The organism is Pontitalea aquivivens, from assembly GCF_046507575.1.
Classification (GTDB): Bacteria; Pseudomonadota; Alphaproteobacteria; order Rhodobacterales; family Rhodobacteraceae; genus Pontitalea; species Pontitalea aquivivens.
The window spans coordinates 1-55,567 of sequence record NZ_JBKFEY010000012.1 but is presented as its reverse complement, the minus strand read 5'-3'; the positions used below and the strand labels follow the sequence as shown (position 1 = coordinate 55,567).

Genomic DNA, 55,567 nt, shown 5'->3' with positions numbered 1-55,567 from the left:
AGCCTTTCGCGGCGCCTTCAACGACACCGAGGCCCCGGCCCTGTCCGGCCATGCCGTACGCGAGGCTGTGACCCGCGCGGGGCTGGACCCTGCGCAGGTCGATGATGTGATCATCGGCTGTTCGGCCCAGCAGGGCACGCAGGGCTACAACATCGGTCGCCTCACCGCCGCCGCTGCCGGATTGCCCGACACCGTGCCGGGCATGTCGGTGGACCGGATGTGTTCCTCGGGTCTGATGGCGATGGCAATCGCCGCGCAACAGATCGTGGTCGAAGGGATGGCCACCGTGGTCGCAGGCGGGGTGGAATCGATCAGCCTTACCCAGAACAAGTTCAAGAACACCTACCGCAACCGGTCCGGGACCGTGCTGGCGCATTGGCCGCACATGTACATGACGATGATCGAAACCGCCGAGATCGTCGCGCGCAAATACGGCGTATCGCGCGAGGCGCAAGACGAATTTGCGCTGCAAAGCCAGCTGCGCACCGCTGCTGCCGACCAGGCTGGCCGTTTCGCGGCCGAGATCGTGCCGATGGCTTCGCGCAAGCTGGTCGTGAACAAGGAAACTAGGGAACAAAGCTTTGAAGATGTCCTGCTGACCTGTGACGAGGGCTTCCGCGGCGACACCACGCTGGCAGGCCTGAACAAGCTGGCCCCCGTCTTTGCCGATGGCGAGATCGTCAAGCAGGGCGAGTTCGTGACTGCGGGCAACGCCTCGCAATTGTCTGATGGTGCCGCGGCGCTGGTCGTGATGGAGGCATCCGAGGCCGCGCGGCGGGGGCTGACGCCGCTGGGCGTGTATCGCGGCATGGCCGTGGCGGGCTGCGCGCCCGAGGAAATGGGCATCGGCCCGGTCTTTGCGGTGCCGAAGCTGCTGCGCCAGCATGGGCTGAAGGTTGACGACATCGACCTGTGGGAACTGAACGAGGCTTTCGCCGCGCAGGCGATCTATTGCCGCGACCGGCTGGGGATCGACCCGGGCAAGGTCAACGTGAACGGCGGCGCCATTGCGGTGGGCCATCCCTTCGGCATGACCGGCGCGCGCTGCGCGGGCCATCTTCTGGTCGAGGGTCGGCGGCGCGGCGCGAAATACGGGGTGGTGACCATGTGCGTCGGCGGCGGCATGGGCGCGGCTGGCCTGTTCGAGATCCTGTCGTGAACGGGGACGGGCAGGGTGTGCCGTTGCGCCCGGTTCTGGGCCCGGCCACGCAGCTGGGCTTTGTGGTGCGCGATCTGGACGCCGCCGTGCATCACTGGATCCACGATCTGGGCGTCGGTCCCTTCCTGTTTCTGGACAAGGGCACCGGCCGGCCGCCCAACCCCAGCCTGTTCCGCGGCGAGGAGGTGCGGTTGGAACTGCGCCTGGCCTTCGGGTTCATCGGGGATGTGCAGCTGGAGCTGATTCAGCAGGTGAATGACGCGCCCTCGCCCTATACCGAGTTTCTGGCTTCGGGCCGGGAAGGATTGCAGCATCTGGGCTACTGGGTCGAGAATCACGAAGAAACCTGCCGCCGGGTCGAGGCGGCGGGCTATGGGCCCGAACTGGTGATCCCGATTGCCGGGCAGGACCGGCCGATCATCTATTATGCCTCGCCTGCCCAGGTTGGCCCGATGATCGAACTGGTGCCGAAGCGTTGGCGCCGCGCGCGCGAGGCGGTCTCGGCCCGGCTGAAGGTCTGGACCGGGGGCGACCCGCTGATCCGGTATGATACCTACGGCGACTTCCTGACCGATGCCAAGGTGGTCTTCGACTGATTACAGCAGCTTGTCGTCCAGCCAGTCGATCTGGCGGCGCATCTGGTCCAGCGCGTTGGCGATGCCGGCGGTATCGCTGACCGTGGCCCCGCGTGCGATCAGGGCGTGCAGGGCCATGTCGGCGATGACCTCGGCAATTTCCTGCGGGCTGCGCGGCCCTTGCGGCGAATACCAGCGCGAGGTCCAGTTCGCCATGCCGATCACCGCGAAGGCGGCAATCTTGGGGTCGACGGGACGGAATTCCTTGGCGGCGATGCCCTCGGTGATGCAGCGGACATAGAAATTGAAGATATCGCGCCGGCCCTTGTTGTAGATCGGACCAAGCTCGGCGGGGATCTGCGCCTCCAGCCGTGCCAGCAGGATGAAGCGCGACCCTTCGGACAAGCGGCGCGAGATGCCATCCACGATCGCCTTGCGCAGCCGTTCGGTCGGGGTCAGGTCGGGGGTGTCGATCAGGTCCTGCAACTGGTGCGAGGGGGCCAGCGCCTCGGATTCGACCAGCGCCGCGAGGATTTCCTCCTTGTTGCGGAAGTAGTGATAGACCGCCGATCGCCCCAGCCCGATCGAGCGGGCAATGTCGTTGATACTGGTCTGGGCATAGCCCTTTCTGTCGAACAGTTCGGCCGCGATATCGATCAACTGATCGCGGACAAGTTCCTTGCGCGGGTTGCTGCCATTGCGCGCCTCGCGGGGTTCGGGAAGCGGTGCCGCTTCGGCGGCCGGGTCTGCGACGGGCTTCACTTTGGGGCCTCCTGCGCGCGGGGACAGGGTTTCGGGGCTTAGAACACTCAAGCTGGGATCGCCTTTTATATCATGGGGGGCGCCGGGCCAATGTGCGCGCGCGTCCCGGTGCGGAAAATCTTGCACGTCAGGGCGTGGCGGCGGTGAAAGCCAGCCCGAGTTTGTGCTGATGATGCAACAGCGTGCTGGCAAAGGCCCCGGCCACGCTGTCGCAGGTCCAGTCACCCTCGATCACCGGGGCGGCGATCATCGGATGGGTGACGAAGGACAATTGCCGCCCCGCGATGCGGATCACCTGACCATGCACCTCGCGCGCGGCATCCGACAGCAGATAGGCTACCACGGGCGCATTCGCCTTGGCCGGGGGCAGGGTGGTGTAATGCACCTCGCGGTTCTGGCCCTGCAAGGCCATCAGATGCGCGTTCTGTGCGGCCATCGCGGTTTCGGCCAACGGTGACAGGGCGTTCATGCGGATGCCCGAGCCACGCAGTTCCATCGCCCAGCTATAGGTCAGCGCGGCAATCGCCCCCTTGGTCGCGCCATAGCCGCCAAGCGCGATGTCGCCCGCCTGCGACCCCGAGGTGACGTTTAGGATTGCCCCCCCGCGCCCCGCCGCCCGCATCCGCCGCCCCGCCGCTTGCGCGCAGGCCGCGGTGCCCAGCAGGTTGACTTCGACCATGTGGCGGAAATCGGCTTCCGTCACATCCTCAAGCAGGGCGGGGCGCAGGATGCCGGCGTTGTTCACCAGCCCGTCGATCGCCCCGAAGGCGTCGACGCAGGCCGAAACCAGCGTTTCCCCGAACCCCCATGCGGCAACGTCACCCGGCAGTGCAGCGGCCCGGCCCCCTGCGGCGGTGATTTCGGCCACCGTCCGTGCGGCGGCGGCGGGGGTGATGTCATTGACCAGAACCGAAGCCCCCAATGCCGCGACGTGGCGCGCATAGGCCGCGCCCAATCCGCCGCCCGCGCCGGTGATCGCAATCGCCTTTCCGTCCAGCCGGATCATTGACCCCCCCCTTCGCGGTCGGCCAGACCGCGCTCCAGAATTTCGCGCCCGGCGGGGGATCCATCCATCAGCCGGTTAATGCGGTTGGTGACGCGCCAGCCCTCGGGCGTGCGCTGCAATTCCCAGCGGTTGGCGCTGGCGCGTTCCACCCGCCAGCCGTCGCCGTCGTACAGATAGACCCGCGAATAGCTGGTGGCGATAGCCCGGTCGCCGCTGATCGTGACCATTGGCAGGCCCATCACATGCGCGCAGCCGCGGTCCACATAACCGCGATGCGTATCAAGATCGACGATGGCGCCCACGGCCTTGGCGCCGCGGACCGGCTCGTCGCCGAAGTCATAGCAGCCCCCGGGCGCCCAAAGCGCCGCCGTCGCCGCAGCCGAGCGACTGTCGACCGCCGGGCCGTAGCTGGCCAGCACTTGCAGGATCGCCAGCTGATCCTCGGCCAGCTTCAGGCGGCGTTCCATCGCGGCCATCTGCGCGGCAATGTCCTGTTGCATGATCCCCCCCTGTTTGCATCAGCTTTGCCGCGATGCCGGGCGCTTCCATCGTTCATTTGCAGGATGCGGCAGGATTTTTTGCGGCGGGTACAGAACGGCGCGCTGTCGGGTTGACCGGACCATCCTTCGTTTGGACGATGTGGTGCGGGCGGGCCGGTGGCATCGCTGGGGCGCAAGACAGCAGGCGGGGCAAGATGGATCTGACACTTACCGAGGATCAGCGGGTCATCCGGGAAGAGGCCCGGCGGCTTCTGGCGGATCGGATGCCCCCGGAGCGGTTGCGGGCGGTGATTGTCGAGGGGCAGGGCGTTGACGCAGGTCTTTGGGCCACCGTGGCGGGTGAACTGGGCTGGGCTGCGCTGACCATTCCCGAGGCGCAGGACGGTCTGGGCCTGGGGCTGACGGAACTGGCTTTGATGATGGAGACCGCAGGCGAACGGCTGGCGCCGATCCCGCTGTGGGAAAGCGTCTGCCTTGCTACGCCGGTACTTCTGGCGGTGGGCAGTGCCGCGGCGCAGGCTGTGCTGTTGCCACGCATCGCGGCGGGCCAGTCCGCGACGGTTGCCCTTGATCCGCGCCAGCCCGAGGCGGCCTGCCTGACGGCCAGGCCGGCGGCCAACGGCTTCGTTCTGGACGGGCGCCTGTCGCCGGCCCTGTCGCCGCTGGCCGATCTGGTGCTGGTGCAGGCCCGTCTGGGCGAAGGCACGGCCTGGTTCGCGCTGGAACCCGGCATGGGCCAGCAGGTGCAGCCGCTGGCGGGGCTGGATGGTACGCGACAATGGGGTGCGCTGCATCTGGATCGCGTGATGGTCCCGGCTTCGGCCCGGATCGACGAAGGCGCGGCGCCTGATGCGCTGCGGCGGGCGTTGGCGGTGGCTGGGCTTGGCCTTGCCGCCGAACAGGTGGGCGCGGCGCGCGGCGTGATGGATCTGACGCTGGCCTATATCACTGAGCGGGTGCAGTTCGGCCGCACCATCGCCTCGTTCCAGGCAATCAAGCATCGCTGCGCGGGTCTTGAGGCCGACCTGGCCGAGGCGCGCGCGCTGGTCTATGGCGTGGCCGCCACCGCCGATCCCGAGGCCTTCGTGCTTGAGGTCGCGGGCCTGCGCGCGCTGGCGCAGGATCTGGTGTTCCGCGCCGCGCAAGAGGCGATCCAGCTGCACGGCGGGGTTGGCATCACCTGGGAATACGACCCGCATCTGTATTTCAAGCGCGCGCAGTCCGACCGGAGCCTGCTGGGCGACCCCGAGACGCATCTGGACCCGATCGCCGCGTATCTTCTGGACCATGAGGCCAAGGCATGACCCAAGATATCCACCACGCCTTGCGCGCCGAGATCCGTAACTGGATGGCAACGCATCTGACGGGCCGGTTCGCCCCCCTGCGCCATCGCGGCCACGCCGGCGACGGCGACGCCCTGCCCGAGTTGCGCAAAGACTGGGAACGCGAACTGGCGGCCGGTCGCTGGACCTGTCCCGGCTGGCCCGAGGAGTGGGGCGGGCGGGGCCTGTCGGTCGCCGAACAGGTGGTGTTCCAGGAAGAATATGGCCTTGCGGGCGGTCCGGGCCGGATGGGCCATATCGGCGAGGGCCTGGTCGGCCCCACGCTGATCGAATTCGGCACCGGGGAACAGAAACGCCAATTCCTGCCCGGCATCCGCGCCGGCACCGAATTCTGGTGCCAGGGTTATTCCGAACCGGGCGCGGGGTCCGATCTTGGCAACATCCGCACCCGCGCGCGGCTGGACCCGGCCACCGGCAACTGGCTGGTCAGCGGGCAGAAGGTCTGGACCTCGCTGGCGCATCTGTCGGACTGGATCTTTGTCCTGGCGCGCTGCGAGGAAGGCGCGGTCGGGCGCAACGGCCTGATCTTCCTGCTGATGCCGCTGGATCAGCCCGGAATCGTGGTGCAGCCGATCCGCCAGATCGGCGGCGGGGCCGAATTCAACTCGGTCTTCCTCGATGGCGCGGTGGCCAAGGCCGAACACGTCGTGGGCAAACCGGGCGAAGGCTGGAAGATCGCCATGGCGTTGCTGGGGTTCGAGCGGGGGATTTCCACGCTGGGCCAGCAGATGGCCTTTTCACAGGAACTGGACGCGATCTGCCAAATCGCGCGCGAAAACGGCGCGGCGCAGCGGCCCGCGATCCGGGCGCGGATCGCCCGGGCCTGGGTGGGCCTGCGGGCGATGCGCTATCTGGCGATGCGGGTGCTGGCGGGCGACCCCGCGCCCGAGGCCCGGCGCGAGGCGCTGAGCTACAAATATCACTGGTCGAACTGGCACCGTGACCTGGGCCGTCTGGCGATGGATGTGATGGGCCCCGAAGGTGCGATCCTGGACGACGACCCCCGGCGCGAACGCCTGCGCCAGCTGTTCCTGTTCAGCCGCGCCGACACGATCTATGGCGGTACCAATGAAATCCAGCTGAACCTGATCGCCGAGCAGGGCCTTGGCATGCCGCGCGAACCGCGCGGAACCCTGGTCTAGTGGCGATGGGGGTGGCCGAGCCCACGCTGGACGAAATCGCCGCGCGCGAGGCGTTGTGCCGTTTGGTCACCGCCTATTCGCGCGCGGTGGACCGGCGCGACTTTGATCTGCTGCGCAGCCTGTATGACGAGGCAGCGACCGATAGCCACGGCCGGATGTTCGAAGGCGGGCGCGACGCCTATGTCGCCTTCTGCGAACGCGCGCTGCGCGCCTATGAGGCGACGGTGCATTACGTCGTCAACATGGATTTCGTCATTGACGGCGACCGGGCCGAGGGCGAGGTGCACAAGATCAACTATCACCGCACCCACGGCCCCGGCGGCTATGAAATCGTCACCGGCAGCCGCAGCCTTGACCACTATATCCGCCGCGATGGCACCTGGCGCTTCCTGTCGCGGCAGATCACGCTGGACTGGGCGCGCAAGCAGCCTGTGGATCCTGCCGCCTATCATGACTTTGCCGCCGGCAGCCCCCCCGGCCAGCCCGGGCCGGGGGATTTGTCATACCATGTATTGAAGGCTTTTCCGCGCGGGCCGGGCACCCCGCCCGCGCGGTCACCCAAGGGAGGAACGACATGACCACAGCACCCTTCGCGGGCAAGATCGCGGTTGTCACCGGCGCGGGCAACGGCATCGGCCGGGCCTGCGCGCTGGCCTATGCCCGGGCGGGCGCCGATGTCGCGGTGTTCGACCGCGAGGCCGAGGCGCTGGCTGAAACCGCCGGGATGGTGCGCGCGGCCGGGGTCCGGGCGCTGCCCGTCGCGGCCGACATGACCGTGCAGGATCAGGTTGCCGCCGCTTTCGACCAGGCCCGCCGCGACCTTGGCCCGATCGATATTCTGGTCAACAACATCGGTCAGACCGCGCGCGAGAATTATTCCGAATTCTGGCAGGCCAAGCCCGAAACCCTGCAATTCGTGATCGGCGTGTCGTTGATGACTACGCTGATGTGTTCGCGCCAGGTGGTCGGGCAGATGCGGGAACGGCGGACGGGCAAGATCGTCTCGGTCTCGTCGGATTCGGCGTTCAACGGGGATATCGGCACGGTGGACTATGCCTCGGCCAAGTCGGGAGTGCTGGGGTTCACCCGATCGCTGGCGCGTGAGCTTGGGCCTTACAAGGTCAATGTCAATGCCGTGTGTCCCGGTCCGACCAACACCCGCGCGATGCAGCGCATCCCGAAGGACGCCTATGAACGCGCGCGTAATGCGATCCCGCTGGGAGAGTTGTGCGAACCAGAGGATATCGCCAATGCCGTCCTGTTCCTGTCCGGCGACCAGGCCCGTTTCATCACCGGACAGACGCTGCTGGTCAATGGCGGGCGGGTGTTCCATTGATGCTACCTCATTCAGACGATACCGGCGGGGGGTATCCGGGCTATCCACCTTTCAGATGAAACGCATGAACAAGCGGTAGGCCCATGTCCAACGACCTTCATACCGAGCTTTGCGACCGGCTTGGCTGTCGCTATCCCGTTGTCCAGACCGCGATGGGCTGGGTTGCGGATGCCCGCCTGACGGCGGCGACCTGCAACGCGGGTGGTTTTGGCTTTTTTGCGGGGGCCACCGCCGAACCGGGCGATGTTGAAAACCAGATCCTGCGGATCAAGTCTCTGACCGACAAGCCCTTTGGCGTGAACTTCCACATGTTTCAGCCCAATGCCGAAGAGCTGATCGCCGCGGTTATCAAGCACAAGGTGCGCGCGGTCAGCTATGGCCGCGGCCCCGATGCCGCGACGATCCGCCGGCTGAAGGATGCGGGCGTGGTCTGCATGCCCACGGTCGGCGCGGTCAAACATGCGGTGAAGGCGGTCGAGATGGGCGCAGATATCGTTACCGTGCAGGGTGGCGAGGGCGGCGGCCATACCGGGGCGGTGCCCAGCTCGATCCTGCTGCCGCAGGTGCTGGATGCGGTCAAGGTGCCGGTGGTTGCGGCGGGTGGCATGTTCGACGGGCGCGGGCTGGCGGCGGCGCTGGCCTATGGTGCGGCGGGCATCGCCATGGGGACGCGGTTCCTGCTGACCAGCGATTCCCCTGTGCCGCGTTCGGCGCTGGATCGATATCTGGCCACCAGGGATCCGACCGTGATCCGGGTGACGACAGCGGTGGATGGCCTGCCGCAACGCTTTGTCGAGAATGATGAAATTCGCCGTCTGGAAGGAATGTCCCTGCCGGCCCGTCTGACGATGAGCCTGAAATATGCCCGGCAGTGGGCGCGTGAAAACAACATGGGTCCGCTGGCAATGGCGCGGCTGGGGTTGAAGGTGCTGACCAGTGGCGAAAGCAGCTTTGCCCAGACCGTGATGGCCCCGAACCTGCCGACGCTGGTGCAGCGCGGCGTGGTGCGGGGCGACCCGGATCATGGCCTGTTGCCCAGCGGCCAATGCGCCGCAGTCATCGATCGGCTGGAAAGCTGCGAAGACCTGATCCGGCGTATCATGGTCGAGGCGAACGGCCGGCTGGCGGCCCTTGCCGCCCTGCGGAACTGAAAAGGAGGCATCATGGGTCAACAATTCTGGTCAGCCATCGAAAACGGGATCGCCGAACTGGTGATCGAAAGCCCACCGGTCAACGCGCTTGACAGCAAGGGCTGGCGCGGCCTGTCGCAGGAAATCGACGCGTTGCAAGCCAACCCCCAGGTGCGCGTGATCGTGATCCGTGCCGAGGGCCGCGGCTTTTGCGCCGGCGTCGACATCAAGGAACTGCAGCGCCACCCCGAGCGTATCCCCGAGGTGAACGCGGGCAACTGGGAAACCTTCCGTGCCGTCCACCGCGGGCTCAAGCCGGTGATCGTGGCCGCGCACGGCTATATCCTGGGTGGCGGCATCGGCATCTGCGGCTCGGCCGACATCATCCTGTGTTCGCCCGATGCGACCTTCGGTGTGCCCGAGGTGGACCGCGGCGCGCTTGGTGCGGGCGCGCATTTGCAGCGGCTGTTCCCGGTGCAGAAGGTCCGCCAGATGTATTTCACAGGCGAGCCGATCGACGCGGCCGAGGCTTATCGTCTGGGCGCGGTCGAAAAGATCGTTCCGCGCGAAGATCTGCGCGCCGAGGCGCTGGGGCTGGCCGCCAAGATCGCCGCAAAAAGCTCGACCATGATCCGGCTGGCGAAAGAGGCGCTGAACGGCATCGAGGATGGCGATCTGGAACACAAATACCGTTGGGAACAGGGCTTTACCGCCCAGGCCTATCTGACCGCTGAATCGCAAGAGGCGCGCGACGCCTTTGTCGCCAAGCGGGACGCCGATTTCAACGCAAAGGCCAAGGCATGACCCAGACCCCCACCTATGTCGAAGGCCACGGTCTTCTGAAGGGCCGTTCTGTCCTGATCACCGCCGCTGCCGGCGTCGGTATCGGCTTTGCCGCAGCCAGGCGCGCCATCGAGGAAGGGTGCCGGGCGATCATGATTTCCGACATCCACGAACGCCGGCTGGCCGAGGCGGCCGACCGGCTGCGCGCCCTTGGCTTTGGCGCCGAGGTGCACGCGCAACTGTGCAACGTCACGCAGGAGGCCGAGGTTCAGGCACTGATCGATGCCGCCGAAGAAAAGCTGGGCGGGATCGATGTGCTGATCAACAACGCTGGCCTTGGCGGTTTCCGTTCTGTTGTCGAGATGACGGATGCCGAATGGAACATGGTGCTTGACGTCACCCTTACCGGCACCATGCGCATGACCCGCGCGGCGTTGGCGCGGATGATCCCGCGCAAGGCCGGGGTGATCATCAACAACGCGTCGGTTCTGGGCTGGCGGGCGCAGAAAAGCCAGTCGCATTACGCCGCCGCGAAGGCCGGGGTGATGGCCTTTACCCGTTGTTCCGCGCTGGAAGCCGCCGAACACGGCATCCGCATCAACGCGGTGTCGCCCTCGATCGCGATGCACGAGTTCCTGAAAAAGGCCGCCGGCCCCGGCGAGCTGGAGGCGCTGAGCGCGCAAGAGGCCTTTGGCCGCGCCGCCGAGGTCTGGGAAATTGCCAATGTGATGATGTTCCTGGCCAGCGATTATTCTGGCTACATGGTCGGCGAGGTCGTCTCGGTCTCAAGCCAGAGGGCGTAAGCGATGGGACTGGTGTTCACATCGCCGCAAGAGGCCGCAAGCGCCGAGGGCATGGATCTGGGTCACAGCGACTGGCTGGAAATTGACCAGAAGCGGATCGACACCTTTGCCCGCGCCACCGGGGATTTCCAGTGGATCCACGTCGACCCGGAAAAGGCCAGGGATGGCCCCTTCGGCAAGACGGTTGCGCATGGCTATCTGACGTTTTCCCTGATCAACAACTTTCTGCCCGACCTGTTCCGCGCGGAAGGCATGACAATGGGGATCAACTACGGCGCGGATCGTGTGCGCTTTCCCGCGCCGGTGCCGGTGGGATCGCGCGTGCGCGCCGCCGGAACGCTGGTCAAGGCCGAGGTGCTGGAGGGCAACGCCGTCCAGACCACCGTGCGCGTGACGATGGAGATCGAGGGCGGCGCCAAGCCCGGTTGTGTGGCCGACATCCTCGGGCGCTATTATTTCTGAAAGGGTGGCCATGACCGACATACAGGAAGAAATCCTTCGACGTCTGGACCGGATCGAATCGCGTGATGAGATCCGTCAGCTGATTTCGAAATATTCGCTGGCGCTGGACATGCGCGACATGGCGGCGATGGCGGGCCTGTTCCTGCCCGACGTCAAGGTCGGCAAGGACAGCAACGGCCGCGAGGCCCTGCGCGACTGGCTGGACCAGACCATGCGCGTACAGTTCGACGGCACCTCGCACCACGTCGGCACCACGATCATCGAGTTCCTGAACCCCGACGAGGCCGTGGGCATCGTCTATTCCAAGAACGAACATGAAACCGGGGCGGAATGGGTCATCATGCAGATGATGTATCACGACCGCTACAAGCGGGTGGACGGCCGCTGGTATTTCGCCCGCCGCCAGCCGCTGTACTGGTATGCGACCGACCTGAACAAGCCGCCGATCGGGGCGCGCAAGATGCGCTGGCCGGGCCGCGAGCCCTATGAAGGGTCGTTCCATGCGCTGTTCCCGTCCTGGAAGGAATTCTGGTTGCGCGGCGGCCCCGAGGAAGGCCCGCTGGCGCCGCCCGCCCCGTTGGAGCAGTTCATCGAAACGATGCGGCGCGGGGCGACGGTGCACGGCAACCGCGTACGCTGACGATTCGCCGATCAGACTTTTGGCCGGGCGCCGCAGTGCCCGGCCTTTGCGTCAGAGGGCAAAGCTGTCGGCTTCGGCCGCCGTGCCGCCCAGGATCGCGGCGCTGTTCAGCACCATGCGGACCAGTTCGGTCTGCCGGGTGATGCCGTTCTTGGAAAAGATCGATCGCAGATGTGCCCGTGCCGTGTTGCGGCTGATGTCCAGGGCGATCGCGGCATCCTCCAGCGACAGGCCGGCGGCCAGCCGTCGGGTCATCGCGGCCTCTGCGGGGGTCAGGTCCAGAATCTGGCGCACGAAGTCGCCTTCGATATTGGGCTCGCGGTCAAAGTCACGCACATAGATACAGATCAGCGGCGAGCCGGCCGAAACCGGCCGCAGCACCAGCCCCAGCGTCCGCAGGCCGGACCCGCTGGTCACCGACATGCCCCGCGGTTTGCCTGCGCCGGGCGTCTCACGCAGGAGTTGCTGCAGCTTGCGATCTTCGGCAACGTGGGTGGCGCGCAGCTTTCCATACTGTACCTGAAGGCCTTGACGCGCGGCCAGCATACCTTCGGCCAGGCCCGACATTCGCACAACACGGCCCGCCTCGTCCGCGATGACCACGCCGACATGCAGGCATTCCAGAGCGTTGGAATAGGCGGTGTTTTCAATGGCGCGTTCGTCCAATTGCGAATTCAGATCCAGCGTGCGGGCGATCTGGGTGACGACGATACCCAGCAAAGTGCTTTCCTCGGCTTCGAAGCGCGGTGCGGCGCGGTCGCGGAACACCCAGATCGTGTAATCGCCCAGACCGTTGACACGGGCTTCCTGTGCGCTGATGTGCTGGAATTGGTCGATCAGATCGCGCAGCGGGGTCGAGCGTGCCGACGTGCCGGTCAGTGCGTTCTCGCCCAAAAGAGTTTGGCTGGCGCAATCGGCGAACAGCCTTGTCTGTCCGCGGGCATCGGCTTGCGCGAGAATGACGGCCTCGGCCGCAAAATGGTCGCGCACCATGCCCAGCATTGCGGACACTGGCATCTGGCAACTTACGGCACCACCCAAGGCATTCAGCAACTGTCCGAAACTCACGACGGATTTCGAGTGAAAAACCATTATCCCCCCTTCCGGTGACCGCAATACGGCCCCGGCGATTTCCTGTGGATCCCCTCGTGGAGCGGTGCGGGCCCATCACCGGCCAATGTCCGGGTCAGGGTGGTGGCGGTGCGTCCTCCTCCGTGATTCTGCGCCGTACCGTCAACCGTCCTGCCGTCATAGTGTCAGCAAATTAACGCATCGTCAAAGAAATTGTCACGGTGTCGAAAAATACTGCACAACGTCAAAATTGCGGAAAGTGGCAAGAAAAAAGCCCCGCCACGAGGGCGGGGCCAATAGCCAGGGGGAGGGCTGGCGTTAGTTGCAGACCGCGCGTTCCACAAGGCCGTCTTCGCGCGGCTTGTGCGGATTGCGCACCACGACGACCGATTCCACCGCTGGCAGGAAGTGGCTTTCGGGGCTGGCGTTGACCGCGCCTTGCATCACGACGATTTCGCCGGCCTTGGTTTCCAGCCAGGCTTTCATTGCGTCGCCATCGGTCGAACCGGCACCGTTCGCGGCCGCGGCGGCCACCATCGGCAGCATGAAATAGGGATTCAGCGCCGAAGGCCCGCCCATCTGGTCGATATTGGGGATGCGGGCGCGGGCGCGTTCGGCGAACTTGGCGAAGGCAGATTCCCCAACGGCGTCGCCGGGGCAGAAAGTCATACCGACGAACTGGGTCGCATAGACATCGTTGAAGGCGTCATCGCCCAGCAGCCTGGCGTTGCCGACGGCGTAGTTCTGCGTCGTCATGCTGGCCAGCACGGGCGCTTCCCAGCCGATATCGGCACGGTTTTCCAGAAACTTGCGCGAATCGTCGCCGATCGAGTTGATCAGCAGCACGGCTTCGGCGCCAGAACTGCGCATCGACAGCAGCTGCGGGGTCATGTCTTCGGTGCGGAAGGGGAATTCCTGCACGATCACCGGCTCGTTGCCGCGTTCCGTCATATAGGCGACGATTTCGGTGACCGCGGCCTTGGACATGCCGCCGTTGTCCGAGATCAGCGCCAGTTTCTTCAGGCCCAGCACGTCAATCGCGTAATCGACGTTGGCTTTCATCTGGTTCAAGCCGGTGACCGAGCTGGTGAAGTGATAGGGTGCGAAGGCAGGCGTCAGGTCGGTCGAAGCGGCGGTGGACAGCTGGACGATCTTCTTTTCACTCGTCACCGCAGTGATGCCCATCGTTTCCTGGCTGGTCGCGGGGCCAACAAGGATCTGGATACCTTCATTCTCGATCAGGCGGCGCGTCTCGCTGACGCCGTGGGTCGGGTCGGTCATCGTGTCGGCCAGGACATATTCGACCTTCTTGCCCAGGATGCCGCCGGCCTCGTTGATCTCGTCGATGGCCATGCGCCAGGCGTTGTCGGCGACCACCCCGATCGAGGCGCCGCCGCCGGTCATCGACATGATGCCGCCCATCTTGATCGTGTCCTGCGCGAAGGCGCCGGTGCTCCACAGGGCGATCGCGGTCAGCGATGTGGCGGCCCGCATCATTCGGCGCTTGGGTGTTTTGGCTTTGTTCATTGGGGAACCTCCTCCTCTGTTCAGCTGTGATCAGGCCTTTCAACGGCCCGCGCCGCATCATTCATTCAGACTAGTCCGCATCGCTTGCATGGCGGCGGATGATGTCAAGGAACAACGGCGGTTCGCCCCCGCCATCCACCTCAAGGCGCGCACCGCTTATGAAGGCCGCCATCGGCGAAGCCAGAAAAAGCGCGGCCGCCGCAATATCGGGGCCGGTGCCCATGCGCTTCATTGGCAGGGCGGCCTTCAGTTCGGTCTGTGCCGCGGCCGAGCCATAGCTCAGGTCGGTCTGTTCGGTCTGCATCAGGCCGCAGATGATCGCATTGACCCGGATCTTTGGCCCCCATTCCTGTGCAAGGCTGGTGGTCAGGTTCAGCAGCCCCGCCTTGGCCGCGCCATAGGCAACGGTGCCGGGGGCGGGGCGTACGCCAGCGACGCTGGCGATGTTGATGATCGAGCCGCCTTGTGGCTGCGCTATCATCCAGCGATGCGCTGCCTGGGACAGATGCAGCGGTGCGGTCAGGTTCAGCGCGATGATCGCCTCGGAAAAGCGCGGAGAGACGGTCGCGGCATCGGCGGGTGGCGACCCCCCCGCGTTGTTCACCAGCACATCCAGCCGCCCGCCATGCGCGCTTGCCACCGTATCGACAAGGGCGCGGCAGGCGGTTGCGTCGCGCACGTCGCAGGCATGGAAGCTGGCGCGCCGCCCACCGCTTTCGGGCAGCGCTTCGGGCGCGGTGCGGGCACAGACGGCCACCTCGGCGCCGGCGTCCAGAAAGGCCTGGGCGATATGGCGGCCGATGCCCTTGGTGCCGCCGGTGACGATGACGACTTGCCCCGTCATCGGTGGCAGGTAAGACTGGTTTTCGCGGATCACGGGTGGTCTCCTCGGGCAGTTCCTGGTTTGACCTGTTGTAGGGGCGTTGGGCGTTGACCAACTCGTCCCTTCGGACGATGCGGGCGGGTGGGCGGGATGATGCTATCACGTCGGCAACCTCGGGAAAGCCGGATGATGAGCCCGATACAATATCCACAGACACAGGTGAAAGATGACCGCTGACAGCCCGGTATGGGAATTCACGACGATACCGGCGCTGTGTGCCGATGCGGCCCGGGCTTATGGCACACAAACCTTTATCGAAGATCGCGGCGTCAGGCTGAGCTTCGTCGGGTTCGATCGCCTGCGCCGGCAGATCGCCCGCGCCTTCATGGCCACGGGGTTGGCCAAGGGCGACAAAGTGATGATCTGGGGCCCGAACAGCTGGCAGTGGTTCGCCACCGCGATGGGCCTGCTCAGCGCGGGCGGCATCCTGATTCCCTGCTCGACCCGGTTCAAGGGCACCGAGGTGTCCGAACTGATCCGGCGCAGCGAAGCCACCATGCTGATGTCGGTGGGCGATTTCCTGGGCCTGCACTATCCCGACATGATCCCCGCCGAAGGCCGTGCCCCGCTGCGTGACATCGTCGTGTTCGACAACCCCAAGGCCGGCGAGGTCGCCTGGGATGCCTTTCTGGCCCGGGCCGGTCAGATTTCCGAAGAGGCGCTCGACGCCCGCATCGCCGAGGTCGGCCCCGAGGATCTGTGCGACATGCTGTTCACCTCGGGCACCACGGGCTATCCCAAGGGGGTTATGTATGAACACCGCAAATGCCTGCGCGCCATTGACGCCTGGGCCACGCGGGTCGGGATCCAACAGGGGGACCGCATCCTGGTGATCCCTCCGTTCTTTCACGCCTTCGGCTATCGTTCGGGCGGGATCGTGTCGCTGATGCGCGGGGCGGTGCTGATGCCGCATCTGACCTACGACCCCGGGGAAATCCTGCACCGGGTGCAGAACGAAAAGATCTCTGTCATCCCCGGTCCGCCGGCGATCTTCCACGGCATGTTGCAGCATCCCGAACTTGCGAAGTTCGACACCAGCAGCCTGCGGCTGGGGGCGACTGGCGGGTCGGTTGTGCCGGCAACGCTGATCCGGCGGATGCGGTCGGAACTGGGATTTTCCGGCGTGGTCAACGGCTATGGTCTGACCGAATGCGGCGGCTATGGCACGATGTGCCGCGCCGATGACGACGCCGAGGTGATCGCCAACACCGCCGGCAAGCCTTTCCCGGAAACCGAGGTGCGGATCATGGACGCCGAGGGCAACCTTTTGCCCGACGGCCAGCCCGGCGAGGTGGTGATCCGTGGCTACATCACCATGCGCGGCTATTTCCACAACCCCGAGGCCACCGCCGAAACAATCGACAAGAACGGCTGGCTGCACACCGGCGATATCGGCTATTTCGATAGTGACGGCAACCTGCGGATCGAGGACCGGGTGAAGGATGTCTACATCACCGGCGGCTTCAACTGTTACCCGGCCGAGATCGAGCGGCTGATGAGCGCGCATCCCGCCGTGGGCCAGATCGCCGTGATCGGCGTGCCTGACGAACGCATGGGCGAGGTCGGCAAGGCCTTCGTCGTGCTGCGCCCCGGGACCACCGCGACCGAGGCCGAACTGATCGCCTGGGCGCGCCAGAACATCGCCAACTTCAAGGTGCCGCGCAGCATTGAATTCCGCATATCGCTGCCTACCAGCGCGCAGGGCAAGGTCGTCAAAGATCACCTTCGCAGCGACCCGCAACGCGCGGTGTAACAAGAAGGCCCGCCCCGAAAGGGCGGGCCTTCTTCTTGCGGGGGACGCATTGTTCAGGCGGTGCCGTAGACCGGTTTCGGGGCAGGGCGCTGCGCCATCAGTTCGGTGATCTTGTCGCCCAGTTCCGCCGCCTGCCAGCGGCTGCCCTTGTCGTATTCCGGGCCGTCGTTCCAGCCCAGGCAAATGCGGATCGTGCCGCCGATCAGTTCGAACACCTGGCCCGTTACCTTGGATGACCCCTCGCTGCACAGCCATGCCACCAGCGGCGCGGTGTTTTCAGGGGCAAAGCGGTCAAAGGCGCCCTCGACGGGTTTCATCGCGTCGGCAAAGGCGGTTTCGGTCATCCGGGTGCGGGCATTCGGGGCCAGCGCATTGGCCGTGATGCCATAGCGCGCCAGTTCCGCCGCCTGTACCAGCGTCAGCGTGGCGATGCCGGCTTTGGCGGCCGAATAGGCGCTTTGGCCCATGCTGCCCTGAAGCCCCGCCCCGCTGGAGGTGTTGACGATCCGCGCATCGACCTTGCGACCGGCCTTGACCTCGGCGCGCCAGTGGTCGACCGCGTGGCGGCTGATGCAGAAATGCCCGCGCAGGTGGACGCGCAGCACCGCATCCCATTCTTCGGGCGTGCAGGACACGAACATCCGGTCGCGCACGAAGCCCGCGTTGTTCACCACCGCATCCAGCCGGCCAAAGGCATCCAGCGCCGCCTGCACGATGCGGCCGCCCGCCTCATAATCGGCGACGTCGTCAAAGTTGGCGATCGCCTTGCCGCCCATGGCGCGGATCTCGTCCACCACTTGCTGGGCGGGGGTTTCGGCGGTGTCATCGCCATGCGTGCCCACGCCCAGATCGTTGACCACGACCTTGGCACCCTCGGCAGCCAGACCCAGCGCATAGGCGCGGCCAAGGCCCCGGCCCGCGCCGGTCACGATCACCACACGATCCTTGCAAATCCCCATCAGCTTCTTCCTTCAATTGCGGGGCGAAAGCCGCACGGCCCGCGCCTGTCCCGTGTTGCGTCTGCGATCCGGTCCCGCCTCGGTCAGGGGGGCGCAGGCCACAAGCCCTGCCAGCGAGCGATCGGCCAGCCGCTGATATTCGCCATCGCCGTTGTTGCGCCAACGGATCGTCTCTTCCGGCAGTTCCTTGATCAGGCGTGCCGGGTTACCCGCGATCAGGCTGCGCGCCGGAAAGATTGCGTCGTTCTTGACCAGGCTCAGCGCGGCGACAAGGCTGTCTTCGCCGATCTCGGCCCCGTCCAGCACCACGCTGTTCATGCCGACCAGCGCGTTCACCCCCACGCTGCAGCCATGCAGCACGACGCCGTGGCCGATGGTCGCCCCGCGCCCGACGATGCAATCTGATCCCGCGCCGGTGTGCAGCGTGCAATTGTCCTGTACGCTGGCGTCACCCACGACGGTGATGCGCCCGAAATCGCCCCGCAACGAGGCATTCGGCCCGATGTAGCAGCGCGGCCCGATCGTCACATCGCCGATCAGCACCGCCGTCGGGTGCAGGAAGGTCGTCGGATGGACGACCGGCACGATCCCCTCGAAGGCGTAAACCGGCATAGGTTACAGCCTTTCGATGATGGTTACGTTCGCCTGGCCGCCGCCTTCGCACATGGTTTGCAGGCCATAGCGGCCGCCGCGGCGTTCCAGTTCGTTCAGCAGCGTTGTCATCAGCCGCGTGCCGGTGGCCCCGATCGGGTGGCCAAGCGCGATGCCGCCGCCGTTCACGTTGACCTTCTCATGCGGGATGCCAAGCTCTTTCATCCAGGCCATCGGCACCGAGGCGAAGGCCTCGTTGCATTCGAACAGGTCGATGTCATTGACCGAAAGGCCGCTTTTTTCCAGCGCGTGGCGCGTGGCCGGGATCGGCGCGGTCAGCATCCAGACCGGATCGTCGGCGCGCACGGTCATGTGGTGGATACGCGCGCGCGGCTTAAGCCCGTGGTCGCGCACCGCCCGTTCCGAGGCGATCAGCATGGCCGAGGCCGCGTCGCAGTTCTGGCTGGCCACGCCTGCGGTGACGCGCCCGCCCTCGATCAGGGTCGGCAGCGTCGCCATGCGTTCCAGCGAGGTGTCGCGGCGCGGCGTCTCATCGGTGGTGAAATCGCCGACGGGGGCGATTTCGCGGGCAAAGCGGCCCTCGTCCATCGCGGCGATGGCGCGGTGGTGGCTTTCAAGGGCGAACCGTTCCATCTCCTCGCGGGTGCAGTTCCACCGTTCGGCGATCATCTCGGCCGAACGGAACTGGCCGACTTCCTGATCGCCAAAGCGCGCCTGCCATCCGGTCGAGGTGCGGAACGGGTCGGGATAGCCATATTGCTGGCCCAGGATCATCGCGGCGGAAATCGGGATGGCGTTCATGTTCTGCACGCCGCCCGCGATGACCAGATCCTGCGTGCCGCTCATGACGCCCTGGGCGGCGAAATGCACCGCCTGCTGCGATGATCCGCATTGCCGGTCGATGGTGACGCCGGGCACATGCAGCGGCAGGCCCGCCACGAGCCAGCAGGTGCGCGCGATGTCGCCCGCCTGCCCGCCGATGGTGTCGGTGCAGCCATAGATCACATCGTCCACCGCGCCCGGGTCGACATCGTTGCGCGCCATCAGCGCCTGCAGCGGCACCGCGCCCAGGTCGGCGGGGTGCATCGCGGCCAAAGAGCCCTTCTTGCGTCCGATCGGGGTGCGGACCGCGTCGATGATATAGGCCTCAGCCATGGGTCGTTTCCTTTGCAAAGGTCTGGTCCGGGCCAAGGCGGCCATTCAGGACCCTGTCGGCCACGCGGGCGCGGTGCAGCGCGGGCGTGCCCCACCAGGTGGTCAGCGCCAGCGCGCGTTTCAGGAAGAAGTGGACGTCCACCTCCCAGGAATAGCCCATCGCGCCGTGCACCTGGATCGCGGTGCGGGCGGCAAGGTCGGCGGCCTCGGCGGCGGCCAGCCTGGCCTGGGAAATGCGCGCGCGGGAATACAGATCCCCCTGCGCCAGCATCGCGGCACCGGCATGAACCACCGGGCGGGCGAATTCGATCTTGACCTGCGCGGTGGCCAGGTGGTGCTTGATCGCCTGGTTGACGCCGATTGGCTTGCCGAATTGCTGACGTTCCCTGGCATAGGCCACGGCCAGATCGACGCAACGCTGCGCGATCCCCACCAGCTGCGCGGCGGTGAACAGCGCGCCCCGGTCCAGCGTTGCCGCCAGCGCGGGGGCGGCGATCTCGGCGGTGGCCAGCAGGCGCGCTTCGGCCGGGTCGAAGTTGACGGTGAACAGACGCCGGAATGGGTCGATGCTGTCTTGCCGCGTCAGGCGCGCCTTGGCCGGATCGACCAGACATACAGCGCCGTCGTGTTCCAGAACCAGCGCGCCGGCGCTGTCGGCATCGGCGACAAACAGGTTCGCCGGGTGGCCCACGGCCACGGTGATTTTACCTTCCAGCGCGCGGGCAAGTTCGGGTGCCTCGGGGGCCAGATCGGCCAGAAGGGGCAGGGCGGTTCCGACGTGTTCCACCAGCGGTTCGGGCAGGCCCGCATAACCGCAGGCTTCGGCGGCCAGCACGAAATCAGCGGCCTGCAGGCCCAGGCCGCCCGTCTCTTCGGGCACCAGCGCGCCGGCCAGACCCATCTCGGTGATCTTGGCCCAGCGGTCCTTGTCGCGGCCCGCGCCCGAGGCCATCAGGCGGCGCAGGTCGGCGGGTTGGCAGGTGTCGGCCAGCAGGGTGTGCACCACCTCGGCGGTCATCTGCTGTTCTTCGGTAAACCGGAAATCCATGCTCAGCCCCTTGGCAGGCCAAGCATCCGCTCGGCGATGATGTTGCGCTGAATTTCGTTCGAGCCGGCATAGATCGGCCCGGCGAGCGAGAAGAAGAACCCATCCAGCCACCGGCCCACCCCGGCCCCCTTTGGGGCGCTGCGCAACAGCTCGGCCCGGGCGCCCAGGATCGACAGGGCGGCCTTGTGCATGGCGATGTCCATTTCCGACCAGAAGATCTTGTTGGTCGAGGCTTCGGGCCCGATATGCCCGCCCGCCGTCAGCCGCGAGGCGGTGTTGTAGACCGACAGGGCATAGGCCTCGGCGTCCATCCAGGCCTGCATCACGGCGGCCTCGGTGGTGGGGTCGACGGTGTTGCGATGGGCGCGGAACAGATCCACCAGCCGTGCGGCGGCAACCTGGAAGCGTGCCGGCGACCGCAGCATCAGCCCGCGTTCAAAGCCTGCGGTGGCCATGCAGATCGACCAGCCCTGGCCTTCGTCGCCCAGCCGGTTGAAGGCCGGGACGCGGACATCTTCAAGGAACAGTTCGGCAAAGCCGGTTTCGCCGTCGATCTGCGCGATCGGCTGCACGCGCACGCCCGGCGCGTTCAGCGGGAAGAAGATCAGCGACAGGCCCTTGTGCCGTTCGCTGGCGGGATCGGTGCGGAACAGGCCAAAGGCCCAATCGGCAAAGACCGCGCGCGAGGACCAGATCTTGTGCCCGCGCAGCACATAGTCGTCACCTTCCCGCGTGGCGGTGGCGCGCACGGCGGCCAGGTCGCTGCCTGCCTGCGGTTCGGACCAGGCCTGCGCCCAGATTTCGTCGCCCGAGGCCATCGCGGACAGGAAGCGCGCCTTTTGGTCCGGCGTACCGTATTCCATCAGCGTCGGGCCCAGCAGGAAGATGCCGTTCTGGTTCACCCGAAGGGGCGCGCCGGCGCGGTAGTATTCTTCCTCGAAGATCAGCCACTGGATCAGGTCCAGCCCGCGTCCGCCATAGCTTTCGGGCCAGGTGACCATGCCCCAGCGGCCCTGATGCAGCACGCGTTCCCAGGCGCGGTGTGCCTCAAAGCCTTCGCGGCTGGCATCGAATGAGGGCAGGGGGTCGGGGGGCACATGCGCCTCCATCCAGGAGCGGACCTCCTGGCGGAAACGGTCCTGCGCGGCGGTATAGGTCAAGTCCACGGGTCGGTTCCTGTATTGGGGCCTATTCGCTGCCGGCCTGTTTCTTGTTGGCGGCAGCCATGGATTTCGCGTCCAGACCACCCAGCCGGTCGCCGGTGGTCAGGTCGTTCTGGGCATGGGCGAAATGGTGCATGTGGTAGACGGCATCCATCGCGGTGCGCTTGCCACGCAATTCCTCGACGTGGTTGATCGCCTGCTTGCCCAGCCACAGCCCAAGACGGGGAAAGCCGGCCAGCTTCGTTGCCATCTCGCGCCCGGCCTGATCCAGCGTGCCGCGGGTGGTGATCTGGTTGACCATGCCGAATTGATGTGCGCGTTCGGCCGGCAGGCGTTCACCCAGCAGCAGAAATTCCTTGGCGATGCGGGGGGGCAGCTCGAAGGCATGGGCGAAATATTCCACGCCGGGAATGCCCATGCGGATCACCGGATCCTGGAAGAAGGCATCCTCGGTCGCGATGATGAAGTCGCAAACCCAGGCCAGCATCAGCCCGCCCGCCACGCAGGCGCCCTGCACCAGCGCGATCGTGGGCTTGGGCACATCGCGCCAGCGGCGACACATGCCAAGGTAAACCTCATGCTCGCGGGTATAAAGCATCTCGGCGCCCGGCTTGTTGACGTGATCGGCCCACATCAGGCGCCGGTCGAAGGTTTTGTTCACGTCGCGCCCCGGCGTGCCGATGTCATGCCCGGCCGAGAAATGCTTGCCCGCACCCTTCAGGATAATCACCTTGACCGTATCGTCATCGACCGCGGCCTTGAACGCATCATCCAGCGCATAGGTCATCTGCGAATTCTGCGCGTTGTTGAAGGTCGGCCGGTTCATCGTGATCCAGGCAATCGGGCCTTCGGTTTCGTAAAGGACCGGTTTGTCGGTTTCATAGGTGATGTCGGCTGTGCGGGGCGGGACAAGATCGCTCATGGCGGGAACCTTTCGTGGATGCCTGATCCTAGCGCGCAGGGGGTGGCGGGCATCGTCCGAAGGGACTAACGCCCGCCGGGCGCCTCAATTGGCAAGGAGCCTGTCGATCTCTGCAAGGTCATTGGCGCTTAGCTGCCAGCAGGTTGCGGCGGCATTGGCGGTGACTTGCGCGGGGCTGGTTGCGCCCGCGATCACGCTGCTGACAATGGGCTGCGCCAGAAGCCAGGCGAAAGCCAGTTCCAGGATCGTATGGCCGCGTGCCTCGGCAAAGGCGATCAGGCGTTCAACCATGTCCAGCCGCGTCTCGGTCAGGCCGCCCTTGAAATAGGGCAGCGTCATGCGCGTGTCGGCGGGCAGATCCTGCCCCTTGCGGTATTTTCCGGTCAGAAGGCCGCTGGCCAGCGGGAAATAGGGCAGCAGGGTCATCCGCGCCGCCTGCATCGCCGGAAACAGGGACTTTTCGGCATCGCGCGCCAGCAGGTTGTATTCCGCCTGTGTGGACAAAAGCCGTTCCGTGCCAAGATGCCGCGCCGTCCAGCCCGCATCCACCAGTTGCCAGGCGGCAAAGTTGGAACAGCCCAGATAGCGCACCTTGCCCTGCCGCACGAGGTCATCCAGCGCGCGCATCGATTCCTCGATCGGGGTGTCCGGGTCGGGGAAATGATATTGGTAAAGGTCGATATAGTCGGTTTTCAACCGCCGCAGGCTGGCCTCGACCGCAGTCATGATATAGCCGCGCGACCCGTTGTAGCGGGGGCTTTCCTGGCGGTTCATCGGTGAGGCGAACTTGGTCGCCAATACCACATCCCGCCGACGCGCGCCGAGAATCTCGCCCAGCGTGCTTTCCGACCCGCCGTTCACCCCGTAGGAATCCGAGGTGTCGAACAGCGTGACGCCTGCATCCAGCGCCGCATGGACCACCGCGCGCGACCCTTCCAGGTCCAGCGTGCGGATCATCCCGCCAAAGTTGTTGCACCCCAGCCCCACCGCCGAGACTTGCAGGCCGGAATGACCAAGATATCGCATTTCCATCTGACTGCTCCTGTTCAAATCTCAGGCGGCGCGGATCAGGTCGGCCGCCTTTTCGCCGATCATCACCGAGGCCGCATAGGTATTGCCATTCACCAGATCCGGCATGATCGAGGCATCGGCCACGAACAGCCTGTCAACGCCGCGGACCCGCAGTTGCGGGTCCACGACCGCGCCGTCGTCCGCGCCCATCCGGCAGGTGCCGCAGGCGTGATAATGGGTGCCGGCGCTGGCGCGGATGTCGGCGGCGATCTGTGCTTCGGTGCCAATCGGGCCGCGCGCGTCCAGCTGCCTGCCCAGGATCGGCGCCAACGGGCCGGAATGGACGATGTCCAGCGTCCGCCGCGCGCCGCGCGCCAGAATGCCGATGTCGCGCGGGTCGGAAAAGAACTCGGGCCGGATCCGCGCGGGCGCGGTCGGGTCGGCCGAGGCCAGCTGCACCACGCCCCGGCTGTGCGGCGATCCGATGTTCAAAAGCAGCGTAAAGCCGTGTTCCCTGGGCAGGATGCCCAGCACGCCTGGCTTGTGCCGGATCATCGGGGCGGGGGCCATGCAGACCTGAACCTCGGTTGATGCATCGCCCGGATCGGCCTGCAGGAAGCCCGCCGTGGGGAACAGCCCGCGCGCCAGAACGCCGCGCCGCCCCAGCAGGTATTGCAGCCCCGCCTTGGCCGCACCCAGCGGCTGCGCGTGGCTATAGGCCGTAACCGGGGCGGTGGTGGCAAACATCAGCTTGTACATCGGGTGGTTTTGCAGGTTCTGCCCCACCTCGGGCCGGTCGGCGTGGACGGGCAGGCCAAGCGCGCGCAACTGGTTGGCCGGGCCGATCCCCGACAGCATCAGCAATTGCGGTGAATTCACCGCCCCCCCGCACAGCACCACCGCACGGTCGGCCATCAGCCGGCGGGTCTGACCCTTCTGTACATAGTCCACCCCGCGCGCCACGCCGCCTTCGATCACCACGCGGGTGACAAGGGCAGTGGTCTGCACGGTGACATTGCCGCGCGCCACCGCCGGGTGCAGGAAGGCCGCCGAGGTGCTGGATCGCCGTCCCCCGCCGATGGTCATGTCAACATGGCCGAAGCCCTGCGCCATGTCTTTGTTCAGGTCGTCGGTCACGGTGAAACCGGCCGATGCGGCGGCCTCAAGGAAGATATCGCAGATCGGCGCCGTGGCCTGGCCCGCGCAGACCTGCATCGGGCCATCGCCGCCGTGCAGGTCGCTTGCGCCGCGTTCGTTCGTCTCGGACTTGCGGAAATAGGGCAGCAGGTCGCGGTGGCCCCAGCCTGCGCAGCCCATCGCGGCCCACTGGTCATAATCGGCGGGGTGGCCGCGCAGATACATCATGCCGTTGATCGAGCCCGACCCGCCCAGGATCCTGCCTTGCGCCCAGTAAAGCTTGCGGTCGCCCAGTTCGGGCACAGGATCGGTCTGGTAGGACCAGTTGAACCGGGGATCGCTGCCGGTGGCCACATTGGCGCCGGGAATGCGGATCTGAACGGCGCTGTCCTGCCCGCCCGCCTCGATCACCGCGATCCGTATGCCCGGGTCTTCGGCCAGCCGCGCCGCGACGACGCAGCCCGCCGCACCCGCGCCGACGATGACATAGTCGAAGCCCGCCGTCACGGCCCCACCCGCCGGCCATCGACCCGGTGCACGACACCCTCGGGCAGCGGATGCGCACAGTGGGCGGCGCACAGCCGGATGAGGGGTTCGGTCACCTCGGGCAGGGTCGCCACGACGGATTTCCGCGTCGTCAGATCGACATGGATCGAGATTCCGTCGGCGCAGGCGGCGCGATAGCCTGCCGCCGTGTTCCACAATTCGTGGAAATGATGCACCCGGCGCAGGTCGGTCCACAGTACGCGGCTGCGAACCTCCAGCGGGTCGCCCTGCATCAGTTCGCGCGCATAGACCACAAGGCGTTCCAGCCGGTAGTAGCTGAGGCCGGTGCGCAGGATGTAGGGGTCGGCGATGCCAAACTCGGTGAACAGCGTCTCTTCGGAACGGTCGAACAGCTGGTCATAGAACCCGGCGCTCATGTGCCGGTTCACATCGATCCAGTGCGGATCGACCTGACCACGAAAGGTGACGCTGAACGGGGGCGCGGGTTCGGTCACGCGCGTTCCTTCTGGGCATGGGCGCTCAGGGCCGTTTCAAGCTGGTCAGCGGGACATTCCAGCTTGACCTTGCCGCGCTCGATGATGATCGCACGGTCGGCATAGGGCGCGGTGACCTTGAGGTGCTGTTCCACGATCACCACCGCGGTGCCGGTTTCGGCCCAGCGACGCAGGAAACTGAGGATTGGCGGCAACAGCGCCTGCGCCAGACCCATCGATGGCTCGTCGCACAACAGCACCCTGGGCTGCGCGACAAAGGCCTGCCCCAGCGCCAGCATCTGCTGTTGTCCGCCCGAAAGGTCGCGCGCATAGGCGCGGCGCTTTTCGGCCAGGATCGGAAAGACCGCAAAGATCTCGTCCACGGCGGCGGCGAAACCGGTGCGGTCGCCCGGGCGCGCGGCGGCGCCCATGCGAAGATTGTCATAGACCGACAGTTCGGGGAACACCCGGTGCCCATCCAGCACCAGCCGCAGGCCGCGGCGGGCGATCACCTCGGGGGCGAGGCCCTGGAGGGGCTGGCCCTCCAGCAGGACCTGCCCCGAGGTCGGGCGGTTGAACCCGGCGATGGCGCGCATCAGGGTCGATTTGCCGGCGCCATTTTCGCCGCCGATCAGCAGGATCTCTCCGGGTTTGGCGGACAGGGTAATGTCCTCGATGACCGGGACGATGCCGTAACCGGCATGCAGATTGCGGACTTCAAGCAAGGCGGCCTCCCACGAACATGTGCTGCACGGCCGGGTTGGTGGCCATGGATTGCGGATCGCCCGAGGCGACGACGCGCCCCTGATCCATCACGGTGATGGTGTCTGCCACGCCCCAGACAAGGTCGAGGTCGTGTTCGACCAGAACGATGGTCTTGTCCATCCGCCGCGACAGGAACCGCACCAGCCGGGCAAAGTTCTCGCGTTCGGATTGCGACAGACCGGCGGCCGGTTCGTCGAACAGGATCACGTCGGCCTCTTTCAGCATCGCGCGTGTCACCTCGACCAGGCGGCGCTGGCCGTGTGACAGCAATTCCGCGCTGTCATCGCCGAATTCCTGCTGCAGCGCCCGGGCGAGGGCCGTAATCTCGGGGCTGGAGGCGCCCTGACGGGCGTCCAGGCCGATCATCAGATTTTCCCACAACGAGAATTGCTGGAAGATCCGCGGCGTCTGGAACGTGCGCCCCATGCCAAGGTTGGCGATTTTGTCGGGCGACAGGCGGGTCGCGTCCTTACCACCAATACGGAAGGTGCCCGCGTTAAGCCGCGAAAGGCCCGACAGCACGTTCAAGAGCGAGGTCTTGCCCGAGCCATTGGCGCCGATCAGGCCAAGGATTTCCCCTTTGCGCACGGTCAGATCTACGTTGTCGACCGCGACGACAGCCCCGAACCGCTTGGTTGCGCCCTTCAGTTCCAGCGCGATTTCGCTGCCGGGCTTGCAATCGCCGCGACCTTTAAGGTCTTCCAGGAAGGTGTCGATGCGAAAGGCCTGCTCGCCCCGGCCGGTCACGCCGCGTTTCTTGCGCCACCGTTCGATCGAGCCAACGATACCGTCGGGAAACAGCATGACGGTGCCCAGCGTGAGAACCCCGTAAACCAGCAGGCGGTACTCGACAAGGCTTGCCAGCGCGATATTGGGCAGGATGAACACGATCCAGATGCCGATGATCGGACCCAGCATCTGCCCCCGGCCCCCGACGACCACGGCGAAGAAGAAGATGAATGACATCTCGACGTTGAAGCCCTGGGGGCTGACAAAGGACACGGCGGGCAGATACAGGATGCCCGCGACGCCGGTGCCGATACCTGCGATGATGAAGGCGATGAAGCGCATCACGCCGGGGCGGATGCCCAGGGTGCGCGCCGCCTCGGGGCTGATCGCGGCGACCCGCATCTGACGACCCAGCCTTGACTGGCGCAGCGCGTAATGCACCCCAAGCGCCAGTATCGGATAAAGCCCGATCATCAGCGTCAAAGGCGTCAGTCCGAAGATCATCTTTTCATGCATCCAGGGCAGCGATACCGGAATGCCGTTGATGCCGTTCGTCCATTTGTCCAGCGACACCAGCAGCTGCGGAAAGACGATCGCCGCCGACAGCGTCACGAAGCCCAGATGGAAATACTGCACCCGAAGCGCCGGCAGCGCGAACAGCAAGCCGCCAAGGAACGAGGCGAACAGCCCGATCAACGCCGCCACGCCGAAGGAATAGCCGTGCAGCCCGAAGAAGATGGCCGTGACATAGGCGGCCAGCCCCAGGATCACGCCCTGACCAAAGGATTTCTGCCCCGCATCCACGAACAGGAAGTTCTGGAAGATTGAGACGGCAATATAGATGTTCACCAGCTGGAACGTATGGATCCAGTAATCATTGCCGATCAGCGAGGGGCCAAAGCCTGTGATGGCGATCAGCGCGATGCCGATCCAGACCTGTGGCAAGTCCGAGGAAAAGCGCCGGCGCGCGCGCCCGGGGCGGGCGGTGGCGGCAGTAGCTTGAACTATAGTCATCAAACTGCCCTTTCTTACACGCGCCGTGCCGAGGAGCGGCCAAACAGGCCCTGCGGGCGCAGCATCAGGATCGCGATCAGAACCAGCAGCGAGGCAAGATCCTGATACGACCCGCCGATTTTATAGGCGGTCAACATTGCGACCACGCCCACCAGCGGCCCGCCGATCAGCGTGCCAAGGTTTGATCCGATCCCGCCGACAACCGCGGCCACGAACCCGTTGAGCACATAGCGCAAACCCGCATCCGGGCTGACCGAGATCACCGGCGCGACCAGGAACCCTGCGGTGCCTACCATCAGACCCGAGATGGCAAAGGCAACCAGTTGCAGCCTCCGCACCGGCAGGCCGGCCGCGCGCGCCGCATCAAGGTCTTGCGAAATGGCGCTGATCGCCAGCCCCGTCGCAGTCTTTTTCAGGAAGTAGCGCAGCGCGAAGAACCAGAACAGCATGCACAGGATTGACAGGCCATAGGCACCCGGCGTGCGGACACCGAAGACCCGGAAGGGGGGCGCGATGTTTTGCACGCTATAGGCGAACGGTCCCTGCGTGATCATCAGAACCGCGCCGACGATCACCGAGACAGACACGGTCGATATGATCCATGAATCCTGTTCGACCGACGATCGCAGCGGCAAGAGCGTGATCCATCCCTGAATGGTCAGGATCACCGCGATTACCAGACCCGTCAGGATCATCATTGGGAACCACAGCCCCAGGCCCGCGCCATTGGCAAGGAAAAAGGCCCCGAAACCGCCCAGCACAAGCATGTTGCCTTGTGCGAAGTTCAGGATTCCGGTGGCCCCGTGCACGATGTTGAAGCTCATAGCGATCATCGCGAAGATCGACCCGATGGCGATCCCGCGTACCACAATTACGATTATTTCGGCCAGCATGAAGCCTTCTTCCCCCCTTGCAGATACCTGCCGCCGACCCTTCCGGGATGGTCCCGTCGGGTCGCGAATTGGACCATCTTTTTCTTATGGCCCCCGCAGCGCATCGTTTGAACGGACTAAACACACGCCGCTGCGGTTAGGCCAGACGGACGATGCCCCCGTTGCCTGTGAAATGCTAGTGGACATGGAGATGAGGGCATCAAGAGACAGAAGGGGTGGGTTATGAAGGAACTTTTCGATCCGGTAACGCTGGGTGGGTTGGCGCTGCGCAACAGGATCGTGATGTCGCCGATGACGCGCAGCCGTGCAGGCGCGGGGGATGTGCCCACCGATCTGCATGTGGAATATTACCGCCAGCGCGCCTCGGCCGGGCTGATCGTGACCGAAGGCGTGCAGCCCAGCCCCGCAGGCAAGGGCTATTGCCGCACACCGGGCATTTATTCCCCCGACCAGATTGCAGGCTGGAGGCGCGTGGCCGAGGCCGTCCATGCCGCAGGCGGGCTGATCGTGGTGCAGCTGATGCATTGCGGGCGGATCGCGGCACGGATCAACAAGGCGGACGATTCCGACATCGTGGCGCCGTCGGCGATCCGCGCGAATGCCAAGATATTCACCGATCAAAGCGGTCTGGTGCCAATGGATGAACCACATGCGCTGTCGACCGAGGAAGTCGGCCTGGTCGTCGAGGAATACCGCCAGGCCGCAATCAATGCGCGCACGGCGGGGCTGGATGGGGTCGAACTGCACTGTTCCAGCGGCTATCTGCCGATGCAGTTCCTGTCCTCGAACACCAACCAGCGTACCGACCGCTATGGCGGCAGCGTGGAAAATCGCATCCGCTTCGTGATGGAGGTTCTGGTAGCGATGGGCGATGCGATCGGCTTTGACCGAGTAGGGCTGCGCTGTTCTCCGGGGCTTGGTTTCAACGACATCGACGATGCGGACCCGGCGGAAACCTATGGGCTGTTGTTCGACCGATCCTCGGGCCTGGGGCTGGCCTATCTGCATCTGGTGCGCAACATCACGCCCAAGGTGGACAATTATGCGCTGACGCGGGCGCATTGGCGCGGCAAGCTGATTCTGAACAACGACCTGACCGGGACCGAGGCGGCCGAGATCCTGCGATCGGGCGGGGCGGATGCTGTTTCCTTCGGGCGCGATTTCATTGGTAATCCGGATCTGGTCCGGCGCCTGCGCGAGGGTATTCCGTTGTCGGGCTATGACCGTAACACCGTCTATTCCGAAGGCCCGGCCGGTTTCATCGACTATCCCGCCGCGGTCTGATCGCGGCGCGCCTGCAGGCGATCGACCAGCAGGCGCGCGCCATGGGCTGATCGCTGCGCGGCCTCGACCACATCCAGCGCGGCGAAGTCGGCGGAGATAATCTCGACACTGACGGGGACGGTGGCGTGGTCCAGTGCCGCAAGGAAGCTGCTCAGGTCAAAGCTGCCCTCACCGCAGGGCAGGCGCTGGAGGGTATCCGTCTTCGGAGAGCCGTGGGTTTCGGCGGCCGCATCGTTGATCTGGATGCACAGGATGCGCTGGGCCGGGAGGCGGGAAAGGTCCTCCAGCGGGATGGCGCCGCGGAAGACATGCCAGCTGTCGATCACCAGCCCTGCATTCGGAATGTCGTCGATCATCGCCAGCGCGCAGCGCAGGTCGGGCACGTCACTCCATGGCACGATTTCCAGAGCCACTGTAAGTCCCGCGACGGCGGCGCGGTTACACAGGGCGGCGAAGGTCTCGTGCATCAGCCCAAGGCCAAGATTGCGTCCCATGAAATCCCCGCCCACGTTGAAGCTGCACGCGCCAAGGCCGGCGGCGGCCTCAAGGATCGTCGCCTCGTTCCGGCGCGCCTCGGCGCCGTCCGGGCCGGTAAGGAACCAGTCGGTCAGAAATTCCAGCGAGACATCGGTGATCCCCGCGCCTTGCAAGATCGCGCCAAGCCGCCTGTCGCTGTAACCAGCCTCGCGCAGGGCGCGATAGTCACGGAAATGCAGGCACATCCCGGTGTAGCCGGCCGCAGCGCAGGCCTCGACCCGATCCTCGAAACGGTGGCGGGCGGGCAGGGGGCCGCCGGGAAGCACGCCGCTGATCGTGTGGGAACTGCAGATAAGCCGTGTCGGAATGGCCATGAGCGCCTCGTTAAAATTCAGCCGGGCGTTGTCGTCGCCACAGGATGTAGGACAGTAGCGCGATCAGCGCCACGGCGGGTTCGGCCAGCGCAAGCGCGCGCAGGGGATCGCCCGGCCATGAGATCAATACAGAAGCGACAAGCCCCAGCCCCATCGTCAGAAAGCCGCTGAGTGCCGCCGCCGCCCCAGCCACCCGGGGGAAAGGCGCCAGGCAGGCGGTATACATTCCCGGCAGGATGAAGGCGGTGGAAAAGACCATCACCGCCACCGGCCCCGTAACCAGTGCGAGACTGGGTTCTGCGACCAGAAGGCTCGTAAGCGTCAGCGAGGTTATCAGAAGCCCTGCCAGCCCGAAGGGCACCAGCCGGGATGCGCCGACACGCTGGATCAGGAAACGCACCATCACCGCGCCAAGGAAATAGCCGCCCGAGACGCCCAGCATCACAAGGCCAAACTCTGCCGGGGTATAGCCGAGGCGGGAGATGACGATGAAGGACATCACTGCCGTCTACGCATAAAAGGTACCCACGGTCCCCGCGATAGTCAGTGCCGACCACAGGAAGTACGGGTCGCGCAGCAGGGTCAGATAGGTCGTAAACACGCCAGAGGCTGGTGTTTGGGGCGGTCGTGTCTCGATCAACCAGCGGCTTGCGGCAAGGATGACCACGCAGCCGATCAGCAACATCATCACGAAGGGCGCGCGCCAGCCTGCAACAAGCATCGCGGCCCCACCGATGGCAGGTGCGACCGCCGGACCTGCACCAAGAATGATGTTCGATACGTTCAGGACCCGAGCCGAGGTATCGCCTGTGAATACATCGCGCACGATGGCGCGCGACATCACCAACCCCGCCGCAGCGCCAATCCCCTGCACCGCACGGGAGAGCAGCATTATCTTGATCCCGGTCGCCAGTAACGCGCCGCAGGTTCCGATCAAATAGACAATCAGAAAGATCAGGATCATCGGCCTGCGCCCGTATCTGTCCGACAGCGGGCCGCTGACCAGCTGCGCGCCAGCATAGCCCGCAAAATAGACCGAAAGCGTGGCCTTGACCGCCGCATCCGTAGTCCCGTAATTCGCCGCCATCACCGGCATCGCCGGGGTGAACAGTGCCAGCGACAAGGGCCCCAGACCGGCAAGCAACCCTCCCAGAAGCGCCACGCGCCGCTCACTCATGATCGGAGGATCACCAGATTTGTCAGTGTCGCCGCACATGAAACCCAACTGTGGCATCCGCCAAATGGGTTCATCGTCCAAACAGGTTAGATTGCGATCAGAAACCCGATTAGCCACCCTATACAGACATGTATTTTGGTGTTCATGCGCGGGCATGTACCTTGCCATAATGAAAACTGTCCTTGTTCAGTTTCCACGTCCTCTTGATCGCCCGCGTACCGTAACCGCCCTGGCACCGCTGCAACGGCACATCCTTGTGGCCGTAAACTTGCCACCGATGACCTTCCGCGATCTTGCACATCTGCGCGTGTCCGCCGATGAGAGAGATTACGCAAGGCCGCAAGTGAACGCGCAACAAAGCCGGCGGCATGAAACCAGTCTTTAGTGTGACAAGCCCGGACGCAGCTTGCCCCTGCTGTCTTGTCGAAACACACCCCTGCGCAGCCGGGTCCTTTGCCGGACAGGTCATCGGGGCCGCGCGAAGCTGTTTCGGGACGTGGCGCCGGTTGTCAGCGCGGATCGGTCGGGTCCTGCCCGGTGGCGGCCCCTCGCACGCAGCCGCCACCGGGCCATGGTGTGTCGGGGGCCGTGGGCGCGCAGATCATGGCAACCGGGCGCTGCGGCAAGCCAACGCCAGACCGGCGCAGCGCCGCATCCACTTCGCGCCAGATCGCGTCGCGGCAGTCGAACTCGTGATCGAACCGCCCGACCCAGTAGCGCAGCGCGTAGCGAACCCCATCAGGCTCGATCGCCTGGATGCGCACGTCGGGCGGGGGCGATTGACGGATCAGTGGTGCGTTCGCAAGGGCCCTGCGCAGGATGTCCGCGGCCTCGGTCGCCGGTGTGGCATGACCCAGCGTGATTTCCATCTGTGCGCGATATTCGGATCGGGGCGCGCTGTAGTTGACGATCCTCTGGCGCGAGATCTGGCTGTTGGGCAAGATCACATAGGTTGAATCACGCGTCAGAAGGCGCGTGGTCCGCCAGCCGATCTCAACCACCCGGCCTCTCGCAAGTCCCTCGATATCGACCCAGTCCCCGATCCGAAACGGTGCCTCAAGGCCCAGGGCGATACCCGAAAGCGTGTCCGCAACCACGTTTCGGATCGCAAAGCCGAACAGGGCCAGCACCACACCCGAGCCCGCCAGCGCGCTGCCCGCGCTATGCCCCAGCATGAGCAGTATCCCCGACACGATCGCCGTCAGGAACAAAAGTGCCGAGACAAGATCGCGCAGCAACCTGGGCATCGGTCGATTGCGGGGCCGCAGGCGGGCAAATACCAGATCCGCGATCCGGCTGAGCAGCCATGCGATGCCCAGGAAGGCCGCCATCTGCAGGGCATTCTGCCCCTGTCGGCCAGGCAGCCCGATCTCGAAACGCCTGTTCGCCTCGGCTGTGGCGAATGTCAGCACGGCGATACCTGTCAGCAACAGCGTGGGCGCAATCAGGGGACGCAGCTTTGTCATGGCAATCGCCGGGACGGGCGGGGCGCGGCATTGGCGCCCTTGTCTTGACCGGGCTGACGCACCGCCGCTGTTCGTGGCGCAACCGGGAACCCGGTGTTTGCCGGCGCGAATTCAACCCGGCAGGACGGACAGCGCCCGGCAGCGGCCCGGGGGACGGCGGCCCCGCATTGGGCGCAATAGGCCGGAATGAACCGACGCAGCATGGCATCCTCCTCCTTTTCGGTTATGGGCCTTTGGGTTGCAACGGCGCTGAGGCCGTGACGGGTGGGCTCTGTTCCGGCGTGACCTGCAACACGGTCAGGCCGCGCCGCTGGCCCGCCCGGGTTTCCCATTGGAAACGGTCGCCCACCGACAGGCCCAGAAGGGCCGCGCCCACCGGGGTCAGGACCGATACATATCCGCGGCTGATGTCGGCCTGTTCCGGCCAGGCCAGCGTCACGCGAAGATCCCGCACGGCGTGATGGTCGTGATACAGCACCTCGCTGCCGATGGTGACGGCATCGGGGGGCAGACGTGTGGGCGCCAGCAGCTTTGCCGATGTCAGCTTGCTGACCAGCGGATAGGCCACATCTGGCAGCCGCGCGATGGCGGCGCCGGCAAGCGTTTCCAGCCGCTCGACCAAAGTGGCATCGATGACCGGTCGGGACCGGCGCGTGGCAGGGGACATGAGGACCTCCATGAAAAGGATGTGGGATGTTCGGGTGTGGGTATTCAGGCACTTGGCGGATCATTAGGGCCGTCGGCGGGTTGCACCGCCAGCACCTGCAGTTCGCCGGCAACACCGCTGGCATTCAGCAGGCGCATCCGCTGGCCGACCGTCATCCCGATCAGCGTGACGCCAAGGAACGTGCCGACATGCAGCCGGTTGCGCGCGCGATCGCTATAGCCCCAGTGATACAGCACGCGTGTTTCGGGTCGGCCCTTGTCGATGGCAAAGGTCACGCGGGCCGTTCCCGTCACCACCAGCGGGTCCATCGCGTCTGGCTCTGCCACCGTGGCATCAAGCATCTTGGCGCGGATCAGACGAGCAAGCCGCAGAAACAGCGGACCCCCCAGTGCCTCGCAGCGGCGCCGGTGGGCGTTCAGGCGCCAATAATCCTCTCGGCCAAGGACCGCGCGGATCGGGCGCAGCCCGGCAAGGTCGGCATCGCCCGGCGTGGCGCCAGGATAGTCGGAGAAGTTCCCCGTGCCGGACGGCAGCGGGACTTTGGAATGGAAAGGCATGATGACTCCTTAACGGACGGTGTCCGTCTGGCTGACCTGGATCTGGAAGAAAGGTGCCCCGGGAAAAGGCGTCAGCAGGCGACCGCCTCTGCCCGGGGCAGAGTGCGCGTCAGCAGCGAACCGGAAAAGATCCGGAACCTGATCAGAGGAATGATCGTCAACATGCCTTTGAAGGTAGGCTCTTGGCATGGTGAAAACAAGCTTGCCTGCCGGAAACCGGGAATAGAAGCAGACTGTCGCCTTTCTGGCACAGCCCGAACGAAACCGAGAGCAGGCAGATCAGGCTTTCCCACGGACGGGTTGACGACACGGACAAGGGCATCCCCGTCAATTCAATTCTCAAGCCGATCTGGGAAAAGCACCGTATGACCGCGGTGAACGGCCTCGATGGTATCTGCCATATGCCCGTCCCGTTGCCATGCGAAACCCAACCGCAAACGACGGTTTCCACAGGGCCCCGGCCTGGGTGGCTGCGATCCGGCCGCCGCCACTGCCCGCCATGGATGGCGTGGCCGGCAGTGGCTTTCAACCGCGTGGAAGCCGGCTTCTGGATAAGACAGGATGGCAAGAAGCACATTCCGCAGCAACGGATGTGAAAGGCAGAAAGGAAAAGGCCGGCATTGGTTTGATGGCTGAACGATCGCGTTGACATTACAGGAAAGGTGGTGCACATATTACATCATGTTGCATTTTGTGCAACATTTGACAAAGCGATTGACGTGCCCGGCAGGCGCGTGTGACAGACTTGGGAGTCCTACATGATCAGCACTGTTCTACCTCGGAACCGTCGGTTCAAGCTTTCGGCGGCACGCCGCGTTCTTTCTCGCGAAATGATTATGGACGCGGGCAACCTCGCCTTCCCAATGGCGGTGGACGCGAATCTGTCGGACTCTGTCGAGATGGCTCAGATGCCTGGGACCTTCCGTTATTCGATACCGGCGGCGGTTGAAAAGGCGCGCGAGCTGGTTGAACTGGGTGTTCCGGCGATCTATCTGATCGGCATCCCGAAGCACCGTGATGGCCGCGGCAGCGACGCCTTCAACGAAAATGGCGTCATTGTGGAAACGACCAAGAGGATCAAGGACGCGGTCGGCGACAGGTTGGCAATCATCGGCGACAGCTACATGGGATATTTCACCGATCACATGATCGGAGGGGTGCTGGACGCCAACCAGCGCATTCTGGACAAGGAAACGCTGGACTCTGTTGCCAGGACGGCCGTGGCCTGGGGCAGGGCTGGCGTAGATGTGCTGTGCTGTTCGACCATGGTTGATGGTCGCGTTGCCGCCGCGCGTGTCGCTCTGGATGCCGAGGGTCTTGATGACATGATCCTGATGTCGTCGGTCAAGTATAATTCCGCCTTCTTCAAGGCTGGTACCGGCACCACCGCGACGGGGGGCAGCTATGGTTTCGACAAGCGCGTGTTCTATCTTGAGCCGCATAACGCCCAGGATGCGCTTCGCATCATGGAGGCGGATGTCCGGCAAGGGGCTGAAATGATCAATATCAAGCCCGCGATTCCCTACATGGATTTGATCCGCATGGCCGCAGATCGCTATGAGATGCCTGTCTCGGCCTATTCCATCAGCGGCGACTATTCGATGATCCATTTCGGATCGAAAGGCGCCGGAATGGACGAGATGGAATGTGCCATGGAACTGGTCACGAGCCTGCGCCGCGCCGGGGCCGATCTGGTTATCACCTATTGGGCGCCGCAATTGGCGCGCATCCTGAACGGCAAGTGATCGACAAGGTTGCAGCGACGGAAGCGAAGATGAGCGACAGTATCCTTACCCCGGATTTCACCGACCGTTCCTATTGGCTGACTTCGGCGCCGGCGCCAAGGTTTGCCAGCGCCGCGCTGCCTGCAGAGGCCGACGTTCTTGTGGTGGGGGCGGGGTTGACCGGCCTTGCCGCAGGGCATGATCTGGCTCGTGGGGGGCGCTCGGTCGTGATCCTCGATGCCGGACAGCCCGGCGAGGGCGCGAGCTCGCGCAACGCAGGAATGTTGGGGCGCAACACGAAACATTCGTTTCTTGGCCTGTCGCGGTCGATCGGGCAGGACAAGGCCACCCGGTTCTTCAGGGATCTTGACGAAGTGTTTCGCGCCGCGCTTGTGCGGATAAAGCAAGAGGCCCTGGATTGCGACTATCAGCAGAACGGTCGCATTGTCCTTGCCCATACGCCTGCACAGTTTGATGGGCTGCGTCGGGAATATGAGGCCCGCAAGCAGCATCTTGGCGATGACATATCCATACTGGACGGCAATCTGGGTGATGAGATCGGATCCCGACAGTTCTGTGGCGGGGTACTGGTGCATGACAACGGGGCGGTTCATGCGGGGCGTTTTACCCAGGCCTTCTTGCGGCGTGCGATTGCGGCGGGGGGGCAGGTTGTTTCCGATTGTCCAGTCCTTTCCATCCAGTCGCGGGGCAAAGGCCATCTGGTGCGGACCTCTCAGGGCGAGATCCGGGCCCGTGACGTAGTTCTTTGCACCAATGGCTACACCGCCGGTCTTGTCCCATGGGTCTCGCGGCGCCTGATCCAGATCGAGAGTTATCTGGCCGCGACCGAGCCCTTGCCCCCGGACGTGATCGCCAGCATTTTCCCGGGCAACCGGACCTATATCGATACGACGCGCCGGCCAATGTCGATGCGCCTGTCGCCGGATGGCCGGCGGGTACTGTTCGGCAGCCGCACGGGCGAACCGCGCGGCCAATCGATCCAGGAAACGGCGGCGTTAATCCACAAGGACCTGACGACAGTGTTTCCACAACTGAGAGGCTGGAAACTGTCGAATGTTTGGGGGGGGCGCTGCGGGGTAACCTGGGACTTCTTTCCGCATGTTGGCCGGCATGACGGGATCCACTACGCGCTTGGTTACAACTTTTCCGGTTTGGCGATGGCGCCTTGGCTGGGTGGGATCTTGGCGCGGCAGGTACAGGGTGCGCCGGTCGATACGGATTTCCAGCGCCGGGTCTTTCCGGGGGTTGTGTGGCCTGCACGCGCCTTTGATGCTGCGGCCACGCGCCGGATTATCCGTTTCTATGGTTGGCGCGATCACGCCGCGATGCGCCGCACGGTCTGACCTTCCAGGATGTTGACATGACCCGCCCCCCTCTTTCCCCCGATTTTTGCCAGAAACCCTTCTGGGCTGATGGACTGGCATCCCTGCCGCTGCCGTCACAGCTTCCCCGACAAGCAGATGTGGTCGTTGTCGGGGCCGGCTTGACCGGCCTGTCGGCGGCCCATCGCCTGGCATCTGCCGGGCGCGATGTCCTGGTGCTCGACGCCGAAGAGCCCGGGGCGGGCGCAAGCGCGCGCAATGCCGGGATGTTGGGCAAGGCGGGACGTCAATCCCTGTTGTTGTTGTCCAGGGAAATCGGGCGTGACAAAGCCGTAGAGTTTTTTCGTGAACAGGCCGCGATCTTTCAGGAAAGCGTCGACAGGATCCAGTCCGGGAACCTGGAGTGCGATTTCCGCATTTCCGGTCGTTTCATCGGGGCGTTGAGCCAGAAGCATTACGATGGGCTTGCCAGGGAATTCGAGGCCAGAGGCAAATTGCTTGGTGAGGAGTATGAACTTGTTCCGGGCAGCGCGGCCGGTGAGATGGGATCGGACAAATATTACGGTGGGGTGGTGGTGCGCGATAGCGCGTCGTTGAACCCGGCCCGTTATACGCGAGCGATGCTGCTGCGTGCTGAAAAAGCAGGGGCCAAGATCATCGGTCACGCACGCGTGACCAGGCTTGCGCAGGAAGCGGACAGATGGGTTGTCAGCGTCGGTCGCCACAGGATTCGCGCAGGCCAGGTGCTTGTTGCGACCAACGGCTATACGGATGCATTGGTGCCCTGGCTGAACCGCCGCTTGTTGCCGATCAATGCCTATATGGTTGCCACAGAAGAACTGCCTGCGGGACTTGCGGCCGAGATCCTGCCCAACAACCGCACTTACATCGACAACACGCGCGCCACCCGATACATGCAATTGTCCGCCGACGGCAAGCGGCTGGTTTTCGGTTCAAAGACCGGGCGACGCCCGATCGGCGGGCTGAAGGGCCTCGCGCGCGAAATTCACCAGGATATCATGTTCCTGTTCCCCCAGATGGAAAATGTGCAGCTTACCCATGCGTGGGGTGGGCGCTGCGCCGCGACGTGGGACATGTATCCCCATGTAGGAAGCCATGAGGGCCTGCATTATGCCCTTGGGTATTGCTTTGGTGGCCTGCTTTTTGCGCCCTACCTTGGGCGTAAGGCGGCCGAACGCATCCTGCAGAGCGGGGACCAGGAAACCGCTTATGATCGGGAATTCCCGTTGGTGCCGATGCATGCAAGGGTTCTCAGACGCTATACCACGCCCATTGCGACACGCTATTATGCCTGGGCGGACCGACCAAAGGCAAAAGCCTGATCTTGGCCTTCCCGCAACAAGATGCATATAGAGAAATATGTTGCATCCGCCGCGCCGCATGGCCGGCATTGAAAGTTGGGAAGATCTTGTGAAAGTCGCAGAAAACGTCGTCGAAGTGCTGAAGCTGTTGATGCGGTCGGATGGGGAAGTCTCCGTCTCGGAAGTCGCGCGGCATCTGGGATTGAACCGCAGCACCGCCTCACGCCTGATGGCATCGCTGCGAGAGCAGGGATTGTTGCTGCAAGACAGCCGTAGCGCCAAGTATCAACTGGGCGTCCTGGCTTTGCAGCTTGGTGCTTTTGCACAGCAAAGCTTTGACTATTTTGATTGGGTGCGCGCATCGCTGGGCGATCTTGTCGAGGCCGCGAAGCACACCGCCTGTATCGGTATGCTGGATGGTCCCGATCTGGTGATCGCTTACAGCCACCGGCACCGGGATAATGCGGTCAATCTGTCGTTCGACATCGGCGCGCGGCTGCCGGCGCATATCAGCTCGCTGGGTAAGGTGCTTCTGGCGCGGAAAACCGAGGAAGAGTTCCTGCAGTTAATGGCCGATCGTCCCGAGGCGCTGGGTTTTCTGGAGAAGTCCGACGCTGTTCGTCGCGAAGGTTTTGCGGTGTCGCGCGATGAGCTGGCGAAAGGTGTGACGTCTTATGCTGTCTGCCTGACCGGAGATCCGCGTCTGGATATAGCGGTCGGAATCGCCATGTTCTCGTCGCCCGAGACCGCTCAGGACGAGGCGTGTGTGAAGCGGGCGCTCCTGGATTTCAAAGCGCGCATGGAAGCGCGGCCCGGGCGCGCGTGAAATGGTCAAAGGCCGTGGCGCGCGTGTTTTCCGCGCCATTCCCGCAGTCTTAAAAGTCGTTTGATCAACGGTTCTGGATGCGTCGAGTGGCTTGACAGGAACTGCTTGATTGGTGCACTGTAAGCATCATGTTGCACAATAAGCAACATTAGATACGATAACCGATGCGGGGCTACGGCTCCGAACGACCAACACGGAGACTGCTGATGAGTAAGATACTTCGTCGTTTACTGGCCCCCGTCCTTGCGACGGCGCTCGCATTCGCGACAACGGCCCCTGCTGCCCATGCCCAGGATTCGAGCTGGGACCGGATAAACGAATCAAAGGTGGTTCGCCTGGGCGTTGCGCCTTATGCACCGTTTTCCTACAAAGACGCGCTTGGCACCTCGGGCGGCGGCGTCAAGCAGGGCAGCGACACTTGGCGTGGTGTGGCCGTGATGCTGGGCCAGGAAGTGGCCAAGTCGCTTGGCGCCGAGATCGAGATCGTCGAGCTGTCCTGGGCCGGTGCCGTTGCCGCCATTCAGACGGGTCAGGTCGACCTCTTCCTGGGCCTTGATGGAACGCCGCAGCGCGCCGCCGCGATCGAATTCATTCATACACCAGTCTACAAATATGGTGTGGTCTTCTTCGGGCGCGAAGACCTGTCGGTCGGCAACTGGGCCGACCTTGACAGGCCTGATGTGAAGTTGGGCGTGGTCAATGGAACCAACTTCGATTCGATGCTGCAGAAGTTTGCACCCAACGCGTCCATTCAACGGTTCCCGTCAACGTCGGAGGTGCTGGCGGCCTTCCAGACTGGCCAGATCGATGGCACCATCGCCACGCCGTCTGCTTCGGACACGGCAAAGGCCAAGATGAACAAGGGGCAAGTCGCGCTGCTCAAGGATCCTGCGATCTATCTTCCGATCGTGGCGGCCATTCCTCCGCAGCAGGATCAGCGCTGGCGGCATTTCCTGGAAACGACCTTCGCATACATGACCGATGTTGGCACGACGCAGGCCATCTATCAGCAAGAACTGGCGGCCAGCGGGATCAAACCTGAAGATGTCTCCGTAGAATTCATCCAATGATGATACGGATCCGGCCCGGAACACGGGCCGGATCAGCCAACCAGACCAGGATTGCACATGTACGAATGGAATTTCGAGCCTGTCATGCGGAACAAGGCGCTCTTGGCCGAGGGCCTTGTCGGCACGCTTCAGTTGTCGGCCAGCGCCCTTGCGATCGCCATCCCGCTGGGCCTTGTGCTTGCCTTGATGCGCCTGTCTGGATTTGGCGTTCTGGCGCGGATCGGAACCGGCCTGGTCTATGTGCTGCGTTCGACGGCGTTGATGGTTGTGATCTTCTGGTTCTATTTCGCACTTCCTGCGCTGCTTGGCACGGCGGTCAGCCCCTATCTTGCCGCGACCTTGGCGCTTGGTATCCAGAGTTCGGGCTATTTCGGAGAGTTGTTTCGCGGCGGCATCGTCTCTGTTCCTGCCGGCCAGTCCGAGGCAGGTAAGGCGCTTGGTCTTAGCCGTGCCCAGACGATGCGTTCGATCATCTTGCCGCAGGCGGTGCGGAGAATGCTTCCTGTGTTTCTGCTGACCTCGATCGACCTTGTGAAGGCCACCTCACTTGCCGCGGTCATCACCTTTCAGGACCTCACATATCAGGCAACACGCATCGCCGCGGAGTCCTATCGGCCAATGGAGACATTCGCGGTTGTGGCTGTGATTTACTTCATCTTGTTCTCGGGTGCCTCAGCACTGACCCATCATGTCGAACGGCGACTGGCCGTGTCGGACCGTTGAGCGAGGAACGACGCGATGAGCCAATATTTCGATATCCAGATCCTTCTGAACTATCATACGTTGTTCTTGCGCGGTTTGCTCAACACGCTGCTTCTGACCGGAACCACGATGGTCGCAGGGCTTTTGATGGGCTTGCTGCTGGGGTTGGCCCGGGGGGCGAAGGCGTCATGGCTGCGTCTTCCCGCAGCCGCCTATGTCGGCCTGATCCGCAACACGCCGCTTCTGATCCAACTCTTCTTCTTCCAGGCCTTCGCGCCGATTTTGCTGGGCATTCAAAATAGTCCCTTCTTCGTCGCGATCAGCGCCTTTGCACTGTATAATATCGCCTACTGCAGCGACATCTATCGTAGCGGTCTGCAGTCCATCGTCGTCGGACAGTATGAAGCGGGTAAGGCGCTGGGCCTCAGCAAGCGGCAACAGCTTATTTACATCGTGATCCCGCAGGCTGTGCGGCGCATGGTGCCCGCCTTTACCAACCGGGCAATTGAGGTGGCAAAACTGACCACCATTGCTTCGACCGTGGCTTATGGTGACCTGCTGTATTACGCCAAGCTGGTTTCTGACACCGAATATCGCCCGATCGAAACCTATTCGATCGTCGCCCTGATCTTCATCATCGTTCTCATACCTTTCAGCGTCCTTGCGAAGACCCTCGAGGATCGGCTGAACAAAGCGAGGTAAGCTCCCATGACGGAAGTTCTCCGTGTTGAAAGCCTCAGCAAATGCTTCGGCGACCTGAAGGTTCTCAAATCAATTGATCTCTCCGTGAAGGCGGGGGAAACTGTAGTGCTTCTGGGTTCCAGTGGTTCGGGCAAGAGTACACTGCTGCGGTGTCTGAATTTCCTCGAAGTGCCGACGACCGGGCGGATCTGGCTGAATGGTCGGCAGGTCGGCCAGGATGGTGGCAGTGGACAACCAAGATACAGCGAGGCGAAGCTGACCGCGATCCGGGCGCAGGTCGGTATGGTGTTCCAGCAGTTCAACCTGTTCCCGCATATGACGGTGGCGGAAAACATCATGCTTGCCCCGATCAAGGTGAAGGGCCTTTCCTCTGCCGAGGCCCGCAAACGGGCGCTTGCCGAACTGGCCCGGGTGGGTATCGCCGAAAAGGCCGATGAATATCCCGCCCGCTTGTCCGGTGGTCAGCAGCAGCGCGTGGCAATCGCCCGTGCGCTTGCGATGGACCCGCAGGTCATGTTGTTTGATGAGGCGACATCGGCGCTCGATCCCGAACTTGTTGGCGAAGTGCTTGAGGTCATGCGCCAACTCAGCCGTGATCGGGTCACGATGGTTATCGTGACGCACGAACTTGGGTTCGCCTATCATGTCGCGGACCGCATCGTCTTCCTGCATCAGGGTATGATCCACGAACAGGGCACGCCGCAGCAGGTCTTGATCTCGCCTCAGCAGGAACGGACGCGAGAGTTCCTCAAGGGGCACGACAAATTCCGTTTGCCGCACGCAGATACCGTCTGAACCAGAGCAGAGCACATGAAACTGTATCATTCCCGTCTGTCCCCCTTTGCGCGCAAGGTAACCATTCTTGCCGGGGAACTGGGCCTGACCGGCCGGATCGAGCTAATCCACGGAAACGGCAATCTTATGCTGCGTGACACCGGGTTCCGCGCGATGAACCCTTCGGGCCAGATTCCGACGTTGGTAAGCGACGATGGCGAGATTCTGTTCGACAGCCCCGTGATTTGCGAATTTCTGGATGCATTTGCCGGGGGCGATCTGATCGGCAAGGGGCCGCAACGCTGGCGTAACCTGCGCGATCAGGCCCTTGGCGACGGTATGTGCGATGCAGCCTTGCAATTGCGTTATGACATCGGACTTCGTCCGGCCAATCGGCAATGGGACGAGTGGCAGGCGGCGTGGCGCGGCAAGATCGAAGACAGCCTCGCCTGGATCGAAGCGCGAACCGGCCATTTTGATGGGCGCCATGATATTGGCCCGATTTCGGTTTTTTGTGCGCTGTCGTTTATTGACAACCGCATCCCTGAGCTGTGCTGGCGTCAGACTTGCCCGGGTGTGGCGTCCTGGTTCGATGCCTATGCCACACGACCAGCTGTCGCGGCAACACATCCTTACTGACCGGGTCCGGGGCTGGCTACAATATCGATGCCGCATCCGAAAAGGAGGTCGCAGTGACCGAACGGACGTTCTCTGGTGCCGAAGCATTGGTTGAAACCCTGATCCATGGGGCAGTTTCAACTTGCTTCGCCAATCCCGGGACCAGCGAAATGCACTTTGTTGCGGCGCTTGACCGCTCTCCTGGGATCAGATGCGTTCTTGGGCTGCAGGAAAACGTGGTGACCGGAATGGCAGACGGCTATTTCCGGGTCGCGCGGCGGCCGGCGGCAACCCTGTTGCATTGTGGTCCGGGGCTTTCGAATGGTCTGGCCAATCTGCACAATGCGCGCCGCGCGGGCGCAGGGATTGTGAATATCGTGGGGGATCATGCCTTGGCGCATGTTCCTTATGACAGTCCGTTGACATCGGATGTGGTGGCGCTTGCAAAGACATGCAGTCATTGGTGCGGCCTTCCTGCATCCCCCGAAGATCTTGGAGAATATGCTGCAAGAGCCGTTCAGGTGGCCAGGCAGTCATATGGAAAGATCGCAACGCTCGTGTTGCCTGCCGATGTATCATGGGGGCTGGGCGCGTCACCTGGTTCCCTGGGGTTGATCGAGCGGCCTGAACCGGTGACCCCGTTTCAAATCGAGCGTGCGGTTTCCGCATTGCGTGGGCCTGGGCGCAGCCTGTTGCTGCTTGGGACGCCCGCCGTGGGGCCGGATGCACACATGTTGCTTGCCGGCTTGCAGGAACTGGGCGTGGATCTGATGTTGAGTTCGCTCGTATCCGTCTTGCCGGTTGGGCGTGGTCGCCTTCCACTCCCAAGGGTTCCGTATGGTGTCGAAGATGCCCTCGACAGCCTGGAACCGTATGATCATGTGATCCTTGTCAACTGCCCGCCACCGACCGCGTTTTTTCTTTACCCTGGACGGCCGAGTCTGCTGTCGCGGGCTGATGCCGAAATCATTGAATTGTCACGCCCTGATCAGGATGCCCTGGCCGCGCTGGCAGGTGTTTTGGTGGCGCTGGGAGGTACGCCCTGTGCGCCTCCCGAGGTTGTGCAAGACATCCCGGCAATCGATCATAGGGGGCCGATTGATGCTGATGGTTTTGCCGAGGTGGTTTGTGCGCTGTTGCCCCGGGATGCTATTGTTTGTGACGAGGCAATCACTTTGGGCAGTGGTTTTCCCGCGCGTCTGGCTAACGTGAACCCGTGTGACTGGCTGAGCATGGTCGGCGGCGCTATCGGTGGTGGTTTGCCAATGGCGACCGGCGCCGCGATTGGGGCCGCTGACGTTGGGCAAGGTCATCGTCGCGTCGTTTCCATTCAGGCGGACGGATCTGCAGCGTATACCTTGCAGGCTCTCTGGACCCAGGCACGAGAGAACCTGCCCTGTACGACGCTCTTGCTGAACAATCGCAAGTACGCGATCTTGCAAGGGGAATATACCAAGGTCGGCGCGACGCCCGGTCAAACGGCGTTTGACATGCTTTCCCTGGACAGGCCGGGCGTGGACTGGGTGAAGGTGGCGGAGTCCTTCGGCGTGAATGCGACAGCCGTTACAACCCTGGAGGGTCTTCATGATGCCCTCACCCGGGCCTTGTCGTTGGACGGCCCCTGTTTGATTGATGTGCAATTCGCCGAAAGCGACGGGATGTTGGCTGATCAGTCTGTGGCAAACTGATTAGGGCCTGCCTGCCTGCCGGGACGTCTTCGACCGCCGGACCGAGGGATCTAGCGTGCTGACGTTTTTCCCGCCTGTGGCTTTGTCTCTGGCGTTCGTGTCTGGTTGGCGGTGCCGATCTGGCCCAGAATCCAATCCCGGAACAGCTTGCTGGCCTGATGGTTCTGCCGGTCCTCGGGCATCACGACATAATAGGCATTGTCGGTTTCCATTGGCGCATCAAGCAACTGCACCAGATCTCCCGAAGCCAGCTCGCGTTCGACAAGATAGGTCGGCAGCAGCCCTACTCCGAGGCCGGAAATCGCCGCGGCGATCAGCATGGAAAATTGGTCGAAACGCTGGCCCCGATAAATTGGAGCGCCGTTCCCATACAGGTCGAACCATTGCATCCAAAGGCGGGGGCGGCTGAGCAGGTGCAACAGCGGGGCCTCTGCCAGTCCTTCGGGCGTTGGCTCGATCCGGGTGGCCATGGCGCGGCTGGCGACCGGCACGACAACCTCGGTACACAGGAAATCCGCCACCGCGCCCGGCCAGACCGGTTTGCCATAGTGGATCGTCAGGTCCAACGGATCCTCGTCAAAGCTGAAGGGTCTGTCGCGCGATTCTATGGTCAGCGCGATCGCCGGGTTCAGGGCCATGAAGTCGACCAGCCGTGGCACCAGCCAGCGCACCCCAAAGGTCGGAAGGGTGCCGATCCGCAGTTGCTGGGTCACCGGGCCTGCGGCCAGCGTGTCAAGCATCAGGCTTTCCGCCTCTGTCAGAAGGCGGCGCACCTCGGGCAGGGCCCTGGCGCCAGCCTCGGACAGCACGACACGCTGCCGGATCCGCTCGAACAGGCGTTGGCCGGTTCGGGCCTCCAGATCCTTGATCTGACGGCTGACGGCGCTTTGTGTCAGGCTCATTTCCTCGGCCGCGCGCGAGAAGTTGCCGTGGCGGGCGGCGGCCTCGAATGTCGCCAGCATGGACAGGTCAGGCAAAAGGCTGCGACGCATGTTCATTCCCGTAGCGCATAAACCCCTTTGAAATTGTCACAACACTAGGTCTTTAACAAGCGATATGGTGCGTTTTGAAAATGAACTTCTTGGAAATTCCAAACGCCATGCCACATTCTAAAGTCTCTGCCGATACCATCCGCGCCCGGTTCTCGGCGGCAATGTCCGCTATGTATCGTGACGAAGTGCCGGCCTATGGTACGCTGATGGATCTTGTCGCCAGCGTGAATGCGCAAACCCTCGCCGCCGATCCGCACCTGCGCGCGCGGCTGGTCGCAACCGACGAACTGGCCCGCATTTCGGATGAGCGTCACGGCGCGATCCGCCTTGGCACAGCTGCCGAACTGGCGATGATGCGGCGGGTCTTTGGTGTGATGGGCATGTTCCCCGTCGGCTATTATGACTTGTCCGAGGCCAATGTGCCGGTTCATTCGACCGCATTCCGCCCGGTCGAGGCTGCAAGCCTCCGTCGCAATCCGTTCCGGGTTTTCACCTCCTTGTTGCGCCTTGATCTGATTGCCGATGTGGATCTTCGCGCCCAGGCCAAGGCCGTGCTGGAAACCCGTCAGATCTTTACGCCGGCCGCTATCGCCCTGGTCGAGCAGGCAGAGGTCGAGGGCGGCCTTGATGACGCCGGCGCAGATCGCTTCGTCGCCGAGGTGCTGGAGACGTTCCGCTGGCATGATCGCGCCAGTGTGTCCGCGGATCTTTACCACCGCCTGCACGACGCGCACCGCCTGATTGCCGATGTCGTTTGTTTCCGTGGGCCGCATATCAACCATCTGACCCCGCGCACGCTGGACATTGACATGGTGCAGGACCGAATGCCCGCGCATGGCATCGTGCCCAAGGCCGTGATCGAGGGGCCGCCCGCCCGGCGCTGCCCGATCCTTTTGCGCCAGACCTCGTTCAAGGCCCTTGAAGAGCCGGTCGCGTTCCGTGACGGCGAGACCTGGGTCCCCGGCCAGCACACTGCCCGGTTCGGTGAAATCGAGCAGCGCGGCATCGCGCTTACCCCGAAGGGGCGTGCACTCTATGACAGATTGCTGACGGAAGCCCGGAACCTTGTCCGCCCTGCCGCCGATGGGTCGAACACCGCAGACTATCTTGCGGCCCTGCGGACGACCTTTGCCGCCTTTCCCGATGACTGGGACACGATCCGTCACGAAGGTCTTGGTTATTTTTCCTGGTCGCTGACCGAGGCAGGCAAGGCCTGGCGCGGCCCGGTCACGGCACAAGACGCCTTGGACAAAGGTCTGATCCAGGCCGATCCGATTGTTTACGAGGATTTCCTGCCGGTGTCGGCCGCTGGGATATTCCAGTCCAATCTTGGCGATGACGCGCAGCAGGACTTTGCTGCCAGCCCCAACCAGCGCCGGTTCGAGGCCGATCTTGGTGCCGTCGTCCTGAACGAATTCGACCATTACGCCGGGATCGAGGCCGCTTCGCGGCGCGCCTGTCTTGATGCCCTTGCCTGAAAGGAAATGACAATGACCGCTTCCCAAACCATCGCCGCCGAAGCTGCCGCCATCCTGGAGCGGCTTGGCGTGCCCGCCGTCGCCCGTACCGGGGGCAGCCTGATCGCGCGCACCCCGGTCACCGGCGAGGAAACCGGCCGCCTGCCGATGGCAACCCCCGCCGATGCCCAAGCCGCCATCCATGCCGCAGAGCAGGCTTTCAAGGTCTGGCGCCTGGTTCCCGCCCCGCGCCGCGGTGAACTGGTGCGCCTGCTGGGCGAGGAGCTGCGCGCCGCCAAGGCCGATCTGGGCCGGCTTGTGTCGATCGAGGCGGGCAAGATCCCCTCGGAAGGTCTGGGCGAGGTGCAGGAGATGATCGACATCTGCGACTTTGCCGTCGGCCTGTCGCGCCAGTTGTATGGCTTGACCATTGCCACCGAGCGCCCCGGTCACCGGATGATGGAAACCTGGCACCCGCTGGGTGTGGTCGGTGTCATCACGGCGTTCAATTTCCCGGTTGCGGTCTGGGCCTGGAACGCGGCGCTTGCGCTGATTTGCGGCAATGCCGTGATCTGGAAGCCCTCGGAAAAGACGCCGCTGACCGCGCTGGCGACGCAGGCCATTTTCACCCGCGCGCTTGCCCGCTTTGGGGATGCGCCAGAAACGCTGGCGCAACTGCTGATCGGGGCAGGCGACATCGGCGCGGTGCTGGTCGAAAGCCCGAAGGTGGCGCTGATCTCGGCAACGGGTTCGACGCGGATGGGGCGGATTGTCGGGCCGAAGGTCGCGGCCCGGTTCGGCCGCACGATTCTGGAACTTGGCGGCAACAACGCCGGGATCGTCTGCCCGTCAGCTGATCTTGACATGACGCTGCGCGCGATTGCCTTCGGTGCGATGGGCACGGCGGGACAGCGATGCACCACGATGCGGCGGCTGTTCGTGCATGACAGTGTGGCCAAGGCGTTCTTGCCGCGGCTGAAGAAGGCCTGGTCAAGCGTGACCGTCGGCAACCCGTTGACCACGCAGGCCCTGGTCGGGCCGTTGATTGACGAAGCGGCCTACGATGCGATGCAGCGTGCGCTGGAGGAAGCCCGTGGCCTTGGCGGAATCGTGACGGGTGGCGAGCGGGTGCACGATGTCGCACCCGCAGCGGCGGTCTATGTCCGGCCCGCGCTGGTCGAGATGCCCACCCAGGTCGGTCCGGTCCTCGAAGAGACCTTCGCTCCGATCCTGTATGTGATGACCTACCGCGACTTCGATACCGTAATCGACCTGCACAACGCCGTCGGGGCGGGGCTGTCATCCTCGATCTTCACCACCGATCTGCGTGAGATGGAAATGTTCCTGTCGGCGGCGGGGTCTGATTGCGGCATCGCCAACGTGAACCTCGGGACGTCCGGGGCGGAAATTGGTGGTGCCTTCGGGGGTGAGAAAGAGACAGGCGGCGGGCGCGAAAGCGGATCGGATGCCTGGCGGGCCTACATGCGGCGCGCGACCAACACGATCAACTATTCCCGCGCGCTGCCCCTGGCACAGGGCGTGGTGTTTGACATCGACTGAGTACAGGGAGAGACCGGAATGACCGACATGCCCGCCTTTACCCCGGCGCAGCGTATTGCCGCGCTTGAGGTGTCCGAGATCCTGGCGATCACCGGCCGCGCAAATGCGATGAAGCGGCAGGGCCTGCCGGTCATTATCCTTGGCGCCGGAGAACCGGATTTCGATACGCCAGCGCCGATCCGGGAGGCCGCGAAAGACGCCATCGACCGCGGTGAGACGAAATATACCGCGCTTGACGGCACGCCCGCGCTGAAGGCGGCGATCCGCGACAAATTCCTGCGCGAGAACCGGCTGGACTATGCCCTTGAGGAAATCACCGTGGGGACAGGTGCCAAGCAGATCCTGTACAATGCGATGATGGCCTCGCTGAACGATGGTGACGAGGTCATCATCCCGATGCCCTGCTGGACGTCGTATCCCGATATCGTCCGCATCGCCGGAGGCGTTCCGGTGCCGGTGGTTTGTGGCCCCGCGACCGGCTTTCGGATCACTGCCGCCCAGTTGGAGGCGGCGATCACGCCCAGAACGCGCTGGGTGCTGTTCAACTCGCCCTCCAACCCGACCGGCGCGGCCTATTCCGAGGCCGACTATAGACCGCTGATCGAGGTGCTGTTGCGCCATCCGCAGGTCTGGCTGCTGGTGGATGACATGTATGAACATATCGTCTACGACCATTTCCGCTTTGTCACGCCCGCCCAGCTGGAGCCCCGGCTCAAGGGGCGCACGCTGACCGTGAACGGCGTCTCCAAGGCTTATGCGATGACCGGCTGGCGGATCGGCTATGGTGGCGGCCCCGAGGCGCTGATCCGGGCGATGGGGGTGGTGCAAAGCCAGTCAACCTCTTGTCCGTCGTCGATCAGCCAGGCGGCGGCGGTGGCGGCGCTGAACGGCCCGCAGGACTTTCTGGCCGAGCGGCGCGACAGTTTCCGCCGACGCCGCGATCTGGTGGTAGAGGCGCTGAACGCGATCCCGGGCATCAGCTGTCGCAGCCCCGAGGGGGCGTTCTATGTCTTTGCTGAATGTGGTGGCCTGCTTGGGCGGACAACGCCAGAGGGCAGGGTGCTGCAGACCGACCGTGACTTTTGCGCCTGGGTTCTGGAGGCCGGGCATGTCGCCATGGTTCCGGGGGCGGCGTTCGGTGCTTCGCCGTGCTTCCGCATTTCCTACGCGACCTCAGAGGCCGAACTGACCGAGGCAATGGCCCGCCTTGCCCGTATTTGCGCCACGCTGTCATGACCCCGCGCCTCGCCGACCCGACCTTGCCTGCGGACAGGGAACCTGCATTTATGGCAAGACCTCGGCGCATGTGCGCGGGCTGCGATTGATCCTGGCCGATGGAACCGACCACTGGTCAGAGCCTGTCGATGCCGCCGGGCTTGAATCCCTGATCGCGCGGGTCTATCCGGCCTGAACCGGTTCATGACTGGCTATGACCTTGCGCATCTGCGCGACGGTCAGGTGGATGTCCCGCCGACCCGCGACGAATGCGACAAGCTTGGCTTGCAGGTTGACGTGCAGTTGCCACAGGAATGGCTGGCCGGCCACCTTGATCGTCTGTCACCCACGCACCTGCCCGCATCGCTGCGCCTGATGCTGCACTGCACGGAACGGGCGATGGTGCCCCGTGCCGGGGCGGACTGGCATGCGGTGTTTCGCGCGGCGGGGACAAGCCGGAGATTCCGGTCGCAGGATGTTGCGGCATGGCGGGAACCTTCGGGCATGAAGCGGACGATGTCCTTCGGTTCAGAAAGCCGGCGGGGGTCATAAGATCGGGCTATAGGGCCTTGGGCGCAGCGGACCTTTGCGCGATCCTGCCGTCACAGGCAGGGAGGTGGCATCATGCAGACAGGAATGGGCCCGAAGATCGCGCTGATCGGATTTGGAGAGGCGGGGCAAGCCTTCGCCCAGGGGTGGCACGGGCAAGGTGTGGGGGCGATTTCGGCGTTTGACCTGAAATCGCTGTATGCCGGGGCGCATGATCCGCTGGTCAAAGCCGGTGCCGGTCGGGGCGTTACGGTTTGCGGCGGCCGGGAACAGGCGCTTGCGGGCGCAAGCCATGTATTCTGCCTTGTGACCGCCGATCAGGCGCGGGCCGCGGCCGATGAATGTGCGCCCCATCTTGCACCCGGCGCGCTGTGGTTTGACGGCAATTCCTGCGCGCCCGAGACCAAGCGCGCGGCTTCCGGGGTCATTGAACGCGCAGGCGGGCGCTATGTGGATACGGCCATCATGGCGCCTGTGCATCCGCGCCTGCATCGCACGCCGATGCTGTTGTCGGGGCCGCATGCCGACACGGCGGCGGCGCAGCTGGCGGCGCTGGGCATGGCGGTGCAGGTTGCTGGTATGGGGGTGGGCGATGCGTCCAGCGTCAAGATGCTGCGCTCGGTGATGGTCAAGGGTATCGAAGCACTGCATGCGGAATGTTTTCTTGCCGCCCGCCGCGCCGGGGTTGAGGCACAGGTTCTGGCCTCGCTGATGGGGTCGAACCCGGAAATCGACTGGCCCCGGCAGAGCGCCTACAACCTTGAACGCATGATGAGCCACGGCCTTCGTCGCGCCGCCGAGATGCGCGAGGTGGTCGCGACGCTGCAGGATCTGGGCTTTTCAGGTGCCGTGACCGCGGCAGTGGCCGACTGGCATCAGCGCATCGGCGAAATGGCGATTGGCCCGGGCGAGGGTGATCTTGTCCAGCGTGCCGACCGCATTCTGGCGGGGCTGTGACAACGGCCTGATGCCTTTGCTGTTACGCCCGGGCCGGCGGGGTCCTGCCCGGGCGCGCGTCACCGCCCAGCCGAACGGTTCCAGATTGCCGAAATGGCCGGCAAAGCGCGCCGCAACCAGATGGATCACCCCGCGCGTCAGGTTATCGGGGCGAATGTCGAGCGACAGGCCCGGCATGGAGGGCCTGCCCCGCATCATCTGTCACACCCGCCATTCGCCGGGCTCTACTCGGCCAGATCGATCCTGATCTTGATGGCGGAATACCAATCCGCAACGGCACGGATGTCGGTGTCGGTCATGCCTTGGGCGATCGGTGTCATGATGTCATGCACACGCTTGCCGCTGCGAAAGGCTTTCAGCTGGGTGTCGATGTAGATGTTTGTCTCGCCTGCCAGATTGGGTGCATCGGGGATCTGGGCAAGTCCGTCGGTGCCGTGGCAGGCCAGACAGGCCTCTGGCGCCGCGGCGGGGTCGGCGGGGGGGGCGACGGTGACGGAATGCCCCGAATACCAGGCCGCCAGATCACGGATCTGCTGATCGCTCAGCGACCGCGCGACGATCGACATCATCTCATGTTCGCGCGTGCCATCACGGAAGGCTGTCAGCTGATGGATGATATAGTCCACCGGCTCGCCACCGATATGGGGGGCGATGGGGATCTGCGCCATGCCATCCAGGCCATGACAGGTGCGGCATTGGCCGGCCAGAATCCGGCCCGCTGCCCGGTCGCCCGTGGCTTCCACAACCGGGTCCGACAAAGATGCCGGTTTTTCCGCATCCGATGTGCCTGCCGCATCGGCAGGGACGCCCCCGGCGAGGATAACCCCGCCGAGAGCCAGAACCGCAATCAATCTCATTGCGCAGGTGTTCCCACATAGGCGATGCGCCAGATCGCGCCGGCGAAATCATCGGATACCAGCATCGAGCCATCGGGCAGGAAGGCAATATCCATTGGCCGACCGCGGTATTCGCCGGTCTCTTTATTCAGCCAGCCCGAGGCAAAGACCTCGGTGCCCGCGGCGTTGCCTTCCTCATCCAGGCGGGTGAACATCACCTGCGCGCCCACCGGCACGGTGCGGTTCCACGACCCGTGCTGGGCCGAGAAGATGCCACCGCGATATTCTTCGGGGAAGGAATTGCCCTTGTAGAAGCTCATGCCAAGATCGGCGGCATGCGCCTGCATTTCCACCTGCGGTTCGACGAATTCAACGCCTTCGGGGCGGGGAACGCCCTTGAAATCGGGGATCTCGATGCGCGAATTCGTCCAGGGGAAGCCAAAGTGCTGGCCGGCGGCGGTCTGGCGGTTCAGCTCGCCCGGGGGGATGTCGTCACCCATGCCGTCAACCTGATTGTCGGTGAACCACAGATCACCATTGGCCGGGTTGAAATCGTGCCCGACCGAGTTGCGGATGCCGCGGGTATAGACCTCACGCCCCGATCCGTCGGTGTTCATGCGGACGATCCCGCCGATGCCGATCTTGTCATAAAGTTCCACCTTGTCGGCGGGCTGAATGTTATGCGGCTGACCCAGCGAGATATAAAGTTTGCCATCGGGCCCCACGCGGCAGATCCGGGCCGTGTGGTTGAAGCTTTCTTCGTCTGCCGGGATCAGCTCGCCCTTGGCAACGACCGTGCCCACCGCCGGATCCGGCCCTTCAAAAAAGAATTCGGCCGCGGGGAACACCAGGACGCGGTTGCGTTCGGCGATATACAGGAACCCGTCCTTCGAGAAGCAGGGCCCGTTGGGAATGTCAAAGGTGACCGAGGGCGCGAAATCCATGACCTGATCGGCCACGCGGTTGCGGTCGCGGTCGACGACAGACCAGACCTTGTCCTTGCGGGTGCCGACGAAGACAACCGTGCCCTGCGGCGCCACCGCCATCGAACGCGCATCGGGAACGATTGCATACAGGCTGGCCTCGAATCCATCGGGGACCTTGATGTGGGGCACGATCGCCGCCAGCGCCTCGGCGGTCGGGCCGGTCTGGTCGATTACCGTAAAAGTGGCGTCGGTGCGCTGCATGTTGGACAGTTTCTCCATATTGTCCTGCGCGCTTGCGGCTGTGCCGAGCGCGGTGGACAGGAACAGTCCGGCAATAATCGCTGATCTTTTCATGATTTTCCTCCCTTGGTTTGGTCCGTTTCGGGCGGGTGCCCGCCACGCGCCTCCCCGACGCGCGGTAGCTCGATGGTCAGACTTCGCCGTAACCCTTCAAATCCGGGGTTTTGGTAAGGCTAACGGACCAATTTCGGCAGGGGGTAGTAACCCGATACTACATTCACATTTTCGGGCTATTCCGCCGCGACCCGGGTCTCGGGCCGGACCGGCGGGCGCCGCCCGACCTGTGGCACCTTGTCCAGTTCGCCCAGATGGATGGTGCAGGCACAGCGCAGCAGGGATGTGAAGTTCGTCGCCTCGCCATGTTGCTCCAGCACTTCGGAATGCAACCGCGACAGAAAGGCGGGTGTGGTTGTGCCTTCACTGGTGGCCATCTGGTCGAGAATCAACCAGAATGCCCGTTCCAGACGGATGCTTGTCGACTGGCCGTTCAGGCGCAGTCGGCGGGTAACCGATTCGTAGCGGGTCGGGTCCTGACCCGAAAAGATCTGACACATGATGAAGTCCTCCCTGATCCGATGATGATCGATCGGATCAACGCGTCAACAGATTTGGGGCGCGGAATCCCGGGGCAGACCGGGGCACCTGGGGGCTGTCCTGCATCGCCAAACCCATTCGCACAGGCGGGCAGGGGCCGATTCCCCGGCCTTTGCGGTGGTTTTTCGGGAATCGCTGCGGGGCTTC

The 55,567-nt window shown here is 64.1% G+C and carries 56 protein-coding genes (1 of these 56 cut by a window edge); 28 read left to right on the top strand and 28 right to left on the bottom strand.

Annotated features, from left to right (window positions below; all coding sequences use genetic code 11):
* Positions 1-1,159, top strand: the 3' portion of a protein-coding gene (locus tag ACK8OU_RS13135) for an acetyl-CoA C-acyltransferase (protein WP_410303872.1). Its footprint begins 47 nt before the window's first position; the window shows 1,159 of its 1,206 coding nt (coding positions 48-1,206); the start codon falls outside the window, past its left edge; it ends in the stop codon at positions 1,157-1,159.
* On the top strand, positions 1,156-1,755 hold the full coding sequence (locus ACK8OU_RS13130; protein ID WP_410303871.1) for a VOC family protein: 600 nt from the start codon (positions 1,156-1,158) through the stop codon (positions 1,753-1,755). The genes ACK8OU_RS13135 and ACK8OU_RS13130 overlap by 4 nt, the downstream gene beginning before the upstream one ends.
* Here the strand turns inward: ACK8OU_RS13130 and ACK8OU_RS13125 are convergent, their stop codons facing one another.
* The 3 genes from ACK8OU_RS13125 to ACK8OU_RS13115 all read right to left on the bottom strand — a co-directional run bounded on the left by ACK8OU_RS13125 (position 1,756) and on the right by ACK8OU_RS13115 (position 4,002).
* On the bottom strand, positions 1,756-2,496 hold the full coding sequence (locus ACK8OU_RS13125; RefSeq protein ID WP_410303870.1) for a TetR/AcrR family transcriptional regulator: 741 nt from the start codon (positions 2,494-2,496) through the stop codon (positions 1,756-1,758).
* Between the two features lie 127 nt (positions 2,497-2,623).
* A complete protein-coding gene (locus ACK8OU_RS13120) occupies positions 2,624-3,502 on the bottom strand; it encodes an SDR family NAD(P)-dependent oxidoreductase (protein ID WP_410303869.1) in 879 nt (292 codons plus the stop codon).
* The gene (locus ACK8OU_RS13115) at positions 3,499-4,002 is read right to left on the bottom strand and encodes a nuclear transport factor 2 family protein (RefSeq protein WP_410303868.1); all 504 of its coding nucleotides are present in this window, start codon (positions 4,000-4,002) and stop codon (positions 3,499-3,501) included. The genes ACK8OU_RS13120 and ACK8OU_RS13115 overlap by 4 nt, the downstream gene beginning before the upstream one ends.
* A 194-nt stretch (positions 4,003-4,196) precedes the next feature.
* Between ACK8OU_RS13115 and ACK8OU_RS13110 the strand changes: the two genes are divergently transcribed.
* The 9 genes from ACK8OU_RS13110 to ACK8OU_RS13070 all read left to right on the top strand — a co-directional run bounded on the left by ACK8OU_RS13110 (position 4,197) and on the right by ACK8OU_RS13070 (position 11,641).
* Positions 4,197-5,306 carry an acyl-CoA dehydrogenase family protein gene (locus tag ACK8OU_RS13110; protein ID WP_410303867.1) on the top strand — a complete coding sequence of 370 codons (1,110 nt, stop codon included), beginning with the start codon at positions 4,197-4,199 and terminating at the stop codon, positions 5,304-5,306.
* Positions 5,303-6,487: an acyl-CoA dehydrogenase family protein gene (locus ACK8OU_RS13105; protein WP_410303866.1), complete on the top strand. Its 1,185-nt coding sequence runs from the start codon at positions 5,303-5,305 to the stop codon at positions 6,485-6,487. Before ACK8OU_RS13110 ends, ACK8OU_RS13105 begins: the two co-directional genes overlap by 4 nt.
* 5 nt (positions 6,488-6,492) lie before the next feature.
* Complete coding sequence (locus ACK8OU_RS13100; RefSeq protein WP_410303909.1) at positions 6,493-7,065, top strand: nuclear transport factor 2 family protein; 573 nt, start codon at positions 6,493-6,495, stop codon at positions 7,063-7,065.
* Positions 7,062-7,823 carry an SDR family NAD(P)-dependent oxidoreductase gene (locus tag ACK8OU_RS13095; protein WP_410303865.1) on the top strand — a complete coding sequence of 254 codons (762 nt, stop codon included), beginning with the start codon at positions 7,062-7,064 and terminating at the stop codon, positions 7,821-7,823. The genes ACK8OU_RS13100 and ACK8OU_RS13095 overlap by 4 nt, the downstream gene beginning before the upstream one ends.
* Positions 7,824-7,906: 83 nt before the next feature.
* Complete coding sequence (locus ACK8OU_RS13090) at positions 7,907-8,974, top strand: NAD(P)H-dependent flavin oxidoreductase (RefSeq protein ID WP_410303864.1); 1,068 nt, start codon at positions 7,907-7,909, stop codon at positions 8,972-8,974.
* Positions 8,975-8,986: 12 nt separating this feature from the next.
* Complete coding sequence (locus ACK8OU_RS13085) at positions 8,987-9,757, top strand: enoyl-CoA hydratase family protein (RefSeq protein ID WP_410303863.1); 771 nt, start codon at positions 8,987-8,989, stop codon at positions 9,755-9,757.
* On the top strand, positions 9,754-10,539 hold the full coding sequence (locus tag ACK8OU_RS13080) for an SDR family oxidoreductase (protein ID WP_410303862.1): 786 nt from the start codon (positions 9,754-9,756) through the stop codon (positions 10,537-10,539). The genes ACK8OU_RS13085 and ACK8OU_RS13080 overlap by 4 nt, the downstream gene beginning before the upstream one ends.
* A 3-nt stretch (positions 10,540-10,542) precedes the next feature.
* The gene (locus ACK8OU_RS13075) at positions 10,543-11,001 is read left to right on the top strand and encodes a MaoC family dehydratase (RefSeq protein WP_410303861.1); all 459 of its coding nucleotides are present in this window, start codon (positions 10,543-10,545) and stop codon (positions 10,999-11,001) included.
* A 10-nt stretch (positions 11,002-11,011) separates the two neighbouring features.
* Positions 11,012-11,641, top strand: coding sequence for a nuclear transport factor 2 family protein (locus ACK8OU_RS13070; RefSeq protein WP_410303860.1), 630 nt, complete (start codon positions 11,012-11,014; stop codon positions 11,639-11,641).
* Between the two features lie 51 nt (positions 11,642-11,692).
* Here ACK8OU_RS13070 and ACK8OU_RS13065 read toward each other — a convergent pair whose 3' ends face one another.
* From ACK8OU_RS13065 to ACK8OU_RS13055, 3 genes are all read right to left on the bottom strand, one after another.
* Complete coding sequence (locus tag ACK8OU_RS13065; protein WP_410303859.1) at positions 11,693-12,658, bottom strand: helix-turn-helix transcriptional regulator; 966 nt, start codon at positions 12,656-12,658, stop codon at positions 11,693-11,695.
* A gap of 372 nt (positions 12,659-13,030) precedes the next feature.
* On the bottom strand, positions 13,031-14,239 hold the full coding sequence (locus ACK8OU_RS13060) for an ABC transporter substrate-binding protein (protein ID WP_410303858.1): 1,209 nt from the start codon (positions 14,237-14,239) through the stop codon (positions 13,031-13,033).
* A 70-nt stretch (positions 14,240-14,309) separates the two neighbouring features.
* Positions 14,310-15,116, bottom strand: coding sequence for an SDR family oxidoreductase (locus ACK8OU_RS13055; RefSeq protein ID WP_410303857.1), 807 nt, complete (start codon positions 15,114-15,116; stop codon positions 14,310-14,312).
* 172 nt (positions 15,117-15,288) lie between these two features.
* Here ACK8OU_RS13055 and ACK8OU_RS13050 point away from each other — a divergent pair, with 172 nt between their 5' ends.
* Positions 15,289-16,875 (top strand): AMP-binding protein, encoded by a 1,587-nt coding sequence (locus ACK8OU_RS13050; protein WP_410303856.1) that lies wholly within the window; start codon positions 15,289-15,291, stop codon positions 16,873-16,875.
* A 53-nt stretch (positions 16,876-16,928) separates the two neighbouring features.
* Here the strand turns inward: ACK8OU_RS13050 and ACK8OU_RS13045 are convergent, their stop codons facing one another.
* From ACK8OU_RS13045 to ACK8OU_RS12990, 12 genes are all read right to left on the bottom strand, one after another.
* A complete protein-coding gene (locus tag ACK8OU_RS13045; RefSeq protein ID WP_410303855.1) occupies positions 16,929-17,834 on the bottom strand; it encodes an SDR family oxidoreductase in 906 nt (301 codons plus the stop codon).
* Between the two features lie 12 nt (positions 17,835-17,846).
* Positions 17,847-18,446, bottom strand: coding sequence for a gamma carbonic anhydrase family protein (locus ACK8OU_RS13040; RefSeq protein ID WP_410303854.1), 600 nt, complete (start codon positions 18,444-18,446; stop codon positions 17,847-17,849).
* Positions 18,447-18,449: 3 nt separating this feature from the next.
* Positions 18,450-19,601 (bottom strand): acetyl-CoA C-acetyltransferase, encoded by a 1,152-nt coding sequence (locus tag ACK8OU_RS13035; RefSeq protein WP_410303853.1) that lies wholly within the window; start codon positions 19,599-19,601, stop codon positions 18,450-18,452.
* Positions 19,594-20,649, bottom strand: a complete 1,056-nt coding sequence (locus tag ACK8OU_RS13030; RefSeq protein ID WP_410303852.1) for an acyl-CoA dehydrogenase family protein — start codon at positions 20,647-20,649, stop codon at positions 19,594-19,596. The genes ACK8OU_RS13035 and ACK8OU_RS13030 overlap by 8 nt, the downstream gene beginning before the upstream one ends.
* Positions 20,650-20,651: 2 nt before the next feature.
* Complete coding sequence (locus ACK8OU_RS13025; RefSeq protein WP_410303851.1) at positions 20,652-21,815, bottom strand: acyl-CoA dehydrogenase family protein; 1,164 nt, start codon at positions 21,813-21,815, stop codon at positions 20,652-20,654.
* Positions 21,816-21,837: 22 nt separating this feature from the next.
* On the bottom strand, positions 21,838-22,734 hold the full coding sequence (locus ACK8OU_RS13020; protein ID WP_410303850.1) for an enoyl-CoA hydratase: 897 nt from the start codon (positions 22,732-22,734) through the stop codon (positions 21,838-21,840).
* A gap of 84 nt (positions 22,735-22,818) precedes the next feature.
* Positions 22,819-23,766, bottom strand: a complete 948-nt coding sequence (locus ACK8OU_RS13015; protein WP_410303849.1) for an aldo/keto reductase — start codon at positions 23,764-23,766, stop codon at positions 22,819-22,821.
* Positions 23,767-23,787: 21 nt separating this feature from the next.
* The gene (locus ACK8OU_RS13010) at positions 23,788-25,389 is read right to left on the bottom strand and encodes a GMC family oxidoreductase (protein ID WP_410303848.1); all 1,602 of its coding nucleotides are present in this window, start codon (positions 25,387-25,389) and stop codon (positions 23,788-23,790) included.
* Positions 25,386-25,883 carry a thioesterase family protein gene (locus ACK8OU_RS13005; protein WP_410303847.1) on the bottom strand — a complete coding sequence of 166 codons (498 nt, stop codon included), beginning with the start codon at positions 25,881-25,883 and terminating at the stop codon, positions 25,386-25,388. Before ACK8OU_RS13005 ends, ACK8OU_RS13010 begins: the two co-directional genes overlap by 4 nt.
* A complete protein-coding gene (locus ACK8OU_RS13000; protein WP_410303846.1) occupies positions 25,880-26,587 on the bottom strand; it encodes an ABC transporter ATP-binding protein in 708 nt (235 codons plus the stop codon). Before ACK8OU_RS13000 ends, ACK8OU_RS13005 begins: the two co-directional genes overlap by 4 nt.
* Positions 26,580-28,370 (bottom strand): branched-chain amino acid ABC transporter ATP-binding protein/permease, encoded by a 1,791-nt coding sequence (locus ACK8OU_RS12995; RefSeq protein ID WP_410303845.1) that lies wholly within the window; start codon positions 28,368-28,370, stop codon positions 26,580-26,582. Before ACK8OU_RS12995 ends, ACK8OU_RS13000 begins: the two co-directional genes overlap by 8 nt.
* Before the next feature lie 14 nt (positions 28,371-28,384).
* A complete protein-coding gene (locus tag ACK8OU_RS12990) occupies positions 28,385-29,263 on the bottom strand; it encodes a branched-chain amino acid ABC transporter permease (protein ID WP_410303844.1) in 879 nt (292 codons plus the stop codon).
* A 222-nt stretch (positions 29,264-29,485) separates the two neighbouring features.
* Between ACK8OU_RS12990 and ACK8OU_RS12985 the strand changes: the two genes are divergently transcribed.
* A complete protein-coding gene (locus ACK8OU_RS12985) occupies positions 29,486-30,547 on the top strand; it encodes an alkene reductase (RefSeq protein ID WP_410303843.1) in 1,062 nt (353 codons plus the stop codon).
* Here the strand turns inward: ACK8OU_RS12985 and ACK8OU_RS12980 are convergent.
* The 6 genes from ACK8OU_RS12980 to ACK8OU_RS12955 all read right to left on the bottom strand — a co-directional run bounded on the left by ACK8OU_RS12980 (position 30,529) and on the right by ACK8OU_RS12955 (position 35,265).
* Complete coding sequence (locus tag ACK8OU_RS12980) at positions 30,529-31,398, bottom strand: sugar phosphate isomerase/epimerase family protein (protein WP_410303842.1); 870 nt, start codon at positions 31,396-31,398, stop codon at positions 30,529-30,531. The two genes, ACK8OU_RS12985 and ACK8OU_RS12980, sit on opposite strands and share 19 nt — an antisense overlap.
* A 10-nt stretch (positions 31,399-31,408) precedes the next feature.
* Entirely contained in the window at positions 31,409-31,897 is a 489-nt protein-coding gene (locus ACK8OU_RS12975) for an MFS transporter (RefSeq protein WP_410303841.1), read from the bottom strand.
* Between the two features lie 9 nt (positions 31,898-31,906).
* The gene (locus ACK8OU_RS12970; RefSeq protein ID WP_410303840.1) at positions 31,907-32,575 is read right to left on the bottom strand and encodes an MFS transporter; all 669 of its coding nucleotides are present in this window, start codon (positions 32,573-32,575) and stop codon (positions 31,907-31,909) included.
* A 509-nt stretch (positions 32,576-33,084) separates the two neighbouring features.
* Positions 33,085-34,041, bottom strand: coding sequence for a mechanosensitive ion channel family protein (locus ACK8OU_RS12965; protein WP_410303839.1), 957 nt, complete (start codon positions 34,039-34,041; stop codon positions 33,085-33,087).
* A 223-nt stretch (positions 34,042-34,264) separates the two neighbouring features.
* Positions 34,265-34,708, bottom strand: coding sequence for a nucleoside diphosphate kinase regulator (gene rnk, locus ACK8OU_RS12960; protein ID WP_410303838.1), 444 nt, complete (start codon positions 34,706-34,708; stop codon positions 34,265-34,267).
* A 44-nt stretch (positions 34,709-34,752) separates the two neighbouring features.
* Complete coding sequence (locus tag ACK8OU_RS12955) at positions 34,753-35,265, bottom strand: hypothetical protein (protein WP_410303837.1); 513 nt, start codon at positions 35,263-35,265, stop codon at positions 34,753-34,755.
* A 758-nt stretch (positions 35,266-36,023) separates the two neighbouring features.
* Between ACK8OU_RS12955 and ACK8OU_RS12950 the strand changes: the two genes are divergently transcribed.
* The 10 genes from ACK8OU_RS12950 (at position 36,024) to ACK8OU_RS12905 (ending at position 46,034) form a co-directional block, all read left to right on the top strand.
* Positions 36,024-37,010 (top strand): hypothetical protein, encoded by a 987-nt coding sequence (locus tag ACK8OU_RS12950; RefSeq protein WP_410303836.1) that lies wholly within the window; start codon positions 36,024-36,026, stop codon positions 37,008-37,010.
* A 29-nt stretch (positions 37,011-37,039) separates the two neighbouring features.
* Positions 37,040-38,353 carry an NAD(P)/FAD-dependent oxidoreductase gene (locus tag ACK8OU_RS12945; protein ID WP_410303835.1) on the top strand — a complete coding sequence of 438 codons (1,314 nt, stop codon included), beginning with the start codon at positions 37,040-37,042 and terminating at the stop codon, positions 38,351-38,353.
* A 17-nt stretch (positions 38,354-38,370) separates the two neighbouring features.
* Positions 38,371-39,675, top strand: a complete 1,305-nt coding sequence (locus ACK8OU_RS12940) for an NAD(P)/FAD-dependent oxidoreductase (protein WP_410303834.1) — start codon at positions 38,371-38,373, stop codon at positions 39,673-39,675.
* Between the two features lie 58 nt (positions 39,676-39,733).
* Complete coding sequence (locus ACK8OU_RS12935) at positions 39,734-40,480, top strand: IclR family transcriptional regulator (RefSeq protein ID WP_410303833.1); 747 nt, start codon at positions 39,734-39,736, stop codon at positions 40,478-40,480.
* 206 nt (positions 40,481-40,686) lie between these two features.
* Entirely contained in the window at positions 40,687-41,550 is an 864-nt protein-coding gene (locus ACK8OU_RS12930) for a transporter substrate-binding domain-containing protein (RefSeq protein ID WP_410303832.1), read from the top strand.
* Between the two features lie 57 nt (positions 41,551-41,607).
* Positions 41,608-42,273 (top strand): amino acid ABC transporter permease, encoded by a 666-nt coding sequence (locus tag ACK8OU_RS12925; protein WP_410303831.1) that lies wholly within the window; start codon positions 41,608-41,610, stop codon positions 42,271-42,273.
* A gap of 15 nt (positions 42,274-42,288) precedes the next feature.
* Entirely contained in the window at positions 42,289-42,954 is a 666-nt protein-coding gene (locus ACK8OU_RS12920; protein WP_410303830.1) for an amino acid ABC transporter permease, read from the top strand.
* A 6-nt stretch (positions 42,955-42,960) separates the two neighbouring features.
* Positions 42,961-43,749, top strand: coding sequence for an amino acid ABC transporter ATP-binding protein (locus tag ACK8OU_RS12915; RefSeq protein ID WP_410303829.1), 789 nt, complete (start codon positions 42,961-42,963; stop codon positions 43,747-43,749).
* Between the two features lie 15 nt (positions 43,750-43,764).
* A complete protein-coding gene (locus ACK8OU_RS12910) occupies positions 43,765-44,367 on the top strand; it encodes a glutathione S-transferase family protein (protein WP_410303828.1) in 603 nt (200 codons plus the stop codon).
* 53 nt (positions 44,368-44,420) lie between these two features.
* Positions 44,421-46,034: an acetolactate synthase large subunit gene (locus ACK8OU_RS12905; protein WP_410303827.1), complete on the top strand. Its 1,614-nt coding sequence runs from the start codon at positions 44,421-44,423 to the stop codon at positions 46,032-46,034.
* A 50-nt stretch (positions 46,035-46,084) separates the two neighbouring features.
* Here the strand turns inward: ACK8OU_RS12905 and ACK8OU_RS12900 are convergent, their stop codons facing one another.
* Positions 46,085-47,026 carry a LysR substrate-binding domain-containing protein gene (locus tag ACK8OU_RS12900; protein WP_410303826.1) on the bottom strand — a complete coding sequence of 314 codons (942 nt, stop codon included), beginning with the start codon at positions 47,024-47,026 and terminating at the stop codon, positions 46,085-46,087.
* 107 nt (positions 47,027-47,133) lie between these two features.
* Here ACK8OU_RS12900 and hglS point away from each other — a divergent pair, with 107 nt between their 5' ends.
* The 5 genes from hglS to ACK8OU_RS12875 all read left to right on the top strand — a co-directional run bounded on the left by hglS (position 47,134) and on the right by ACK8OU_RS12875 (position 52,764).
* A complete protein-coding gene (gene hglS, locus ACK8OU_RS12895) occupies positions 47,134-48,504 on the top strand; it encodes a 2-oxoadipate dioxygenase/decarboxylase HglS (RefSeq protein ID WP_410303825.1) in 1,371 nt (456 codons plus the stop codon).
* A gap of 12 nt (positions 48,505-48,516) precedes the next feature.
* Positions 48,517-50,043, top strand: a complete 1,527-nt coding sequence (gene amaB, locus ACK8OU_RS12890; RefSeq protein ID WP_410303824.1) for an L-piperidine-6-carboxylate dehydrogenase — start codon at positions 48,517-48,519, stop codon at positions 50,041-50,043.
* Positions 50,044-50,070: 27 nt separating this feature from the next.
* Positions 50,071-51,279, top strand: a complete 1,209-nt coding sequence (locus tag ACK8OU_RS12885; protein WP_410303908.1) for a pyridoxal phosphate-dependent aminotransferase — start codon at positions 50,071-50,073, stop codon at positions 51,277-51,279.
* 183 nt (positions 51,280-51,462) lie between these two features.
* Positions 51,463-51,810, top strand: coding sequence for a hypothetical protein (locus ACK8OU_RS12880; RefSeq protein ID WP_410303823.1), 348 nt, complete (start codon positions 51,463-51,465; stop codon positions 51,808-51,810).
* A gap of 72 nt (positions 51,811-51,882) precedes the next feature.
* Positions 51,883-52,764 (top strand): NAD(P)-dependent oxidoreductase, encoded by an 882-nt coding sequence (locus ACK8OU_RS12875; protein WP_410303822.1) that lies wholly within the window; start codon positions 51,883-51,885, stop codon positions 52,762-52,764.
* A 224-nt stretch (positions 52,765-52,988) separates the two neighbouring features.
* On the opposite strand, the gene ACK8OU_RS12870 is transcribed toward ACK8OU_RS12875, so the two are convergent.
* The 3 genes from ACK8OU_RS12870 to ACK8OU_RS12860 all read right to left on the bottom strand — a co-directional run bounded on the left by ACK8OU_RS12870 (position 52,989) and on the right by ACK8OU_RS12860 (position 55,380).
* Positions 52,989-53,621, bottom strand: coding sequence for a c-type cytochrome (locus ACK8OU_RS12870; RefSeq protein WP_410303821.1), 633 nt, complete (start codon positions 53,619-53,621; stop codon positions 52,989-52,991).
* A complete protein-coding gene (locus ACK8OU_RS12865) occupies positions 53,618-54,880 on the bottom strand; it encodes a PQQ-dependent sugar dehydrogenase (protein ID WP_410303820.1) in 1,263 nt (420 codons plus the stop codon). The genes ACK8OU_RS12870 and ACK8OU_RS12865 overlap by 4 nt, the downstream gene beginning before the upstream one ends.
* Positions 54,881-55,056: 176 nt before the next feature.
* Positions 55,057-55,380 carry a ribbon-helix-helix domain-containing protein gene (locus ACK8OU_RS12860; protein WP_410303819.1) on the bottom strand — a complete coding sequence of 108 codons (324 nt, stop codon included), beginning with the start codon at positions 55,378-55,380 and terminating at the stop codon, positions 55,057-55,059.
* Positions 55,381-55,567 lie beyond the last annotated feature (187 nt).

Bases quoted from the DNA above. Each gene is read 5' to 3' on its own strand.
- ACK8OU_RS13120 (WP_410303869.1), bottom strand. From the start codon at position 3,502: ATGATCCGGCTGGACGGAAAGGCGATTGCGATCACCGGCGCGGGCGGC.
- ACK8OU_RS13115 (WP_410303868.1), bottom strand. From the start codon at position 4,002: ATGCAACAGGACATTGCCGCGCAGATGGCCGCGATGGAACGCCGCCTG.
- ACK8OU_RS13110 (WP_410303867.1), top strand. From the start codon at position 4,197: ATGGATCTGACACTTACCGAGGATCAGCGGGTCATCCGGGAAGAGGCC.
- ACK8OU_RS13105 (WP_410303866.1), top strand. From the start codon at position 5,303: ATGACCCAAGATATCCACCACGCCTTGCGCGCCGAGATCCGTAACTGG.
- ACK8OU_RS13100 (WP_410303909.1), top strand. From the start codon at position 6,493: ATGGGGGTGGCCGAGCCCACGCTGGACGAAATCGCCGCGCGCGAGGCG.
- ACK8OU_RS13095 (WP_410303865.1), top strand. From the start codon at position 7,062: ATGACCACAGCACCCTTCGCGGGCAAGATCGCGGTTGTCACCGGCGCG.
- ACK8OU_RS13090 (WP_410303864.1), top strand. From the start codon at position 7,907: ATGTCCAACGACCTTCATACCGAGCTTTGCGACCGGCTTGGCTGTCGC.
- ACK8OU_RS13085 (WP_410303863.1), top strand. From the start codon at position 8,987: ATGGGTCAACAATTCTGGTCAGCCATCGAAAACGGGATCGCCGAACTG.
- ACK8OU_RS13080 (WP_410303862.1), top strand. From the start codon at position 9,754: ATGACCCAGACCCCCACCTATGTCGAAGGCCACGGTCTTCTGAAGGGC.
- ACK8OU_RS13075 (WP_410303861.1), top strand. From the start codon at position 10,543: ATGGGACTGGTGTTCACATCGCCGCAAGAGGCCGCAAGCGCCGAGGGC.
- ACK8OU_RS13070 (WP_410303860.1), top strand. From the start codon at position 11,012: ATGACCGACATACAGGAAGAAATCCTTCGACGTCTGGACCGGATCGAA.
- ACK8OU_RS13065 (WP_410303859.1), bottom strand. From the start codon at position 12,658: ATGCCAGTGTCCGCAATGCTGGGCATGGTGCGCGACCATTTTGCGGCC.
- ACK8OU_RS13060 (WP_410303858.1), bottom strand. From the start codon at position 14,239: ATGAACAAAGCCAAAACACCCAAGCGCCGAATGATGCGGGCCGCCACA.
- ACK8OU_RS13050 (WP_410303856.1), top strand. From the start codon at position 15,289: ATGACCGCTGACAGCCCGGTATGGGAATTCACGACGATACCGGCGCTG.
- ACK8OU_RS13045 (WP_410303855.1), bottom strand. From the start codon at position 17,834: ATGGGGATTTGCAAGGATCGTGTGGTGATCGTGACCGGCGCGGGCCGG.
- ACK8OU_RS13040 (WP_410303854.1), bottom strand. From the start codon at position 18,446: ATGCCGGTTTACGCCTTCGAGGGGATCGTGCCGGTCGTCCATCCGACG.
- ACK8OU_RS13035 (WP_410303853.1), bottom strand. From the start codon at position 19,601: ATGGCTGAGGCCTATATCATCGACGCGGTCCGCACCCCGATCGGACGC.
- ACK8OU_RS13030 (WP_410303852.1), bottom strand. From the start codon at position 20,649: ATGGATTTCCGGTTTACCGAAGAACAGCAGATGACCGCCGAGGTGGTG.
- ACK8OU_RS13020 (WP_410303850.1), bottom strand. From the start codon at position 22,734: ATGAGCGATCTTGTCCCGCCCCGCACAGCCGACATCACCTATGAAACC.
- ACK8OU_RS13015 (WP_410303849.1), bottom strand. From the start codon at position 23,766: ATGGAAATGCGATATCTTGGTCATTCCGGCCTGCAAGTCTCGGCGGTG.
- ACK8OU_RS12995 (WP_410303845.1), bottom strand. From the start codon at position 28,370: ATGACTATAGTTCAAGCTACTGCCGCCACCGCCCGCCCCGGGCGCGCG.
- ACK8OU_RS12990 (WP_410303844.1), bottom strand. From the start codon at position 29,263: ATGCTGGCCGAAATAATCGTAATTGTGGTACGCGGGATCGCCATCGGG.
- ACK8OU_RS12985 (WP_410303843.1), top strand. From the start codon at position 29,486: ATGAAGGAACTTTTCGATCCGGTAACGCTGGGTGGGTTGGCGCTGCGC.
- ACK8OU_RS12980 (WP_410303842.1), bottom strand. From the start codon at position 31,398: ATGGCCATTCCGACACGGCTTATCTGCAGTTCCCACACGATCAGCGGC.
- ACK8OU_RS12975 (WP_410303841.1), bottom strand. From the start codon at position 31,897: ATGTCCTTCATCGTCATCTCCCGCCTCGGCTATACCCCGGCAGAGTTT.
- ACK8OU_RS12970 (WP_410303840.1), bottom strand. From the start codon at position 32,575: ATGAGTGAGCGGCGCGTGGCGCTTCTGGGAGGGTTGCTTGCCGGTCTG.
- ACK8OU_RS12965 (WP_410303839.1), bottom strand. From the start codon at position 34,041: ATGACAAAGCTGCGTCCCCTGATTGCGCCCACGCTGTTGCTGACAGGT.
- rnk (WP_410303838.1), bottom strand. From the start codon at position 34,708: ATGTCCCCTGCCACGCGCCGGTCCCGACCGGTCATCGATGCCACTTTG.
- ACK8OU_RS12955 (WP_410303837.1), bottom strand. From the start codon at position 35,265: ATGCCTTTCCATTCCAAAGTCCCGCTGCCGTCCGGCACGGGGAACTTC.
- ACK8OU_RS12950 (WP_410303836.1), top strand. From the start codon at position 36,024: ATGATCAGCACTGTTCTACCTCGGAACCGTCGGTTCAAGCTTTCGGCG.
- ACK8OU_RS12945 (WP_410303835.1), top strand. From the start codon at position 37,040: ATGAGCGACAGTATCCTTACCCCGGATTTCACCGACCGTTCCTATTGG.
- ACK8OU_RS12940 (WP_410303834.1), top strand. From the start codon at position 38,371: ATGACCCGCCCCCCTCTTTCCCCCGATTTTTGCCAGAAACCCTTCTGG.
- ACK8OU_RS12935 (WP_410303833.1), top strand. From the start codon at position 39,734: ATGGCCGGCATTGAAAGTTGGGAAGATCTTGTGAAAGTCGCAGAAAAC.
- ACK8OU_RS12930 (WP_410303832.1), top strand. From the start codon at position 40,687: ATGAGTAAGATACTTCGTCGTTTACTGGCCCCCGTCCTTGCGACGGCG.
- ACK8OU_RS12925 (WP_410303831.1), top strand. From the start codon at position 41,608: ATGTACGAATGGAATTTCGAGCCTGTCATGCGGAACAAGGCGCTCTTG.
- ACK8OU_RS12920 (WP_410303830.1), top strand. From the start codon at position 42,289: ATGAGCCAATATTTCGATATCCAGATCCTTCTGAACTATCATACGTTG.
- ACK8OU_RS12915 (WP_410303829.1), top strand. From the start codon at position 42,961: ATGACGGAAGTTCTCCGTGTTGAAAGCCTCAGCAAATGCTTCGGCGAC.
- ACK8OU_RS12910 (WP_410303828.1), top strand. From the start codon at position 43,765: ATGAAACTGTATCATTCCCGTCTGTCCCCCTTTGCGCGCAAGGTAACC.
- ACK8OU_RS12900 (WP_410303826.1), bottom strand. From the start codon at position 47,026: ATGCGTCGCAGCCTTTTGCCTGACCTGTCCATGCTGGCGACATTCGAG.
- hglS (WP_410303825.1), top strand. From the start codon at position 47,134: ATGCCACATTCTAAAGTCTCTGCCGATACCATCCGCGCCCGGTTCTCG.
- amaB (WP_410303824.1), top strand. From the start codon at position 48,517: ATGACCGCTTCCCAAACCATCGCCGCCGAAGCTGCCGCCATCCTGGAG.
- ACK8OU_RS12885 (WP_410303908.1), top strand. From the start codon at position 50,071: ATGCCCGCCTTTACCCCGGCGCAGCGTATTGCCGCGCTTGAGGTGTCC.
- ACK8OU_RS12880 (WP_410303823.1), top strand. From the start codon at position 51,463: ATGACTGGCTATGACCTTGCGCATCTGCGCGACGGTCAGGTGGATGTC.
- ACK8OU_RS12875 (WP_410303822.1), top strand. From the start codon at position 51,883: ATGCAGACAGGAATGGGCCCGAAGATCGCGCTGATCGGATTTGGAGAG.
- ACK8OU_RS12870 (WP_410303821.1), bottom strand. From the start codon at position 53,621: ATGAGATTGATTGCGGTTCTGGCTCTCGGCGGGGTTATCCTCGCCGGG.
- ACK8OU_RS12865 (WP_410303820.1), bottom strand. From the start codon at position 54,880: ATGAAAAGATCAGCGATTATTGCCGGACTGTTCCTGTCCACCGCGCTC.
- ACK8OU_RS12860 (WP_410303819.1), bottom strand. From the start codon at position 55,380: ATGTGTCAGATCTTTTCGGGTCAGGACCCGACCCGCTACGAATCGGTT.